The organism is Fibrobacter sp. UWP2 (assembly GCF_900141705.1).
Classification (GTDB): domain Bacteria; phylum Fibrobacterota; class Fibrobacteria; order Fibrobacterales; family Fibrobacteraceae; genus Fibrobacter.
Genome location: NZ_FQYM01000001.1, coordinates 1 through 57,671 on the forward strand (window position 1 = coordinate 1; position 57,671 = coordinate 57,671).

At 54.9% G+C, this 57,671-nt stretch carries 50 protein-coding genes (1 of these 50 running past the window's edge); 28 read left to right on the forward strand and 22 right to left on the reverse strand.

The genetic code is table 11. The features are described from left to right. Window positions 1-47: 47 nt before the first annotated feature. On the reverse strand, window positions 48-632 hold the full coding sequence (locus BUB55_RS00005) for a hypothetical protein (protein WP_073187086.1): 585 nt from the start codon (window positions 630-632) through the stop codon (window positions 48-50). A 172-nt stretch (window positions 633-804) separates the two neighbouring features. Between BUB55_RS00005 and slyD the strand changes: the two genes are divergently transcribed. Next, on the forward strand, window positions 805-1,410 hold the full coding sequence (gene slyD / locus BUB55_RS00010) for a peptidylprolyl isomerase (RefSeq protein ID WP_073187088.1): 606 nt from the start codon (window positions 805-807) through the stop codon (window positions 1,408-1,410). Between the two features lie 3 nt (window positions 1,411-1,413). Here the strand turns inward: slyD and BUB55_RS00015 are convergent, their stop codons facing one another. The 4 genes from BUB55_RS00015 to BUB55_RS00030 all read right to left on the reverse strand — a co-directional run bounded on the left by BUB55_RS00015 (window position 1,414) and on the right by BUB55_RS00030 (window position 4,293). Next, the gene (locus BUB55_RS00015; protein ID WP_073187089.1) at window positions 1,414-2,139 is read right to left on the reverse strand and encodes a glycosyltransferase family 2 protein; all 726 of its coding nucleotides are present in this window, start codon (window positions 2,137-2,139) and stop codon (window positions 1,414-1,416) included. After that, window positions 2,132-3,205, reverse strand: coding sequence for an NAD-dependent epimerase/dehydratase family protein (locus tag BUB55_RS00020; protein WP_073187091.1), 1,074 nt, complete (start codon window positions 3,203-3,205; stop codon window positions 2,132-2,134). Before BUB55_RS00020 ends, BUB55_RS00015 begins: the two co-directional genes overlap by 8 nt. Then, window positions 3,205-3,684 carry a hypothetical protein gene (locus tag BUB55_RS00025; protein ID WP_073187093.1) on the reverse strand — a complete coding sequence of 160 codons (480 nt, stop codon included), beginning with the start codon at window positions 3,682-3,684 and terminating at the stop codon, window positions 3,205-3,207. Before BUB55_RS00025 ends, BUB55_RS00020 begins: the two co-directional genes overlap by 1 nt. 63 nt (window positions 3,685-3,747) lie before the next feature. Beyond that, the gene (locus BUB55_RS00030) at window positions 3,748-4,293 is read right to left on the reverse strand and encodes a DJ-1 family glyoxalase III (protein ID WP_073187095.1); all 546 of its coding nucleotides are present in this window, start codon (window positions 4,291-4,293) and stop codon (window positions 3,748-3,750) included. A 47-nt stretch (window positions 4,294-4,340) separates the two neighbouring features. Between BUB55_RS00030 and BUB55_RS00035 the strand changes: the two genes are divergently transcribed. The 7 genes from BUB55_RS00035 (at window position 4,341) to BUB55_RS00070 (ending at window position 9,982) form a co-directional block, all read left to right on the forward strand. Continuing rightward, entirely contained in the window at window positions 4,341-5,219 is an 879-nt protein-coding gene (locus tag BUB55_RS00035) for an Hsp33 family molecular chaperone HslO (protein WP_073187096.1), read from the forward strand. A gap of 27 nt (window positions 5,220-5,246) precedes the next feature. Further along, window positions 5,247-5,864, forward strand: a complete 618-nt coding sequence (gene thrH / locus BUB55_RS00040; protein ID WP_073187098.1) for a bifunctional phosphoserine phosphatase/homoserine phosphotransferase ThrH — start codon at window positions 5,247-5,249, stop codon at window positions 5,862-5,864. Window positions 5,865-5,975: 111 nt separating this feature from the next. Beyond that, on the forward strand, window positions 5,976-6,665 hold the full coding sequence (locus tag BUB55_RS00045; protein WP_073187100.1) for a hypothetical protein: 690 nt from the start codon (window positions 5,976-5,978) through the stop codon (window positions 6,663-6,665). A gap of 2 nt (window positions 6,666-6,667) precedes the next feature. Next, on the forward strand, window positions 6,668-7,039 hold the full coding sequence (locus BUB55_RS00050) for a hypothetical protein (RefSeq protein WP_073187101.1): 372 nt from the start codon (window positions 6,668-6,670) through the stop codon (window positions 7,037-7,039). A gap of 34 nt (window positions 7,040-7,073) precedes the next feature. Next, window positions 7,074-8,150, forward strand: coding sequence for a TIGR04133 family radical SAM/SPASM protein (locus BUB55_RS00055; protein ID WP_073187103.1), 1,077 nt, complete (start codon window positions 7,074-7,076; stop codon window positions 8,148-8,150). Window positions 8,151-8,198: 48 nt separating this feature from the next. Beyond that, window positions 8,199-8,903 carry a hypothetical protein gene (locus BUB55_RS13890; RefSeq protein ID WP_143152816.1) on the forward strand — a complete coding sequence of 235 codons (705 nt, stop codon included), beginning with the start codon at window positions 8,199-8,201 and terminating at the stop codon, window positions 8,901-8,903. Window positions 8,904-8,905: 2 nt separating this feature from the next. After that, window positions 8,906-9,982, forward strand: coding sequence for a TIGR04133 family radical SAM/SPASM protein (locus tag BUB55_RS00070; protein WP_073187109.1), 1,077 nt, complete (start codon window positions 8,906-8,908; stop codon window positions 9,980-9,982). 54 nt (window positions 9,983-10,036) lie between these two features. On the opposite strand, the gene BUB55_RS00075 is transcribed toward BUB55_RS00070, so the two are convergent. Further along, entirely contained in the window at window positions 10,037-11,668 is a 1,632-nt protein-coding gene (locus BUB55_RS00075; RefSeq protein ID WP_073187110.1) for a glucuronyl esterase domain-containing protein, read from the reverse strand. Window positions 11,669-11,895: 227 nt separating this feature from the next. Between BUB55_RS00075 and BUB55_RS00080 the strand changes: the two genes are divergently transcribed. From BUB55_RS00080 to BUB55_RS00135, 12 genes are read left to right on the forward strand one after another with little or no spacing between them, the layout of a single operon-like run. Then, window positions 11,896-14,043: a RelA/SpoT family protein gene (locus BUB55_RS00080; RefSeq protein WP_073187112.1), complete on the forward strand. Its 2,148-nt coding sequence runs from the start codon at window positions 11,896-11,898 to the stop codon at window positions 14,041-14,043. Beyond that, window positions 14,040-14,627: a hypothetical protein gene (locus BUB55_RS00085; RefSeq protein WP_073187114.1), complete on the forward strand. Its 588-nt coding sequence runs from the start codon at window positions 14,040-14,042 to the stop codon at window positions 14,625-14,627. Before BUB55_RS00080 ends, BUB55_RS00085 begins: the two co-directional genes overlap by 4 nt. A gap of 15 nt (window positions 14,628-14,642) precedes the next feature. Continuing rightward, entirely contained in the window at window positions 14,643-15,023 is a 381-nt protein-coding gene (locus BUB55_RS00090) for an NADH-quinone oxidoreductase subunit A (RefSeq protein WP_073187115.1), read from the forward strand. After that, a complete protein-coding gene (gene nuoB, locus BUB55_RS00095; protein ID WP_073187117.1) occupies window positions 15,014-16,273 on the forward strand; it encodes an NADH-quinone oxidoreductase subunit NuoB in 1,260 nt (419 codons plus the stop codon). Before BUB55_RS00090 ends, nuoB begins: the two co-directional genes overlap by 10 nt. After that, window positions 16,270-17,406: an NADH-quinone oxidoreductase subunit D gene (locus tag BUB55_RS00100; RefSeq protein ID WP_073187119.1), complete on the forward strand. Its 1,137-nt coding sequence runs from the start codon at window positions 16,270-16,272 to the stop codon at window positions 17,404-17,406. The genes nuoB and BUB55_RS00100 overlap by 4 nt, the downstream gene beginning before the upstream one ends. 3 nt (window positions 17,407-17,409) lie before the next feature. Next, a complete protein-coding gene (locus BUB55_RS00105; protein ID WP_073187120.1) occupies window positions 17,410-18,531 on the forward strand; it encodes a complex I subunit 1/NuoH family protein in 1,122 nt (373 codons plus the stop codon). Between the two features lie 3 nt (window positions 18,532-18,534). Next, window positions 18,535-19,008, forward strand: coding sequence for a NuoI/complex I 23 kDa subunit family protein (locus BUB55_RS00110; protein ID WP_073187686.1), 474 nt, complete (start codon window positions 18,535-18,537; stop codon window positions 19,006-19,008). Between the two features lie 35 nt (window positions 19,009-19,043). Continuing rightward, window positions 19,044-19,604, forward strand: coding sequence for an NADH-quinone oxidoreductase subunit J family protein (locus tag BUB55_RS00115; protein ID WP_234971726.1), 561 nt, complete (start codon window positions 19,044-19,046; stop codon window positions 19,602-19,604). Beyond that, a complete protein-coding gene (nuoK, locus tag BUB55_RS00120; protein WP_073187122.1) occupies window positions 19,601-19,906 on the forward strand; it encodes an NADH-quinone oxidoreductase subunit NuoK in 306 nt (101 codons plus the stop codon). The genes BUB55_RS00115 and nuoK overlap by 4 nt, the downstream gene beginning before the upstream one ends. Continuing rightward, complete coding sequence (gene nuoL, locus BUB55_RS00125; protein ID WP_073187123.1) at window positions 19,899-21,860, forward strand: NADH-quinone oxidoreductase subunit L; 1,962 nt, start codon at window positions 19,899-19,901, stop codon at window positions 21,858-21,860. The genes nuoK and nuoL overlap by 8 nt, the downstream gene beginning before the upstream one ends. 6 nt (window positions 21,861-21,866) lie before the next feature. Then, on the forward strand, window positions 21,867-23,396 hold the full coding sequence (locus BUB55_RS00130; protein WP_073187125.1) for a complex I subunit 4 family protein: 1,530 nt from the start codon (window positions 21,867-21,869) through the stop codon (window positions 23,394-23,396). 1 nt (window position 23,397) lies between these two features. After that, window positions 23,398-24,834, forward strand: coding sequence for an NADH-quinone oxidoreductase subunit N (locus BUB55_RS00135; RefSeq protein WP_073187127.1), 1,437 nt, complete (start codon window positions 23,398-23,400; stop codon window positions 24,832-24,834). On the opposite strand, the gene BUB55_RS00140 is transcribed toward BUB55_RS00135, so the two are convergent. Then, window positions 24,831-25,691 (reverse strand): fibrobacter succinogenes major paralogous domain-containing protein, encoded by an 861-nt coding sequence (locus BUB55_RS00140; RefSeq protein ID WP_073187129.1) that lies wholly within the window; start codon window positions 25,689-25,691, stop codon window positions 24,831-24,833. The genes BUB55_RS00135 and BUB55_RS00140 overlap by 4 nt on opposite strands. A gap of 222 nt (window positions 25,692-25,913) precedes the next feature. On the opposite strand from BUB55_RS00140, the gene BUB55_RS00145 reads away from it, so the two are divergent. After that, window positions 25,914-26,735: a TIGR02147 family protein gene (locus tag BUB55_RS00145; RefSeq protein WP_073187131.1), complete on the forward strand. Its 822-nt coding sequence runs from the start codon at window positions 25,914-25,916 to the stop codon at window positions 26,733-26,735. Continuing rightward, the gene (locus tag BUB55_RS00150) at window positions 26,732-28,213 is read left to right on the forward strand and encodes a hypothetical protein (protein ID WP_073187133.1); all 1,482 of its coding nucleotides are present in this window, start codon (window positions 26,732-26,734) and stop codon (window positions 28,211-28,213) included. The genes BUB55_RS00145 and BUB55_RS00150 overlap by 4 nt, the downstream gene beginning before the upstream one ends. A 239-nt stretch (window positions 28,214-28,452) precedes the next feature. On the opposite strand, the gene BUB55_RS00160 is transcribed toward BUB55_RS00150, so the two are convergent. The 3 genes from BUB55_RS00160 to BUB55_RS00170 all read right to left on the reverse strand — a co-directional run bounded on the left by BUB55_RS00160 (window position 28,453) and on the right by BUB55_RS00170 (window position 34,429). Beyond that, the gene (locus BUB55_RS00160) at window positions 28,453-31,140 is read right to left on the reverse strand and encodes a beta-L-arabinofuranosidase domain-containing protein (protein WP_073187137.1); all 2,688 of its coding nucleotides are present in this window, start codon (window positions 31,138-31,140) and stop codon (window positions 28,453-28,455) included. Window positions 31,141-31,322: 182 nt separating this feature from the next. Further along, window positions 31,323-32,840 carry a carboxypeptidase regulatory-like domain-containing protein gene (locus BUB55_RS00165; protein ID WP_073187138.1) on the reverse strand — a complete coding sequence of 506 codons (1,518 nt, stop codon included), beginning with the start codon at window positions 32,838-32,840 and terminating at the stop codon, window positions 31,323-31,325. Between the two features lie 146 nt (window positions 32,841-32,986). After that, complete coding sequence (locus BUB55_RS00170) at window positions 32,987-34,429, reverse strand: endo-1,4-beta-xylanase (RefSeq protein ID WP_200778500.1); 1,443 nt, start codon at window positions 34,427-34,429, stop codon at window positions 32,987-32,989. Between the two features lie 173 nt (window positions 34,430-34,602). On the opposite strand from BUB55_RS00170, the gene BUB55_RS00175 reads away from it, so the two are divergent. Beyond that, window positions 34,603-35,499 carry a flavodoxin gene (locus tag BUB55_RS00175; protein ID WP_073187142.1) on the forward strand — a complete coding sequence of 299 codons (897 nt, stop codon included), beginning with the start codon at window positions 34,603-34,605 and terminating at the stop codon, window positions 35,497-35,499. 35 nt (window positions 35,500-35,534) lie between these two features. Here BUB55_RS00175 and BUB55_RS00180 read toward each other — a convergent pair whose 3' ends face one another. The 5 genes from BUB55_RS00180 to BUB55_RS00200 all read right to left on the reverse strand — a co-directional run bounded on the left by BUB55_RS00180 (window position 35,535) and on the right by BUB55_RS00200 (window position 42,399). Further along, window positions 35,535-36,335, reverse strand: a complete 801-nt coding sequence (locus BUB55_RS00180; protein ID WP_073187144.1) for an FISUMP domain-containing protein — start codon at window positions 36,333-36,335, stop codon at window positions 35,535-35,537. 24 nt (window positions 36,336-36,359) lie between these two features. Then, entirely contained in the window at window positions 36,360-37,985 is a 1,626-nt protein-coding gene (locus BUB55_RS00185) for a right-handed parallel beta-helix repeat-containing protein (RefSeq protein ID WP_073187146.1), read from the reverse strand. 66 nt (window positions 37,986-38,051) lie between these two features. After that, on the reverse strand, window positions 38,052-39,767 hold the full coding sequence (locus tag BUB55_RS00190; protein WP_073187148.1) for an MATE family efflux transporter: 1,716 nt from the start codon (window positions 39,765-39,767) through the stop codon (window positions 38,052-38,054). 6 nt (window positions 39,768-39,773) lie between these two features. After that, on the reverse strand, window positions 39,774-40,070 hold the full coding sequence (locus BUB55_RS00195) for an STAS domain-containing protein (protein WP_234971727.1): 297 nt from the start codon (window positions 40,068-40,070) through the stop codon (window positions 39,774-39,776). Window positions 40,071-40,089: 19 nt separating this feature from the next. Beyond that, entirely contained in the window at window positions 40,090-42,399 is a 2,310-nt protein-coding gene (locus tag BUB55_RS00200) for a SpoIIE family protein phosphatase (RefSeq protein WP_073187152.1), read from the reverse strand. 229 nt (window positions 42,400-42,628) lie between these two features. Here BUB55_RS00200 and BUB55_RS00205 point away from each other — a divergent pair, with 229 nt between their 5' ends. From BUB55_RS00205 to BUB55_RS00215, 3 genes are all read left to right on the forward strand, one after another. Beyond that, window positions 42,629-43,864, forward strand: coding sequence for a POTRA domain-containing protein (locus BUB55_RS00205; protein ID WP_159431903.1), 1,236 nt, complete (start codon window positions 42,629-42,631; stop codon window positions 43,862-43,864). Window positions 43,865-44,111: 247 nt separating this feature from the next. Beyond that, on the forward strand, window positions 44,112-45,962 hold the full coding sequence (locus BUB55_RS00210) for a DNA topoisomerase IV subunit B (RefSeq protein ID WP_073187156.1): 1,851 nt from the start codon (window positions 44,112-44,114) through the stop codon (window positions 45,960-45,962). A 127-nt stretch (window positions 45,963-46,089) separates the two neighbouring features. Next, window positions 46,090-48,621 (forward strand): DNA gyrase/topoisomerase IV subunit A, encoded by a 2,532-nt coding sequence (locus BUB55_RS00215; RefSeq protein ID WP_073187158.1) that lies wholly within the window; start codon window positions 46,090-46,092, stop codon window positions 48,619-48,621. A gap of 77 nt (window positions 48,622-48,698) precedes the next feature. Here BUB55_RS00215 and BUB55_RS00220 read toward each other — a convergent pair whose 3' ends face one another. Genes BUB55_RS00220 through BUB55_RS00240 form a run of 5 tightly spaced genes read right to left on the reverse strand, consistent with a single transcriptional unit; the run spans window position 48,699 to window position 54,107 of the window. Then, on the reverse strand, window positions 48,699-50,405 hold the full coding sequence (locus BUB55_RS00220) for a GGDEF domain-containing protein (RefSeq protein WP_073187160.1): 1,707 nt from the start codon (window positions 50,403-50,405) through the stop codon (window positions 48,699-48,701). 27 nt (window positions 50,406-50,432) lie between these two features. Beyond that, window positions 50,433-51,311, reverse strand: a complete 879-nt coding sequence (locus BUB55_RS00225; protein ID WP_073187162.1) for an NAD(+)/NADH kinase — start codon at window positions 51,309-51,311, stop codon at window positions 50,433-50,435. Beyond that, a complete protein-coding gene (locus BUB55_RS00230; protein ID WP_073187164.1) occupies window positions 51,308-52,672 on the reverse strand; it encodes a 3-phosphoshikimate 1-carboxyvinyltransferase in 1,365 nt (454 codons plus the stop codon). Before BUB55_RS00230 ends, BUB55_RS00225 begins: the two co-directional genes overlap by 4 nt. After that, on the reverse strand, window positions 52,672-53,844 hold the full coding sequence (locus BUB55_RS00235; RefSeq protein WP_234971728.1) for a prephenate dehydrogenase/arogenate dehydrogenase family protein: 1,173 nt from the start codon (window positions 53,842-53,844) through the stop codon (window positions 52,672-52,674). Before BUB55_RS00235 ends, BUB55_RS00230 begins: the two co-directional genes overlap by 1 nt. Then, the gene (locus BUB55_RS00240; protein WP_073187168.1) at window positions 53,844-54,107 is read right to left on the reverse strand and encodes a chorismate mutase; all 264 of its coding nucleotides are present in this window, start codon (window positions 54,105-54,107) and stop codon (window positions 53,844-53,846) included. Before BUB55_RS00240 ends, BUB55_RS00235 begins: the two co-directional genes overlap by 1 nt. A 193-nt stretch (window positions 54,108-54,300) precedes the next feature. Between BUB55_RS00240 and BUB55_RS00245 the strand changes: the two genes are divergently transcribed. Both BUB55_RS00245 and BUB55_RS00250 read left to right on the forward strand, forming a co-directional pair. Continuing rightward, window positions 54,301-55,293, forward strand: coding sequence for a glycoside hydrolase family 16 protein (locus tag BUB55_RS00245; RefSeq protein ID WP_073187170.1), 993 nt, complete (start codon window positions 54,301-54,303; stop codon window positions 55,291-55,293). Window positions 55,294-55,381: 88 nt separating this feature from the next. Beyond that, window positions 55,382-56,746 (forward strand): GntR family transcriptional regulator, encoded by a 1,365-nt coding sequence (locus BUB55_RS00250; RefSeq protein ID WP_073187172.1) that lies wholly within the window; start codon window positions 55,382-55,384, stop codon window positions 56,744-56,746. A gap of 26 nt (window positions 56,747-56,772) precedes the next feature. Here the strand turns inward: BUB55_RS00250 and BUB55_RS00255 are convergent, their stop codons facing one another. Together BUB55_RS00255 and BUB55_RS00260 are read right to left on the reverse strand one after the other, a co-directional pair. Then, a complete protein-coding gene (locus BUB55_RS00255) occupies window positions 56,773-57,477 on the reverse strand; it encodes a hypothetical protein (RefSeq protein WP_234971729.1) in 705 nt (234 codons plus the stop codon). 8 nt (window positions 57,478-57,485) lie between these two features. Continuing rightward, window positions 57,486-57,671, reverse strand: partial view of a glycosyltransferase gene (locus BUB55_RS00260; protein WP_073187174.1) — the 3' end only. Its footprint extends 903 nt past the window's final position; 186 of the gene's 1,089 nt are visible here — the last part of the coding sequence; the start codon falls outside the window, past its right edge; it ends in the stop codon at window positions 57,486-57,488.

The following is a 57,671-nucleotide window of genomic DNA, read 5'->3' on the forward strand; positions in this document are numbered from 1 at the left end:
GAAAAGAGCATGAAACTACTTGACAATGAAGCGCTAATAGCCTAGATTTACACCAGTTGGAGACCTGGATTTTCAACTAAAAAAGGGACAAATTCGTCTGTCGAACCGCCTTGATCGTTTTCGGTCGGGGTATCGGTAGAATCGCCGTCACCATCGGAGCCGCCTTCATCACCATCGTCATCCGTACCGGCTTCGTCATCATCATCCGAGGGCTTTGTATCCTTGCCACCCGCTGCAGGGTATTCGCAAGCCTTCGTCGCGGCGAAGGCAAAATCCTTAAATTCCTTCGCTGTCACATCATAGTGAGTTTTAACCGTAAGTACGTTATCTTTACAAGTCATTTCAGCATCTTCATCGTCAACTTCATTCGGTACAGGACCAGCACATACATCAGAAATTCCAGGACCGTATTCGTAACGTGAAGTCATGGTGCCATCTTCGTTATGGGTATATGTCATCGTAACCGAGTATTCCCCCGCGTTCTGCTTGACAACGACCTTGTTATCCTTAATATCGCAGGTATAGAGGTCGTTCACATTCCCAGCGCCTGAGCCGCTATCATCGTCGCCGCAGGCGGTCAGGCACACCATGGCGGTCAAAGCGAGGGCGCAAGTCCAAAGCAATTTCTTCATATTTACTCCTTGATTCTTGTGTTTAAGAAGAATATAACCAAAAAGAAAGCTTCAAGCACATTTTTATAATAACAATTGTCATTTTCGTGCAAAAACTCTTCCTCTACCACGTAGTATATCGCATTTTTCTATATTTAGCCCACTTTTAAATCCCTCCACACAAGGAAAAATCATGAAAATCGCCGAAAAGACCGTAGTCCAGATGCACTACACCCTCACCTCCGACGAAGGAGCCGTCATCGATTCCTCCGAAGGTCGCGAACCGCTCCAGTACATCCAGGGCGCCCACATGATCGTGGTCGGGCTCGAAAAGGCCATGGAAGGCCACGAGGTCGGCGACAAGTTCGACGTGAAGGTCATCCCGGCCGAAGGCTACGGCATTTACGACGAGCGCATGACTCAGGAAGTCCCGCTGAACGTGTTCCAGGGAGTGGAAAAGGTCGAAGTCGGCATGCAGTTCTACGCGCAGACGCCAGCAGGCCCCATGCCCATCCGCATCAAGAGCGTCTCTGGCGACAAGGCGGTGATCGACGCCAACCACGAGCTCGCCGGCAAAAACCTGAACTTCGCCATCGAGGTGGTGAGCGTACGCGAGGCTACCGAAGAGGAACTCAACCCGCAGGGCCACTGCTGCTGTGGCGGCAAGGGCGACGGCGAATGCAAGTGTGGCGAAGAAGGCCACGAATGCGAATGCGGCGGCGAAGGCCACAAGGAAAACTGCGACGGTCAGGGTGGCTGCGGCTGCCCCAACCACGACAAGCACCACGGCAACGCCTAATTGCTAACGAAAGAACCTGCGCACGACCTGCCGCAAGACGCGCAGGCCGTAGGTCACTACATTCAAGTTGGATTTTTCGCCGGCATAACGCGTAGGTATCGGGAGTTCGGCCAGTCGCCACCCGCGGGCGTCGGCGATGGAAATGATTTCCAGGTCGATGTCGAAACTCGGGCTCAGTTTTTCGAGGTCGAGCGTTTTTAGGAATTCCGCGTTATAGACGATGTAACCGCTGTGGCGGTCCGTCAGTTTTTGCTTGAAGGCGACATTCTCGAGCGCGGTGAGAAACGCCCCGCCCAGGCGCTTGTACAAAGGCATCCCGCCGCGGCGCGCACCGCCGGCTACCGCATGCCGAGAGCCCTGCAACAACGCAAGTCCACGGGCAGAACAATCCCTACGTTCCATCTCGGCAATGAATTCGTCCAGTTTTTCGGCAGGGTATTGCCCATCCCCGTGCAGGCACGCAATATACTTGGCACCCGCGGCAAGCCCTGCGGCAAGGCCGAACTTAACGACAGCCCCGTACCCTTGGTTGTTTTCGAACCGGTGGCATAAAATTTGCCAAGCCCCCTCACCATCAAACGGTTCCAGCGCTACCGGCTCCTTGGAGCCGTCGTCAATCACAAGCACCTGCGAACGCGCATACATCGCAGGCGACACCTTCGAAAGGACTTCATGGAGAGTTTTGCCGACGTTATACGCCGGCACAAAAATAAAGACGTCCCTAGGCATAGTGCTCCGCGAACCACGAGAGCGAATCGCGCAGGCACACGTCTATGGGCGTTTTGGCGCGGAATCCGAGCAAGCGTTCCGCCTTCGCCACGCTGGGCAAGCGGCGCAAGGAGTCGTCGTAACCTTCGCCGTAGTATTCCTCGCCCGATACGGCAACCGGTGCGGGCAGGCTTTCGACACCGACACCACGGATTTCGGCATAAATCTCACGCATCTTTTGCGCCAGTTCGGCGATGGTCAGCTCGTTGTCAGGGTTACCCACGTTAAAAGCCTGCGAATAGACCGCAGGAACCTCGCCAAGAGCGGGCGCCTCGTCACCAGCGGAACCCGCAACCTGGAAAAGCGCGAATATAAAGTCAATGGCATCGAACACGCTGGTAAAGCACCTGCGTGCCTTACCGCCGTTCACAAGCTTGAGAGCCTCGCCACGCACCAAAGCACTGGAGAAGTTCGCCAGCACGCGCGGGATTCCCTCGCCGTCCACACCCGGCATAAAGTCCATGTACGGTCCCACAAAATTGAACGGGCGGACAACCGTCCAGCGGAGCCCGGAAAGCCCAGCAATATAGCGCTCCGTCAAGAGTTTCGCCGTCGCATAACTCCAGCGACTCGCCGTCACAGGCCCAAACGTCACCGGGGTCGAATCCTCTTCGAGCAGTCCCGAATCAGCTGCCGTGCGGCCATACACCTCGGATGTTGAAAAATGGACAAGCCACGAACCCGACTTGGCACAGGCATCAGCAAGTGCCGCCGGATGGTCGTAATTGCTGCGGATGACCGTCGCTGACTCCGCCATGTAACGGCTCGGCGTGCAGATGGCGGCAAGGTTCACCACTACAGGGAACTGCGCTATGCGCTCCACAACCGCCACATCGGCAAGGTCGCCGCACAAAAATTCGCAACGTTCGTCGTTCAGCTTGTCCTGGATCCTGTAAAAGTCCAGGTCTACGCCAAAAACGCGCCACTGAGTGCGGCACAAAATGGCCTGAAGCAAATGACTACCAATAAAACCACCGCAGCCGACCACGGCCACGGTGATGCTACGGTCGTCAAACCTTAGGTTCATTATTCCGTAACCTTGATGGTTCCGGAATTGGAGCCCTTTGCCTGCTTGCTGTAGGGGTAAACGCGAATGTAGGCGTCATCGGCGGCAATACTTGGGCATTCTTCATCCTCTTCGCATTCCACACTCAAAACGACCTTGACTTCGTTGCAGGTCTTGCCATCAGTTTCGCCATCCACAGCTTCTTCCAAAAGGCCGATCTTCTTTTCGCCGCCGTCAAAGCGGTATTCAATGCCGAATCCGCCAAAGTCCAGACTGCTGCCGAACACCACCGCGATGGTATCGCCAACCTTGAATTCGTCACCCTTTGCCGGAGCGACGACCTTCACGCTGTCGGTCGTGCAGTCGAAGTTGGCATTATCGTTCGAGGAAGCTGGCTTGGAGGAATCCGAAGACTCCGGAACCGAGGACGAAGAGGAATCGTCGCCACAGGCGACAAAAGCAAGCATCGCGCTGAACATCAATGCATAGGCTATTTTCATATGTTCTCCTAGTTTAAAAACGCTATTTGGTGATTTCTTTTAAGCCCAATATACAAAAACGGACTACCGGGCGACGACCTGATGCCGGATTTTCTCGGCAAGATCCCGCCCGCCCAGCTGGGCAATGCACTCGAACGCGAATTCCTCGGCAGTCCCTGCACCACGGCTCGTGACCACATTGGCGTCAACCACGACGCGGTCCTCCGAGAACTCCTTGCAAACAAGTTCACCCACGCAACCGGGGAAGCACGTAGCCCTTCGGTCGCCCAATATCCCGGCCTTGCTCAGCACGAGCGGAGCCGCACATATCGCAAAGACCCACTTTTTTTCGCCGTAGAACTGGCGGACCACGGCCTCGACCGCATCGCTTGCCTTGAGGTTCTGCACGCCGGGGCCTCCGCCTGGGAGGCAAACCGCGTCAAAAGGCCTGATGTCGGCTCCCTTGAGGGCAAAATCGGCCTCAATCTTGAGCCCGTGAGCCCCGCACACCTGCGACGCCCCCGAGACCGAAGCCAGGGCCACTTGGATTCCCGCCCGCTGGAAGTAATCAAACGGGGTGACAAACTCCGTTTCTTCGAACCCGTCCGCCATAAGGAATAGTACTTGCATAAAGCCTCCTTGTGCCTTAAATATAAATAAATGCTATATTTGCGCGCATGAATTTCAAGGATAGAATTATTCGTGCCACGGGTAAAAAGGCGCCCTTCCGCCTGATCGTGGTCGACTTGACCGCCACCATGAACGAAATCGGCGCCATGCACAACGCCAAGGGCTACTCCCTCAAGCTGCTCGCCGAGAACACCATCGCAAGCCTCTTTTTGAGCGCCGGGCTCAAGTACGCCGGAACCGTCACGTTCACCACTAAGTTTAGCGGCGAAATCAGCTGCATCCAGTCGGACTCCACGCCGATGGGCCTCATGAGAGCAATGATCCCGCAAGAGGAACTGCAGACCGTCGGGGCGAATGAACCCGCCATTATCCCGCAGACCATCAACGTCATCAAGATTGACGAGAACGGCAAACGCGTCCACGAGAGCATCATCGAGGCACCGGGCATCTCCATGGGGCAGAACCTCGCCACCTACTTGCTACAGTCCGAGCAGGTGCGCTCCGCCGTGGGCATCGAGGCGCAGTTCAGCAAGGCAGACCCGAGCAAGCTCGACTATGCCGCCGGTTTTTACATCGAAGCGTTCCCCGACCTCGAAGAAAAGGACATCATGCTCCTCGAGCAAATCGTGCTGAACCTCCCCAAGTTCCACGAGCTGTACAAAGCCGAGGGTTTTGACCTCGACGAACTTTTGGACCAGCTTCGCGGCCCTTACGAAATAGACATCGTCCGCGAAATCACGCCCAAGGCCTACTGTCCCTGCAACCAAGAGCACATGGAAGCCTCCGTTGCCGCCCTCCCGCTCAACGATCTAAAAGAACTTGAAAAGGACGGAGAGGACCTCGACGTCACATGCGATTTTTGCCGTCGCAAATACAAGATTACAATCGACGACCTAAGAGAGATAATCAAAAGCCGCTCCAAGTAAAACACATTCAACACCGGGAATTGAATTATGTTCACTAAGCAATGCGTTGTCACACTGGACCTGGAAGGCGTTCTCGCCCCCGAAATCTGGATTGCCGTCGCCGAAAAAACGGGCATCGCGGACCTCCGCCTCACCACGCGCGACATCCCCGACTACGACGTGCTCATGAAGGGGCGCATCAAGATTCTTGACCGCGAAGGCATCAAGCTCAGCGACATCCAGAACGTCATCGCAAACCTCGGCTTGCTCGAGGGGGCTCGCGACTTTACAGACAAACTCCGCGACGAAGCGCAAGTGATCATTCTCTCGGACACGTTCCAGGAATTTGCCTACCCCATCATGAAGAACCTCGGATTCCCCACCATTTTCTGCCACAACCTGGAAGTCGAAAATGACCGCATCCGTGGTTACCACCTGCGTCTAAGCGACCAAAAGACCACCGTGGTCAAGCATTTGCAGCAGCTCAACTTCAAGGTGTTTGCCAGCGGCGATTCCTTCAACGACACGGGCATGCTCAAGCAGGCCGACAAGGGCGTCTTCTTTAGGGCCCCAGACTCCATTGTGGCGCAGTTCCCCCAGTTAGAGGCCACCCACACGTACAACGAACTTCTCGCCAAGTTCCACGAATTCCAGGAAACTCTGTAAAAACAAAATAACACAAGCGTTTTCCTGCAAACTACATCACTTTTTTTTACACAACTGTTACGAAGGCTCTTTTTTTACTTATACTTATATGAGATATAAAAAGGAGGCCTTATGCTTTACAAGCATTGGAAAAAATTTGCACTTGCGCTGACCGCCCTGTTCTGGGCTGGTTGCGACGATTCAGCATCTTCATCGGAAGTCGTTCTTTATGGCTGTCCCGACGATATTTGTGCGCCTGCACCCGAAAGCAGCAGCGACGCAAATGATGTACAGTCCAGTTCCAGCGAAACAACCGCTTCGTCGAGTTCCGAGGCGGCCAAACCCGAAAGTTCCAGCAGCGTGTTCGAAAAAATCATGCCCGCCTACGGCGTAGAAGTAGACTTCACGTGTGTACCCATGGATTCCAGTGTATCGTATTTCCCCAACGATTACAGTGCAGACAATGCCAAATTCTGGAAAGAGGAAGCGGCCAAGCACGATGCCGTAGACAAGATAGACTCCATCGCGCCGACTTTGGCGGAAACACCCGTGTGCCTCGAACATTTGCGCATGGAACTAGACAGGTTCGTGGCCCTTTACGGCGCCCCGACCATCATCAATAACGCGGTAGAATTCTGCAGCGACGGCACCATCAGGCCCAGCGAAGAATACGCCAAGTTCCTGAAGATGCAGGAGGAATGGGAGGCGAACAAGCCCGCTCTGGACGAAGAACTCAAGAAGGTCTACGAAGACAAGATGAAGGAAATCCAGGAACGGATTAACAAGTGTCTTTCTGGCGAGGCTGACGAGACTGACGAATAACTATGATTAAGAAGCATTGGAAAAAAATTCTATTGAGCCTCTGCTCCATGCTCTGGAGCGGCTGCAGTGACGATTCATCTAGCGACAGCAAGGAACTGATTGCGTGCGAATTGGAACAGATATGCCCCGAATATGGTATTTTCTACGATTGCGAAAACGAGGAAGATGCGATTGCCGGGAACTTCGAGAATTGCACCATGTCGTACCCCGCGTGCACGGACACGTACTATTGTGAAGACGACGTCACCTGTTTCCAATCGACCGACGACGAAACGAAAACTTTCGACTGTCGCGATGAAAAGGACAACAAGACGGTCTACACCGAAGACGAATTCAAGTCAAAATACTACGTCGAAAGTGAGCGCATCCACTAAACTTCACATTTCACATTACGCACCTCACATTTTTATGCAACTCTCTCTTAAAAAGAAACTCGCTCTCGAAGCTTACCGCCTTTACCGCCACAACGAAATCAAGGCGCATCCGCTCACGTACTTTTTCTGGGAATGCACACTCCGCTGCAACCTGCACTGCCTGCACTGCGGTAGCGACTGCGTGAAGGACGCCATCCCAGACATGCCCCGCGAAGACTTCATGGGCGTGCTGGATAAACTCGCCCCGCACATCGACCCGAAGCATTTTATCGTGGTGATTACCGGCGGCGAACCCTTGATGCGCCCGGACCTCGAGGAATGCGGCCAGGAAATCAAGAAGCGTGGTTACCCCTGGGGTATGGTCAGCAACGGCCTTGCGATGACCCCCGAACGCTACACCAAGCTGCTGAATGCCGGGCTGCGCTCGCTCACGATTAGCCTGGACGGCCTCAAGGAAAGCCACAACCATTTCCGCGGCGCCCCCACGAGTTTCGATAACGCACTCCGCGCCATCGACATGGCCGCCCACACGCAAGGCCTCACCTTCGACGTGATGACCTGCGTGAACCGCCAGAACCTCAAGGAGCTCCCGAAGATTCTTGACATCCTCCTGAAAATCGGCGTGAAGCGTTGGCGCATCGCGACGGTATTCCCGAAGGGCCGCGCGAAGGACAATCCGCTGTTCCAGCTCACGAACCAGGAATTCCGCCAGGTGTTCGACTTCATCCGCGAAGTCAAGAAACTGAACGTCATCAACGTGAACTACGGCTGCGAAGGCTTCCTCGGCAGCTACGAGAAGGACGCGCGCAACTACCCATTCTTCTGCCGTGCCGGCGTGAACGTCTCTTCCGTGCTTTGCGATGGCAGCATTTCTGCCTGCCCGAGCCTGCGCGGCGACTACATCCAGGGTAACATCTACAAGGACGACCTCTGGGATGTGTGGCAGAACCGCTACCAGGTGATGCGCGACCGCAGCTGGGCAAAAATCGGCGACTGCAAGACCTGCAAGTACTGGCGCTACTGCGAAGGCTCCAGCCTGCACCTCCGCGACGAAAAAACGAAAGAATTGGCTTATTGCCATGTAAAACGCTTGGAAGACGCTGGCGCATAAAATTTTTTTTGTGTATATTAAGTTTAAACGGATCCAAAGGAGTCTAAAATGCTCTACAAACACTGGAAAAAAATCCTACTTTCGCTAACCGCCTTCTTCTGGGCAAGTTGCGACGATACGGCCTCGGCAAGCAATGAGCCCGAGTCCAGTTCCTCCGTGGAAGCCCCGAAGTCCAGCGCCGTGACCGGAGGCACATCTTCCAGTTCCACCGAAACAGCCCCGGAATCTAGCGCAACCGACAATCCGGCTTCGTCCGTAGCGGCTGCAGAAAGTTCCGACACCGAGACTTCGGCGGCCAGCTCCTCCGACACCCCTAACATCGGGAGTTCCAATTCCACGGCCAGGAGTTCCAGCGCCGAAATGATTGCGCCCAAGTATGGCGTACCGATGAGCTCCAGCATGGTCGCGGCAAAGTACGGCGTCTTGATGCCGTCTGCTACCTGCGAAAAAGTCGGTTCTAAGCTGACTTGCGATGACGGCGTCACTTGCGACGAGATAGTTTCCGAAACCATGCAGTCCCCCGAATGCACCGGCGATGTCTGCGCCAAGTACGGCGTCGTGATTGTCAAGGACACTACCTACAAGTGTGATGACGGCAAAATCTACAAAGCTGCCGAGTTCCGCTCCAAATATGACATTCTGGATGGTGCCGTCGACCTGTACGGATGCCCGAGCGACATCTGCTGGCCCGACACCCTCGTGGAAGCCCAGCCCTTATACGGTATTTCGAATATGGTAACTCGCCCCCAATAAAAATGAAGCTTGGCATCAAGAAGAAACTTGCGCTCGAAGCACACAGGCTGTACCGTCATAACGAAATCAAGGCGCACCCGCTCACGTACTTCTTTTGGGAGTGCACGTTGCGCTGCAATTTGCATTGCCAGCACTGCGGTAGCGACTGCGTGGCCGATGCTATCCCCGATATGCCCCGCGAGGACTTTTTCCGAGTGCTCGACGGCATTGCCCCACATATCGACCCCAAGAATTTTGCCGTGGTGATTACCGGCGGCGAGCCCCTGATGCGCGCCGACCTCGAGGAATGCGGGCAAGAAATCAAAAGGCGCGGATACGCCTGGGGCATGGTGACAAACGCACTTGCTCTTACGCCCGAACGCTTTGCCAAGCTCATGAACGCAGGGCTTCGCTCGCTCACCATCAGCCTGGACGGCCTCGAAGAGAACCACACCCTTTTCCGCGGAAACCCCCACAGCTTTGAACGCGCCGTACGCGCAATCCACATGGCGGCAAGCGTCGAGGAACTCACCTTCGACGTGATGACGTGCGTGAACAAGAAGAACTTAAGCGAACTCCCCCGCATCCACAACCTGCTCGTGAATCTCGGAGTCAGGAACTGGAGAGTCTCGAACGTGTTCCCGAAGGGCCGCGCCAAGGACAACCCGCTGTTCATGCTCACGAACGACGAGTTCCGCCAAACTTTTGAATTTATCCGCGAAGCGAAAAAGAAGCAGATGATCAACGTGAACTACGACTGCGAAGGGTTCCTCGGAAGCTACGAAAAAATCGTCCGCAACAACCCGTTTTTCTGCTGGGCGGGAGTGAACATCGCATCGGTGCTTTGCGACGGGAGCATTTCGGCATGCCCGAGCCTCCGTGGCGATTACATACAAGGCAACATCTACAAGGACGACTTCTGGGATGTATGGCAGAACCGCTACCAGGTGATGCGCGACCGCAGCTGGGCAAAAATCGGCGAATGCAAGGATTGCAAATACTGGCGCTACTGCGAAGGCTCCAGCCTGCATTTACGTGACGAAAAGACAAAGGAACTTGCATACTGCCACGTAGCGAGACTCGAAGCCGCTGGCGTGTAAAAAAAAGGGACCGACAAAAAGTCGATCCCGCTCTTCTGTACCTTCAAATAAAGCTTACTTCAAAGTCGGCGTATCCCAGTCAATCCACTCGCTCTTGCTGAAGTTGATGGTCTGGGTGTTCTTGCTGTAATCAATCTTACCCGTATTGGCGTCCTTGCCGAGCAGGAATTTGTTCATGAAGTCCTTGACCTCGTCGAACTGTCCGTTGGGGAGCTGGCAGTGACCGTGACCGCCTTCCTGGCTGTAGGTGTAGTTTTCCGTCACGCCGAGAGCCTTGTAGGTTTCGAGAGAAGCCTGGCCGCAGTAGTTCGACGGTACTTCGCCAAGCCATTCCTGACCAGCGTTATCGATGATGAGGAGCGCACGCGGGGCGACCATGCTCACGAGCATGTGCTGGTCGAACGGGAGTGTATTTTCCTTGCCATCGTAGTTCTTGAAGCTAGAAATCATCCACTTGCCTTCGGTACCTGCACTAGCAAGGCCCTGCACGAACTGCTTGCCCTTCTGCTTATTGACCTGGGCACCCACGCGCCAGAGGGAAGCGCCACCGGAACCAGATTCCTGCGGAATAGTAAGGGCGATACGTTCATCGAATGCACCCACGGCAAGCGTACCCTTGCCCCAGCGAGAGCAACCTGTCATGGCGAGGTGATGCACGTCGATACCCGCTTCCGGAGTCTTTTCGAGAGCGTCGATAATGCGGCTTACGCCCCATGCCCATGCAATGATGGTGCCCTGGCCCTGGTTATAAAGCTGGAAGAACATGCCGCCACCGCTTTCGGGAGCGACGTCATCCGGGTTGAAGGTAATCTGGGCGATGTCGAGGCCGTTCGTCGCGTTGCCGAGGCTTCCGCAACCGCCCATCATGCCACCGCCAAAACCGATCATGGCCGGCTTCGGATTGTCCTTCGTACCCGCGTTGCTGATTTTCACGGAGAACGAACCGGATTTGCCCTTGTCGGTCACCTTGATGGTGAGCTTTCCACCGGAATAGCTGCCTTCCACCTTTTCCGGGTTGCGCGGCTTTGTACCGAACATGAGCTTTTCGTACATGGCGCCGATTTCTTCACGACGGCACTTCCATTCCGCCTTCGTAGAAATCCTCTTGCCGTCGAGGCCCATGAACGGGTCCGGGAGCTTGGCGTTGTTTACGCTAGAGGGAATATTGCCAATCTGGCATTCGCTACGGTGGTCTTCCACGAAGTCGTTTGACGGAATCGGCGTCACAATGGTGCTGCTGGAGCTCTCCGTGGGAACGGAGCTGCTCATCGGCGGCAGGACTGCGCTAGACGAGGAACGATTGGTATACGAATAGCCGTGCTCAGAAGACGAGGATACCGGAGGAAACGATATAGAGGAACCGGGAGCCGTCGCGGAAGAGCCAGGCCCCGCATCGGTCACGGAAAGTGGCGGAACTACTGCGACAGAACTCAGCGGATCTTGAGCCGCATCGGAGCTCAACGGCAAATCCATGCCCGCAGAGCTCACCTGTGCGAACGGGTCGTTCGGATCAGTGACCGCGGAGGACGCTGGTCCAAGCACATCGGAGGAACTGCCCGGATCGGGAGTTACCGCAGTGCATTCTGGTGTGGCACATTCATCTGCGGCGGCAGCATTATCGTCACCGCAGGCCCAAATTCCGATAGCAACCAAAACCACCGGAAATAAGAATTTCCTTTTATTCATAACCAACCCCTTTTTAACACCGTGAATTCGGTCTTAAAGGTGCTTATAAAATAGATTTGCGCATTTTAAACAAGAATACGCCCCTGCGACAAAGCGTTGTTCGACGTTACAACGTACTGGAGCCGTCGGTGTGAGCCACAAAGGGCGGATAAAGCCTAAAAAGACCTTATTTTTGGCTTATTTTTGCCAAAAAAGCTTTTTTGTCGGGAGATAATAATAAATTGTATATGATGGATACGCTCAATTTGACAACCAATGAAGAGCACATCGTGAGTGTGCTCTTAAAAAAGAACCCCGAGCTGGACGAGGGTGTTCTCAAGAGCGCCGTTGCCTTTATCGCCGATGCCCACGACGGCCAGTACCGCAAGAGCGGCATGCCGTACACAGAACACCCCTACGAAGTCGCCAAAATCCTTGCCGACCTGAAACAAGACCAGGCGACAGTCCTTGCCGGCCTGTTGCACGACGTGGTGGAAGACACCCCGCACACACTCAAAGAAATTTCTGAAAAATTCGGCGAAGACACCGCCTTCATGGTGGACGCCGTCACCAAGATCACCGCCGTCCAGGAGGCGAGCAAGACCGCGCAAAAAGCGGGCACCTACAAAAAGCTCATCTCGGCCATGGCCAAGGACCCGCGCGTCATCATGATCAAAATTGCAGACCGCATCCACAACATGCGCACCATGCAATACATGAAGCCCGAAAAGCGCAAGCAGATTGCCCAGGAGACTTTGGACATTTACGTGCCGCTCACCCACCGCTTTGGCTTGTACAAACTCAAAACGGAACTCGAGGACCTGAGTTTCAAGTACGTGAACCCGGTGGAATACCAAAAGCTGGTGGACGCCCTTATCGAGGGCAAGGACAAGCGTGAAAAGTACGTGCAATCGGTGATCGGCCCGCTCCAGATTAAGATGGCTCTCGAGGACTTCGACTGCACCATCCAGGGGCGCACCAAGAACATTTACAGCATCTACAACAAGATGATCGCCCGCGACTGCCAGTTCGAGGACATCTTCGACATATTCGCCATCCGCATCATCGTGGAGACCATCCCCGAGTGCTACCTGGCACTGGGCTACGTACACAACCTTTGGACCCCGCTCCAGAGTCGCTTCAAGGACTACATCGCGACGCCCAAGCCGAACCTCTACCAGAGCATCCACACGACGGTCATTGGCCCCGAGAACAAAATGGTCGAGGTGCAGATCCGCACCAAGGACATGGACCTGACCGCCGAAAAGGGATTCGCCGCCCACTGGGCCTACAAGATGGAAACCCAGCACGAGGGCGAGGAACTTGCCTGGCTCGACCATATGGTCAAGTTGCAATCCGAAATTAGCGACAGCAAGGAGTACCTGGACTTTTTGAAGGTGGACCTCAAACCCGAGGGCATGACCGTATTCACCCCGAAGGGAACCTCCATCGAACTCCCCGACGGAGCCATCGTGCTGGACTTCGCCTTCGCGGTGCATACCGAACTGGGGCTCCACTGCATTGGCGCAAAGATCAACGAAGAAGTGGTGAGCCTCGACAAGCCCGTACCCCACGGCGCCACCATCCAGATTTTGAAGAGTCCCGCCCAGGAGCCCAGCCCCGAATGGCTCGACATGGTCAAGACAGTCAAAGCCAAGCAGGAACTGCGCAAGTGGATGAAGACGAGTATTACCCAGCAAGCTCTGGACCTAGGCAAGGAAATTTGGACTCGCGAACTCCGCATGGCCAAAATAGAGAAGGACAAACGCCCCCAGGAAGAGGCAATCAACAAGTACTTTGGGACGTTTAGCATGGATGACTTCTTTGAACGTATTGGGCAGGGAGAGCTCCCCCTGCAAGACGTCCACCGCTTTTTGACGGGCGAAGACATCAACAACAAGGACGCGACCGCGCTCCGGTTCTTCCCCACGTTCAACAAGGACAAAAAAAACGTTGTCCGGGACGACATGCCCCTAATGATCGGCCACGAGACGAGTCTGCTCATCCACTTTGCCACATGCTGCGGGCCCGTACCCGGCGAGCAGATTGTGGGCGTGATGCGTCCCAAAATAGGCATCGAGGTCCACAACGTGAACTGTCCAAACCTCAAGGACTTCCCCGTGGAGCAGCTTTTGCCTGTGGACTGGAGCGCCGACGTTTCACAGCCGTTCATGACGCACCTCACCATCGACACCGACAACCGCAAAAACATTACGCTCGACGTATTGCAGGCCCTCAAAAACGCAGGCTTGTTCCTGGAACGCATGAGCGTCGCGAGCACCGAACTCTCGGGCAGAATCCGCATGGAGTTCAAGGCGTTCCGCAAGGACCAGGTCGACAGCTACGTGAATCACGTACGCAAGATCCATGGCGTTAGGGAGGTGACCAAGGCATGATTACCCCCCTGCACCACAGCGACTACACGCTCAAGAACCGTGCGTTCAACTGCCGCATGCGCAACCGCTACTACGAGGAGGTGTACTACGCCTTCCGTGCGCTGTTGCCCGCCGACTCCACGGCGGAATCCACCGGCGAAATAGACCAGGCGTGGTTGCAGAACCTCGCCAAGGAAGTACGCCGCTACGAGCGCCTGATTACCACCTGCCTTGAATACGCGCAGGCGGCCATTTTCTATGGCAAGGCGGACTACGCGACATTGTATTCCAAGGACAAGCGCTGGGGTATTTTGCAAGAGGAAATCTTCCTCGTCCACTTTTTGCAGGAACTGCTCTCCACCATCCGCTACATCATTGCCCGCCTCGATACCGACAAGATGGTACACGACTGGGGAACCTCCATGCAAGACATGAAATCAAAGCCAGTTCGTACAGGCTTTGTCAACTCCATCCAAGAAAAGCTTACAGCTATGTCGGCAGCGACCATTGACGAGTTCCGCGACCTGCTCAAGCACCTACTGGACCGATTCCAAATTGGCAACACCCTGTTCGGCACCGTACAGGATCTACAGAACTTCTATTAGGCGAAAGGCAAGAGAATGTCAGAATACATAATATTATCCATTTTCCTTTTCCTAGGTGCATTCATCGCCGCAGCGGCGACAGTCACCGGCCTTGTGCTCGGCTACCGCACAAAGAACACCAAGAACAAGATGGCCCCCTACGAATGCGGCATGGAGACCATCGGCAACGCGCGTATACAATTCAAGGTGGGCTACTACCTGTTCGCCTTGCTCTTCCTCGTGTTCGACATTGAAGCACTCTTTTTGTTCCCGGTCATGATGAACTTCAAAGCCATTATGGCGGGGCAAACCCCGCTCGCGCCCGCGATTGTCGTCATTGACCTCGTGATATTTATGGCTATCCTTGTATCTGGCCTCGCCTACGCCTGGAAAAAAGGAATTCTCAAATGGGAATAATCAATTACGCACCCAAGATCCTGGACCCGATTCCCGGCGGCAAGTACGTCGTGAACGCAATCGACTACGTGGTGAACTGGGCCCGTGCCAACTCCATTTGGCCGCTCACCTACGGCACAAGCTGCTGCGCCATCGAAATGATGTCGAGCTCCATGGCGCGCTACGACATTGCCCGCTTTGGCAGTGAAGTGTTCCGCTCGTCCCCCAGACAAGCGGACTTGTTTATTTTAGCAGGCACCATCACCCGCCGCATGGCACCCGCCATCCAGATGCTGTGGGAACAGATTCCCGGCCCCAAATACGTAATCGCCATGGGCGCCTGCACCATTAGCGGCGGGCCGTTCATTTACGACAACTACTCTGTAGTGCGCGGCGCACAGAACCTGATCCCGGTCGACGTTTTTGTCCCTGGATGCCCGCCAAGACCCGAGGCACTTTTCCACGGGCTACTCACCCTCCGCGACAAAATATTAAAAGAGACGTGCCGCAACCCGTGGCACGAAGGCGAGCCCCGCGACGTGAGCACCATGGACCGCTACCGCGAAGCCGCCAAGACCTGGGCCGCCCTCGAAGAGATGAAGGACGAGCAAATGGCGGAGGTTCGCGCGAAGTTCAAGGAGGAGCATCCCGACTACAAATCGAGCTTCAAACCCGTGCGTGTGAAAAAAGAGGACTTCCCCGAAGTGGAACGCGTACCGTTCAAGCGCCTGGGGCTCACACAGGCGGAACTTTTTGCAAAGCTCCGTGCGAAGTTCCCGAACGTGACCGTACACACGCACAGCGAAGACCCCATCGAAGACATCGTGGCGGCGATGCCTGCCGACCACCCCCTCGAAGTGATGGTCGCACCCGAAGACTACCTCCCCATGGTAGAGTTCATCAAGAACGATCCCGAATTCAAGATGGACTACCTCATTGACGTGACCGCCATTGACTACGACGACCACTTTGACATGGTGACGCAGCTCCGCAGCATGGACATTGGGCACAAACTGTTCCTATGCCTGCAACTCAAAAAGGACTTTAGCATCGAAGAAGAAAAGCGTCCCATATCCATCTTGGCGACAGCGCCCAGCATCAGCGGCATTTACCCTGCCGCCGAATTCAAGGAACGCGAGGTTTACGACATGTTCGGCATCGGATTCGAGGGACACCCCGACCTGCGCCGCATATTCCTCGACAAGGACTTTGTAGGCTTCCCATTGAGAAAAGACTTTACGCACCCCGAAATGATCAGGAGGCCCCTATGAGTACACTCCCTCCTGGATTCCGCATTCAACGCGAAACCAATACCGAAGAATTCTTCATCAACATGGGGCCGCAGCACCCGAGTACGCATGGTGCGCTCCGCCTTGCACTGCGCATGGAAGGCGAAACCATCATCGAGTTGGTGCCGCACTTTGGTTACATCCACCGCGGTATGGAAAAACAGGCCGAGTCCATGACCTACCTGCAGTACATCGCGCTCTCCGACAGGCAAGACTACCTCACCGCCATCCAGAACAACCTGGGAGTGGTCATCGCGCTCGAAAAAGGCATGAACGTGGGCGTCCCCGAAAAGCAGGAGTACATTCGCGTGATGCTCCAAGAACTGGGCCGCATTGCAAGCCACATGGTCTTTTTCGCCTGCTTTGGCGGCGATCTGGGCGGCCAAACTTGCCTGCTGTACGGTTTCAAGGAACGCGAGATGGTCCACGACATCCTCGAAGAAGTCACGGGCTCCCGCCTTACCACGAACTTCTTCCGCCCCGGCGGAAGCCGCTTTGACGTGCCAGATACGTTCATCCCGCGCGTGAAGGCGTTCCTGGACCACATGGACGACACCATGAAGGACTACGAACGCTTCCTCTCCAAGAACATCATTGTGCTGGAGCGAAGCAAGGGCATAGGCTACCTCTCCAAAGAGGACGCCATCGCCTACGGATGTTCGGGTCCGGTGCTCCGTGCTAGCGGAGTGAACTTTGACGTGCGTCGCGCGAACCCCTATAGCATTTACGACCAGTTCGACTTTGAAGTCCCTGTGACCTACAACGGAGACTGCTACGACCGCTACACGGTACGCATCGCCGAAATCCACGAATCCATGAAGATTTTGCGCCAATGCGTGGACAAGTTCCCCAAAGACGGGCCTTGGCGCAGCAAAGAAAAACCGGTACGCCTCCCCGTGGGCCGCTACTACAGCGAAATCGAGACCGCCAAGGGGCTTTACGCCACCTACGTGGTCGCGGCCACGACCGGCGACAAGCCGTACCGTATCCACACACGCGGGCCAAGTTTCCCGCACATCGCGGCGCTCAACAAGATGGTGCAAGGCCACAAGATTTCGGACCTCGTGACCATCCTGGCGACGCTCGACCCCGTGATTCCAGAGATTGACAGGTAGCCCATGTTTGTTCCCAGCATTACAAACCCCGTCGGAGACTTTGTTCGCGACATTGTACCCAAGCTTGCGGCCTATTTGCCCGCAAGCCTACAATCGGACACGCTCAACAGCATCACGGCATTCCTCGTAAACGCCCTCATTTGCATTGTCGCGGTGTGCATTGTGAACATTGGTTCGGCCCCCATCCTCATTTACATGGAACGCAAAGTGTGCGCCCACGTGCAATGTCGCCTTGGTCCCATGCGTCTCGGCTGGCACGGCACCATCCAGACCATCGCCGACGTTTTGAAGATGCTCTTTAAAGAAGTCTACGCCCCAAGCGGCGCCGACAAGATCATGTTCTACCTGGCGCCCCTCATTGTGCTCATCGCTCCCTTCCTCGTTTGCGCGCTCATCCCGTTTGGCCGCAACCTGGTCGTCGCTGACGTTCCCATGGGAATCCCGCTGATCATTGCCGTGAACGGCTTTGGCGTGCTAGCCATTTTGCTGGGCGGCTGGAGCAGCAACAACAAGTACTCGCTCCTGGGAGCCCTCCGCAGCGGCGCCCAAATGATCAGTTACGAAATCTCGTTTGCCATGATCCTCCTCTTTGTGGTGATGATTTCGGGATCCACGAACCTCATGACCATCACACTTGGGCAGGAAGGCACCCTGTTTGACTGGTGGATTTTCAAGATTCCCGTGCTCGGGGTCATCGCCTTCATTCTGTTTTTTATTTCAAGCACCGCCGAAATGAACCGCGCCCCCTTCGACATCGCCGAAGCCGAGCAGGAACTTACTGGCGGTTACCACACCGAATACAACGGCACACCGTTCGCCATGTTCTATTTGGCAGAATACATAGCCCTCATTACGAACTCGGCACTCGCGGTGACCTGCTTTTTGGGAGGCTTTTTGCCGCCGTGCATCGGAATCGCCTTTGTGGACCAATACCTGAACATGGTTCCGGGAGTCGTGTGGTTCTTTGCAAAAGTCTACTTTATGATTTGGTGCTACATGATGGTCCGCTGGACGTTTGTGCGTCCTCGCGTGGACCAGCTCATGGACTTCGAATGGAAATTCCTGTTGCCTGTCAACCTTGTTTTGCTGGTGGCCGGAGCCGCCTACATCGCTTTGGTAGGGTAATTTATGGCAGAACCGATTACTACATCTCAATACCTTAAGCGTTACCTCAAACGTTGCATCACTGGTCCCTGGAGCCTTTTGTGCGGGCTCTCGGTCACTCTCAAATACTTCTTTAACCCCAAGCGCATTGTTACAGAACAATACCCCGAAAACAAAAAGACGCTCAAAATGCACGAGCGCTTCCGCGGTCGACTCGAAATGATCGAGGACGAGGACGGGCAAAACCGCTGCACTGCCTGCGGCATGTGCGAACGCGCCTGTCCCAACGCGAGCATCAATGTGCTCCCCACAAAGAATATCGCCGGCAAAAAAGTTTTGGGACGTTACCTGTACCACTTTGCCAGTTGTATGCAATGCGGTCTTTGCGTTGAGGCATGTCCCTTTGGCGCCATCCGCATGAACCAGGATTTCGAGGTCGCGACAACGGACCCGACAACCCTCGAGATGATTTTGAACCACAAGGAGGGACAGGGATAATGCCAGACTTTCCGCTAAACTTCCCCCTCGGGGGCATGGACATCGCATTTTATGCTGTCTCCATTGCCATGATTATCATGGCTGTCATGACAGTCGCCGTCAAGAACATTTTGCAAAGCGCCATCTTCCTCATTTTCTCGTTTGTGGGAACCGCGATCCTCTACCTGCTTTTGCACGCTGAATTTGTCGCCCTGGCACAAATCATGGTGTACATCGGCGGCGTCGTGATTTTCGTGGTATTCACCATCCTCCTCACGAGCCACCTAGGCGAAGACGCCTTCTCTACCAAGATTCCTCGATTCTTTGCGGCATTTACCATTTCGATTTCATTTGTATTCGTGATGATCAAGTGCATTTTACCAATCCCCGACCTCGCCAGTGGCACGTCAAACGCCCCCGAGGGCTTTGCAGGGCTGGAACCGTTTGCCATGCGGTTGCTGGGCTACGGTCCAGACGGTTTTATCATCCCCTTTGAAATTGTGAGCATCTTGCTCTTGATGACGCTCATTTGCGCCATCACCATCGCCCGCAAGACCAAAGAGGAATCGGAAGCCGAAATCAAACCCGCTTCCCAAAACAAGGAGGCCGGCAAATGACCTTGATGAATTGCCTAATTCTCGCCTTTTTGTTGTTCGGCATTGGCGTGTGGGGTTTGATGCGCAGGCGCCACCTCATTGGCATGCTCATTTCGATTGAGCTCATGCTCAACGCCGCGAACATCAACTTTATCAGTTTTGCCTACTTTACCGCGCACGACGCCACCGCGGGTGCGCTCTTCAGCATTTTTGTCATCGCCGTAACGGCGTGCGAAATGGCAATCGCCCTTGCGATTATCGTGAGCATGTACCGCCGTCACAAGAGCCTTGACGCAGACCAGTTGAGGGACCTCCATGATTAACGACGTCACTCTAGGCTACCTGATCTTTTTACTGCCGCTGTTCTCGTTCGTGGTGAACGGGCTCTTCCTTTGCCACAACCGCAAGTTCGACAAGGCGGCAGCCGCCATCGCGGTCGCCTGCAATGGCCTTGCCGCCGCAAGCGCCATCACCATCGCGGTCCACTACTTTAGTTCGAACTTCGCTCCGCAAAAGGCGACGCTCTTCGAGTACGTCTTTATCCCGTTCGTAGGCGACCTGGTCGCCAAAATCGGCATGCTCGTGGATCCCCTCTCGGTCATGATGCTCGTGGTCGTCACCTTCATCAGTTTCATGGTGAACATCTACAGCATTGGCTACATGCGCGAAGACCGTTCCGCGGGGAGGTTCTTTAGCCTGCTCTCGCTGTTCAGCTTCAGCATGCTCGGTCTCGTCGTCGCCACCAACCTGTTCCAGATGTTCATCTTTTGGGAGCTCGTGGGCGTCTCGAGCTACCTGCTCATCGGTTTCTGGTACCACAAGCCCTCCGCCGTGAGCGCCTCCAAGCAGGCATTTATCCTCACCCGCTTTGCCGACAGTTTCTTTTTGCTCGGCATCGTGATGGTGAGCTACGTGGTCGGCAGTTTTGACTTTGGCGTTTTGAACTCGCTCGGCCTTTCGGCATTCAAGACCGCAACCATCAACCTGGGAATCTGCGAAGTCAAGCAGTCCACCGCCCTCGTGATAGGTTCCGTGCTCATCTTTACCGGCGGCTGGGGCAAGTCCGCCATGTTCCCCATGCATATTTGGCTTCCCAACGCCATGGAAGGCCCGACGCCCGTGAGTTCCATAATCCACAGCGCCACGATGGTCGTCGCCGGCGTCTACTTGGTCGCGCGCCTGTTCCCGTTCTTCGCCATTTGCGAAAACACACTCACGCTCATCTTGTGGGTAGGTGCCTTCACCATGGTCTTTGCCGCGGTTATCGCCTGCACACAAAAAGACATCAAGCGGATTCTCGCCTACTCCACGCTCTCGCAACTGGGCTACATGATGTTCGCCCTGGGCGCCTGTAAAATCAACCAGGTTGTCGCCGTAACCGGGTGGACGGCAAGCACCTTCCACATCTTTACGCACGCCTTCTTCAAGTGCAGCCTGTTCCTCATTGCGGGAAGCCTCATCCACCAGGTCCATACAAACGACCTCGACGCCATGGGCGGCCTCCGCAAAAAGATGCCCGTCACCTATATTTGCACGCTCATTTCAATCCTTGCCATCTCGGGCATCCCGCCGTTCTCCGGATTCTTCTCGAAGGACGAAATCATTTTGGCGGCGTTCCAGGGTCATCACCAAGTCGTGCTCGGTCTCGCCCTCCTCACAAGCGGCCTTACCACGTTCTACATGTTCCGTCTGTTCTTCCTCGCCTTCCACGGCGAGCCACGCCACGAGGGCGTCAAGGCGGGCCACGTACACGAGGATTTTGCGATGACCCTCCCGATTGTGATCCTCGCGATACCTTCTTTGCTCAGCGGCATTCTGTGCAAGGGGCTCTTCGAAAAGTTCTTTACCCCGGGCAGGCTTCATGTGCCGCAACTGTTGCGCCTTGCCGAGGGCGGCTGGATTCCCTTTGCGGCTGTCGGCATCGCCATCGTGGCTCTGCTTGTCGCCTGGTTCCTTTACGCAAGCCCCAAGGCAAAAGTGGAACGTGCGCTCGACGAATCCAATCGCAGCTCTATCTACAAAGTCGTCTACCACAAGTTCTACTTTGACGAGATGTACTACGCGGTCGTGCGCCAGTTCATTTTTGGCGGAGTCGCCCGTGCGGCTCGCGCGTTTAACGATTACGTAATCGAAGGGCTCCTCGCTTTTAGCGTTTGGTTCATCCACAAGCTGGGCGACCTAGTGCGCCTTGCGCAAGCGGGCTACCTTCCATTCTACCTGGGCACCCTCATCGTGGGCGTCCTCATTTGGCGATTCTTTGGTCAACTTCCCCTGTAGGCGATTATGGAAACGATACTCTTCAATTCGATCTGGGTAATTCCACTGCTGACCGTCCTTGTGTGCGCCCCCATCCCGGCGGTACATGACAAAATGCTCAAGGCGCTCCACGCCACCTCGGCGACGCTCGTCCTTGCCATTGTCTGTTTCCTCACCTACCGCGTTTACACGCTCATGGGCACTCCCGCCAACGAGGCCGCCGCCCCGCTTTTGCTCCGCTTTTTTACCGACATCCCGTGGCTCAACGCGTTCAACGCCCACTACATTGTGGGCGCCGACGGCCTCAACATGTTGCTACTCGCGCTCACGGCCTTCATCGTTTGGGCGGGAGTCCTGGTCAGCTGGAACATCAAGGGTAACCAAAAGGTGTTCTTTGCGCTCATCCAAATTTTGGCCACGAGCGTCTACGGCGTTTACATGAGCTTTGACCTGGTACTCTTCTTTGTGTTCTACGAGATGGAAGCGCTGTGCATGTACCTGATGATCGCCTGCTACGGCTCGGGTCGCCGCGATTACGGCGGTAAAAAGCTCACCTTGACGCTCGCCTTTGGCTCCTCGATGATCTTAGCGACGCTCTTTGGCCTCTACTTTGAAGGTGGGGCGCACAGCTGGAGCCTCATGGAACTCTCGAAAGTCCCGCTCCCCATGGATTTTCAAATGTGGGCGTTTCCGCTCATGTTCATGGGCTTCGCCGTTTCGAGCAGTCTTTTCCCCTTCCACTTTTGGAGCCCCGATGGTCACTCTGCCGCCCCCACCGCAGTCTCGATGCTTGCGGCAGGCGTCATGATGAAGATGGGCGCCTACGGCTGCCTGCGCGTGGCAATGTTCCTCATGCCCGAGGCCGCCAAAATATGGCTGCCCTATGTTGTAGCACTACTGATTTTCAACGTGGTGCTCGGTCCGTTCATCGCGATTCGCCACAAGGACCTCAAGTACATCACCGCCTACAGCTCCATCAGCCACCTCGGTCTCATATTCCTCGGGCTCGCGGCCCTCACTCCGGTGGGTCTCCGCGGTGCATCGCTGCAAATGATTTCGCATGGTTTCCTCACGGGGCTCTTCTTCGCGACCATCGGCATGATATACGAACGCACGCACACCCGTGACATCACCGAGATGGGCGGCATCATGCGCAAAATGCCCTTCTTGGGAGTCGGCTTTGTGCTCGCCGGTTTTGCGGGCCTCGGCCTCCCCGGCTTCTCGGGATTCATTGCCGAGAGCACCATCTTTATTGGCGCCTTCCAGCAGGATTCCACGCTCACCCGCGTGGTGACCGTGCTCGCCATCCTCTCCATTACGACCACCGCGGTCTACATTTTGCAGACTGCGAACCGCATGCTCCATGGCAACATGCCAGCCAAGTACGAGAGCCTCACCGACGGCTGCCTCCGCGAAAAACTCGTGATTGTGGTCCTTGTCGCATGCCTCTTGTTTATTGGTATTTGCCCGGGCTGGATTTCAGAAATCCTCGACCAGAGCATCGCCCCGATTTTCGCCAAGATTTCTGCGGCAGCCATGCCCGCCGTAGGAGGTTAAGATGATTTCGATGCCAAGCTTTATTATTCCCGACCTGCTGCTTTTAGCGTTCCCCTTTATTGTCATTGGGAGCAGACTCTTTTGCGACTTCAGGTCCAAGGTGCCCTGGCGCATCGCAAACATCGGACTCATCCTCATTTTTGCACTCCTCAACCTCATCCCCTTGGCAACGGGCGACGGCCAGTTCTTCATTAGCAACTGGCGCGTAGACGACTTTGGCGTGCTCATGCGCGAAGTGCTTGTGCTCTCGGCCATCTTGGGCGTGTGGCTTTCCAAGGACTACTTTGAGCACGGCGCCGACGGCAAGCCGCAAATGCACCAGATTGCCGAATTCATTGGGGCCATCGCGTTTGCGACGTTTGGCGGCATCACTGTCGTTAGCGCCTGCGATACACTCACGTTCTTCCTCGGCCTTGAAATCGCGACCATCCCCATGTACGCCCTCACCGCCTGGAACAAAAAGGACCAGATGGGTTCCGAAGCGGCGACCAAGTACATTTTGATGGGCTCCGTAGCGACCGCTTTCGAGCTGTTCGGTTTCAGCTACCTGTTCGGTTTTGCCGGCGGGCTCCGCTTTAGCGAAATCCAGGCCGCCGTGGCCGCAGGCCCGACACCGCTCTTGTGGGTCGCCGTGCTGTTCCTGTTCTGCGGCATCGGCTTCAAGCTCACGCTGTTCCCGTTCTATACCTGGGCACCCGACGTTTACGAAGGCGCCCCGACGCCCGTGACCGCGGTCCTCTCTGTCACCTCCAAGGCGACCGCCGTCGCGTTCCTCGCCGTTCTCGTCTATGGTCCTCTCGCTCCCATCCAAGAGCAAATCGCCCCGCTCATCGCCCTCCTCGCGGGCGTCACGCTGTTCGTAGGCAACCTGGGAGCCCTCAAGCAGAGCAGGCTCCGCCGCTTTATGGCTTACAGTTCCATTGCGCAGGCAGGCTATATCATGGTGGCGCTCCTCGGCCCTGCCGAAATTGGCAAGACCGCCATCGTGTATTACCTCTTTGTGTACGCGGTATCGAACTACCTCGCCTTCTTTGTGTTCGGCATCATCGGCCACCACCGCGAAGAAACGTTCGCCTCGCTCCGCGGGCTCTCCAAGCAGAACCCGTACCTTGCGATTGCCTTGGCGATTTCGATGTTCAGCCTCGCAGGCATCCCGCCGCTCGCCGGATTCTTTGGCAAGTTCCACCTGTTCTTTAGCGGTGCGACCACAGGGCACTACACGCTCGTCACCTTCGCCGTCTTGAACAACGTACTCGCCCTGTTCTACTACATCCAGCTTATCAAAAGCGCCTGGGTCGACGAACCCGATGGCCGCCTCTCCCCGCTACGCCTCACCAAGCGCCAGCGCGCGGTCGTGTTCCTTCTCTCCGTCAGCGTCGTGTGCATCGGCTTTTTGCCGTTCTTGAGCGACAATGTCTTTGCCGGATTTAGCCTCTAGTCCTTGACGCAACGGACGGAATAAGCGTAGTTCTTCGGTTTTTCGTCCTGGTAAACGTAAGTATAGTCGCGGTAGAACACCCAAATAAAGCTATCCTTGGACGACTTCTCGGTGGAACTCCAAAAAATCGCCGATTCGCCTGCATAGGTAAACAAGCCGTCATCATTGCGGAAACCTGCCGGGAGGACCGAAAATCCGTAGGAATCCAAACCATCATCAACGGTGGTTTTCCATCCACCCGTGGTTCTAAGGGCAGTCCCAGCCTCGATCCACTCGAAATCCACATATTTCTCCACGCCACTTCCAGCCACTCCCATAAACATGGCCGACCACTCCTCGTTGGAGGGCAAATGCCAACCCTTGGGACACACGCTATCCATGGCGGCACTCCACAGGTACAGGCGTCCGTACTTGTCGCATGTGCCCGCACCGCCTTTTTCACACCAGTCGTCTGTCGTATCACGGTAAACCCAGCTTGAAGAATCCTGCCCCTCAGCCGCTTTTAAGTAGGCGTAGTTCAAATTTTGCGCCATCCAAACGAGATCCCCAATCTTCACCGTCTTGTAAGTCTGTCCGTCGCGGGAATCGGTCAGCGTGCCGTATTCGCAAGAATCCTTGCCGTCCACATTGCACGGCGGGATGGCCTCTGCCAAAGAGCTACTGCTTGTTGCCGAAGAACTTTCAATGGAAGTGTCCGCGGCACTGGACAAGTTCTCCCTGACCGTAGAATCCTCAGCGCTAGAAGAAGACTCATCAACGGGCTTCTCGTTGTCGCGGCTCGATACTGGCGAGCTTTCGTTGTCACACGCCGCCAAAACAAAAAACGCCATCACAAGCAAAACAACCCATTTTTTCATACACATCTCCGTTCGTTCCGTTTTTAAATATAAAATCAATCAAGACTATTTTCGTTTGCCGACCAGTGCAAACGGCCACATATATCCATATGCTACGCACACGTATTATAAAAATTGCAAAAATTTAAAAAGTTGAAAAAATATCGTGTTTTTTATCAAAATTCATAATTTTTGTAGCACGAAACTATTGATTTTACAAAATTTCGGTTTTATATTATAGGTATGAAACCGATAATTGAATACAAAAGCTACCGCAAGTACATGCAGGACTTTTACGAGGATCGCAAGCACCATTCCGCGTTTTCGTGGCGTGAATTCTCGAGGCTCGCAGGATTCTCCTCGCCCAACTACATGAAGGTCGTATGCGAGGGCAAGAGTCGCCTGAGCAAGGGCGGCGCCAAGAGCTCCGCAACCGCCATGGGGCTCGAGGGCTACGAGGCCACCTATTTTGCACACCTCGTCGACTTCGAGGACGCAAAGACCGAGACGGTCCGCAAAGAAGCCTACGACGCCATGCTGACCCTCGCCCGCGAGAACAAGGTCCGCATTGTGGAAGCCGATGCCTACCAATACTTCAATTCGTGGGTGAACCCCGTGATACGTGAACTCGCCCCGCTCATGCCCGGAGCAAAACCGCTTGAGCTCGCACGCCGCTGCTACCCCGTGGTGAGCGCCGCCGACGTGCGTTACGCCCTCGACTTCCTCACGACAAAAGGTTTTTTGAAAAAAGAGGGCGACTCCTATACCCAGACCCAAAAATCCATCACGGGCGATGCCGAGGTGATGCCCATGGCTTTGCGCACCATGCACCGCCAAATGTCACGGCTCGCGACATCCGCCATCGACAACTGCCCTGTGGAAGAACGGCACATCACCGGGATTACTCTCGGGATTTCGCCCAGGAATTTTGAACGCATCACCAAGGAACTCGACGCATTCAGGCAAAGGCTGGTGGCCATCGCCGCCGAAGACAACGATTACACACAAGTTTACAGACTGAACATGCAGCTGTTCCCGCTCACCAAAAAGGAGGACGAGGTATGAATAATTTGAACAAACTCACCTTAGGCTGCGCCGCGGTCCTGATGTTTGCAGCCTGCGGGGACGAAGCTTCCCATGCAAACGACCCGTCTATGGCGGGCTCCACTAACGAGCCCAACGCCACCCAAACCGCCAATTTGACGGACGAGCAAATAGCCATGCTGAACAAGGCGTTCAATACGCTCGTAGACACCGTTGTCATAATACAGAACTCCGCCAACTGCTACACAATATGCACGAACTCGATTCCGTCCACTTGCGAAGAACGTTGCGACCCCGTCGACAGCGCTACGCAAATAAACCCCGCTCGTCTGAACATACCATTCGATTCTAAACCTCAAACCAAATTCGACTACAAGAGTTTGGACGAGCGCATGACATGCCGTGTCATGTACTATGACGTAGAACCCGGCCTCACCCTCAACCGCGAGTACAACTCCGCCAAGAACTATCTCAGAAGAGAAATTTCAGAAAGCACAGAGGCCATCCAGTTCGCCGAAATCAACGGCGAAGCCATTGTCATCACCACCATCGGGGGTGCTTCGTATAACGGCGGATTCTGGGGGCCCGGAGTCACTTGCTCCGAGAAACTGGAACAGTTCAAGGACGAGTGCAACAACTCTTCCGGCTTGTTCAGGGACTTTGGGGACGGATGTCGGTCGAGACATCTCTCAGTGGGCTGCGCACGGCTTATGCGCGAAGGGGAAACCGCCGAGAGCGTTCTCGAAAATCGGGAGCAGGATTACATAGACATTTGCAAGGCCGACTCTGCCATGTACAGCGCCACAGACTCCCCCGACAACGCGCCAGAGTCTTGCTATGGCTCGTACACCGTCATCGATGGGGAAACCGTCAAGGAAGAGAACTGCACCACTGAAGAAGACAATTCCGATTCCACAGCCAAGCTGCACCAGGAATGGCGAACTGGCGTCATAAACGACAAGAAAACCCAGAGCGACTACATCCATCAATTCACGCCCGACATGGACTCCATTGACGGAATGCTCTACGTCCTCGACAACGTCGAATTCTATAGCGATGCCGAAGCCTACAGCGGGTTCGACCCAAGCGGCCTTGCAAGCGAATTCAGCGAAGAAGGCATTTACAAGCTCCCCGATTCACTTGTCGCGACGATATTCCCGACAAAGGGTAAAGACCCGCTGCTGTACAGATATTCATGGGATTCCAATGCAGCAAGTGCGTACTTTGCCGTCGTCATCAAGGACAGGGGCGCAAAGGGGCACGCCCTAAGAAAAATTGACGCAGGAACCGTCCAAGTGAACGACTTTGTGAAGGTCGGCAACTGCGCTGAAGACACATCCACCCATTACTCTGCATTCCTGATTACAGGGTCCAAGGAATGGGACCCCTCGGGTAAGACTTTCAAGCACAAAAACGTTGAAAGCCCCCTTTGGAACTGCGACAACCCCGAAAGCCTTGAAGCAGTGGACCCGTACAAGGAATGGAGCGACAGAAATTAATTAAGCTGTAAGCGAGACGACCAAGATCGCGATGACGGAGCCTACAAACGCCGTCATCGCGAACTTCACCGTGGGCGATGCAAAACAGCGTTTCATGGATAAGCTCGCCCTGTGGGCTTGCATACAAACTTTTTTCATAACAACCTCTTTTTTTCCAGCGCGCAAATATACAAAAAAAGAAAGAATGTTCCCGAAAACTGGGAACATTCTGCTTATTTAGGAGTGTTTGTTAAGAAATTCTACAGTCCGTTCTTCGAGAAGATCGTGTAACCGCGCACGAGCCCGCCTTCAAAGATCCGCACAATGTAATTGCCGTTCTTGAGTCCCGAAATATCCAGGTCAAAGTGGTTCATGCCCGCGACAAGCACCTGCGAGACCTTGAGACGACCGTCCATCGAGTAAATTTTTGCCGTCATGGCATGGCCGAGTGTGGCACCCGACTCGATTTGGAGCGTTTCACGACCGACACGCACACGAAGGTTCTGTTTTACCGCGGAGGCAATCTTGATTCCCGCCGGGGGGTCCTCCGGCTTGGGCTTGTTGCGAAGCAGGCGCACGCTGTAGATGCCGCCTACCATCCCGGAACTTGCCTCAAACGAGATGCGCACAATCTTCTTGCCCTTCACCATCTTGTCGGGAATCGGGTAAGTCACATTCACAAACTCGTCCTTTTTCCAGCGGTTGGAGATGGTCTCGGTCGTAAGCTTTTCGCCATCGATGTTGATGTCGAACACGCGAGTGCAGCCCTCGTTGCCCCAGTAGCGCACCATGAGGCTCAGGGAATCTTCGCTGTTGGTCTCGAACTCATAGCTGATGAGGCCGCCGTTACCGCCGGAGCACTGGCCCGCGTCGCGGTAGAACTCACCCTGGTGTGTGCCCGAGGTGGAGTTTTCGGTCTTCATCTTGTGGTCCACTTCGGGTTGCTGTTCGCCGGGGGCCACCTTGTCGACGGTTTTCTCGTCGAGGGCGAGCGCCTCCTTTTGCTCCTTTTCGAGGCGGTCCAAAATGCTCGGGTCGGTAAGCACCATCCAGTACATCATGTAGCGGGCGTCATGCACCTCGTAGAACGGTTGCAGCAGCAGGTTAGCGTCCTTTTGCTGAGCAAAGAGGTAAGGCGCCTTAAAATGCAGGGGTTCGCCCTTCACAGGTTCGATTTTCGATGGAATGTCCTTCTTTGCGCTGGCGAGCATGGGCGCCTGGTCCAGCGATTCAAGCGCTCCAGAGGCAATGTGGCTCCAGCGTCCGTCGTCGGCGACAAGGCCGTTCAGGTTCGCTGTGCCCGTCTTTGCCGAGAGCACAATCGGGCCGTACAAAAGCGCCACGTAATCCGACACACCGGGGAGATCCTCAGTGTGGATGTACATCGGGTAGAGAACCTCCACCACATCGCCCGTTTTCCAGGACTTGCCTGCAGAAACGTAGCTCGAAGGCGTCGAAGTCTTCACGATGGTATCGCCGTTCACAACAACCTTGAATTCTCCTTCCTTAACCCAGTACGGGTGGCGGATCTGCATGTCGAAACTGCCGCTCCCAGTAATGGTGAACTTGGAACTCTCGCCCTTGGGGAACGCCGTTTCCTGCTTGATCTTGACGCCCTTGTCTTTCCAGTTCAGCACAGAGGCTGCAAAGAGGTTCACGTAAAGAGCATCCTTGTCCTTGGTATAAATGAACTGGTTGTACTTTGCCGGGTTCTCCATGCCCGAGCCAACGCAGCACCACATGCCCGCATTGACCTTGGAATACACGCGGTAGTGGCGCGGACGCGCCGGTGTAAAGTACACGTAACCGCCATGCGTCGGGTGGATGGTAGAGAGGATGTGGTTGAAAAGGGCTCGTTCATAAAAATCGGAATAATGCGCATCGTGCTTGATGTTGAACAGGCGCTCGGTGAGCTTGAGCATGTTGTAAGTATTGCACGATTCCGGTCCCTCGCGCTCTTCCACATACTTTTTGTGGTTGTTGAGAGCCGGGAAGTGCTCCGAGATGCTGTTGCCGCCAATGGCGATGCTGCGCTTGTTCACGACTGTCTGCCAAAAGAAGTCAGAGCCCTTCAAGAATGTTTGATCGCCCGAGAGTTCCGCAATGCGGGCGAACCCCACCACCTTGGGCACCTGCGTGTTCGCATGGACGTTCGTCAAGTTGTCGTTGCCCTGTGCCATCGGGTTCAGCAGCCACTGGTGCGACCACTTTTTGGCGGCGGCCAGGTACTTCTCGTTGTTCGTGAGCTTGTAGGCGTCGGCATAGACTTCGGGCATGCCGCCGTGCTCGGTACCGAGCATCTGCTGCATCTTGGAATCGTTCAAGCCGTTCGTGATGGTAATGCCCCAGTCGCAAAGCTTAAGGAACATCGTCTTGGCACTTTCGTAGCCCGCGTAAACATAGGCGTCGCGCAAGCCCGCATAGAGCTTGTGAATGTTGTACCAGGGCACCCAATAACCGTTTTGAGCGCCCGCATCGCCGTTCTTCATCTTGAGCCACATCTGCTTGCCGTTGGGCACGCCGCTGATATAGCCCACAAAGTTCGCATCCTTGGAGTTCTGGTCCTGGATGGTCTTGAGTTCGTTCAAGATATATTCCAGACGTTCCTTGACCTGAATATCGTCGTTGTCGGCGTAGTGCATGGCAAGCGCACTCAGGTAGTGCCCCAGCACATGACCGTCAAGCCCAGCCCAGTTCGGGAACTTGGACGCCTTCGGGCGCATCCCCGCCTCTTCGTAAAAAGGCGCCAGCAGGCGGTCAACGTCGTAGCTGAGGAGTGTTTCGACATTCAAGTCCTGCCGCTCCTTTAGCACACCGTCCAGCAGTTGCACATCCGACAAGGCGAACATGTCGGGGTAAAGCAAATCTTGTGAAAAACCGAGGCTACATGAAAGCCCCATTAAGGCGATCGCTGCGCGAACGCTTTTGCCAAACCATCCCAACTTCATATTTTTTTCCTTTTTGGTTGAAGTTTCTTTAAAACTACATTTTTTATCATGTATAGTACAATTCATAGTAAACTTTTACACAAACCAGTTCCCAACAATAACAAAATAAATACGAAAACGGGCCCTTTTAAGGACCCGTTCCATTTAGCTTTGTTAAAACCGCAAAGGCGTTTTTGGGAATTTTAGAACTGTTCAAAGAACTTGTGGACTTCTTCGGGGACCCAGGTTTGTTCCCAGTTCCAGCCGACGCCCATGTTGCCAGTGTCGTGCGCGGTCCATTGGTGGTCACCCGGCCAGGTGCACCACTTGACGGGGAAGCGTTCGTCTACGTTCTTGAAGTCGTAGCACACGTGCCCTGTATTGCCGCTGATTTCTTGCGGCTTTTCGCTGCTCGCGTCTGTGAAGTCGCCGTTCGCGTCGGCCTTGCCGTTACGCTTGAGGATGCGCGGAAGGGCGCTGTTCTTTGCACGGTCGTAATTGCAACGGCCATCGTTTACGCCATGTACGTTCATCCAGGCGATGGGCAGGTCCTTCATGTTGCTGCCTTCGGGCAGCCAGATGTTGTAGTCGGCCACGGCGTAGGTGGCTGCTGCGCGGACTCGGCTCTGCATGTCCTGCATCAGCGAGTAGCTGAACATGGCGCCGAAGCTGAAGCCTGTAATGAACACGCGGCTCGTGTCGATGCAGTAGTTCTCCTCGAGGGTGGTGAGCGTCTGCGCGAAGAAGTCGTGGTCGGGCTGGCCCTTGTTCCATAGGCCGCCAACCGCATCGAGAGAGACAAAGATGTAGTCGCCGTTCTTGTCGAGCACCTGTTGGCCGTAGTAAGGCGTGGGATGGTCATAGTCGGGATTGTGGTGCACAAAGTCTTCGCCGTTACTGCCGTAGCAGTGCAGCGCAAAGAGCACCTTGTGCGGCTTCTTGTTGTCGTAGTTCTTGGGCAGGGTAACAAAGTAGGTGCGGTTGTCGCTGCCTACCCGGATCTGGAACTGGTCGCCGTTCTCGACGCTCTTGACCTTTTGCAGCTTGGAATTGGAGCCGCAGCCCTTACTCGGGGTCGGATCATTTTTGAGCGCGTAGCCGAACTTGAATTCCGGAGCCTTCGCCTTGAGCTTCACATTGAGAGTCGTGTCAAGCGTGCCGAGCGACACAGTGAGGGTATCGAATCCATCTGCAACAAACTGGATTGCCTCGTCCTGGGCGGCTTCCTTCATGAGCGAGCCGTTTGCAGAACCGGTGGCGGAACTGAAGTTGCCTTCGCTCGTGAACTTGAAACTCTGCCTTGCACTGCCGACGCCCACGTTTGCAAAGTAGGTGCCACATGCCTTGACGGCACGGCCCAAGTCGTACGTGCCGGAGCCCAGCAAGGTTTTGCTAAAGACCTGGTGACCAAGCGTGTTGAAAATTTTCACCTGGACCGGTTGCGTACCGCTCTGCGAGTACGAAAGCACTCCGTTACTCACACCGATGTAGCCAACAGCATTCCCGGCCGCACGAATCGACATTTCTTCTTCGGAAATAGTGAATTTGCCCTGGTCGTCGGTCGTCGTTGTTTTGCCCTCTTTGAGAAGGCTCACCGAGGCGCCCTTGATAGCCACGCCCTGTTCGTCGGAAACGGTTCCCGACACGCTGTATGCAAACGAAAAACCGCAAAATGCCAAAAGGCACAATACGGTCAAAAGATGGGGTGCTTTGCTGAACATTGGTCCTCCTAATTAAGCCGCTTTACCGCGTACCTCACATAAGTTAATTTAAGCCGGAAACCGCCTAAAATAACAAGACAAACCACCATATTCATGGATGATTTGTCTATGTTTGAGTTAAGAGAACTTTACGATTTTTTGAAGGTCTACTTCAGAATAACATTCTTGACGTCCACCATGCCATTCTGCTCCACCCTCACCACATAGCGACCGCTGGCAAGGCCCTTGAGCTCCACGGTCCCGTTCTCGCATTTGGCGCTGAACACAGGGCGGCCCTGCATGTCGAACAGGTCTACCCTGGCGGAAGCCATCCCCGTCAGGTGCAATACACTGCCCGCGACATGGAGAGAAGCGGGTAGCCTTGCAACCGAGGGCATAATGGCATCGGTCGTATCCTTGGTCGTGGTATCTTTGACCGTGGTGTCCTTGGCGGTGGAATCATTCGCCGTCGTGTCCTGCTTGGTTGTATCGGGGATAAAGCTCTGCTTGTACGGAGAAACCACGCTTTCGACCGGGTGCTCCTTGAGGCTCGCCATAAGGCTGTCGAACGCAGGCTTGGGCCGTAAATTGTCGTCGTAGATAAGCCCCTTTTGCCTGTTAAGGCCGCCAAGCCAGCTCCACTTGTCACTCACGCCCCAAATGAGGAACGTGCCCATGTTGGGTTCTTCGAGGAACACATCCATGTATTCGCGGTAATTGCGGCCCTGGCGCGCCAGGTCGGCGCTAGAGACGTTGATGCCGCTCTTGAAGCCAATGTCGAGCTCGGTAATGTTCAGCTTGACCCCGAGTTTGGCGAGCTCCCTCGCAAAGGCGCGGAGGCTATCCGGGGAACCGATGAAGTGCTTGTCGGTGGTGGTGTCCTCGACGTGCGTCTGGGAACCCACGCAGGTGATAGGAATTCCATTGGCGACCCAGCGCTTGACCTGCTCCAGCACGAACCCGGCCTTGGCTTTGGGGCTGATTCCCTGTTCAAGGTTGTAATCGTTGTAGCAGAGCTCCGCATCCGGGTCCACGGCGTGCGCCCACACGAAGGCGGAGTCGATGAACTCAGGGCCAATTCCCTGGTACCACACAGAATAGCTGCGCCACATGGGCTCGTTGTTGCTTACCGCTTCGTTTACCACGTCCCATTCGTCAACTTGGCCTTTCCAGTGCCCAACGACTTTTTCGATGTGGTTCTTGAGCACGGCGAGAAGCTTTTTCTTATCGTTCTTGTAGTTGTTTACCCAGTTTGGGACCTGGCTATGCCAAGCAAGAGCGTGACCGCGGACGCGCATGCCGTTGGCTTTGGCATACTTGACCATCTTGTCGCCGTTGCCATAGTTGAAGCGGCCTTCCTGGGGTTCAGTGGCGTCGAACTTCATCTCGTTTTCGGCGACGACCACATTGAACTGGGTCTTGTGAATTTTTTCGTAATCACCGGGAAGTCCTCCGCCGAACCACTGGGAATTCAGGATGGCGCCGACGTAGCGGCCACGTTCCTCGGCAAGGGATCTGAGGGTGGGTTCCTGGGCGTAGGCGCTCACCGCACCAGCTCCAAATAGGGTCGCGGCAAGTATAGCCGCCATAGCAGAATGTGATTTATGCATTCTTTGTACTCCTTTGTATGCCCTAACCCTAATTTAACCCTGCGTATAAAATAAACAAAAAAAAGAATGCAGGACGTAAACAAAAATATGCAATCTGGTTTTGCTAAAATTTTTAGTTTTTTAATGAAAAAAGCAAAATCACGAGCCGAACCCATGGTTCAAGGAGCAAAAAAATGACCCGTCACTTGAAACTCGTTTTCGCCATGTCGGCAATGATTGCCACTGCAGCCACGTTCACCGCCTGCGAAAAGCAGAGTGCCGAACAAACTAAAACACAGTCCGCGCCCCAGACAAAGGCGGCCCCACAGCAGTCCAAGTCGGTGGTGGTCTACTACTCACAAACAGGCTCCACCAAAAAGCTCGCGCAAATTTTCAAGAACGCCCGCAATGCCGACGAATTTGAACTGACGCTAGAAAAGCCCTACCCCTCCACCTACGACAGCACCATCGCCGAGGTCCGCGCGGAGCGCGAAACCAAGCAGTGGCCCGCGCTGGCGAACGCCAAGCTCGAAGTCGCCAAGTACGACACCGTATTCTTGGGCTACCCCATCATGTTCGGTTCCTTTGCACCGCCAATTTACTCATTCCTAAGCGCAAACGACCTGGGCGGCAAGGTGGTTGTGCCGTTCTGCACCTATGGCAGCGGCGGACGCAAAGCAAGCTCCGAAGAACTCAAGACGCTTGAACCAGGCGCAAACGTAACGCTCGCCTATGGGATTTCGAACAAGAGAATCAACGCCGAGAACGGCACCGAAGTCGCCGTGAAGGAAGTGGAAGGATTCTTCGCCGACTTGGAAACCGGCAAAACCGAGGCAATGCTTATGGGCGGGTATTCGGAGCAAAAGCCCCTTACCGTCGAGGATTCCGCCGCCTTCGCCGAAGGCACCAGGGACTACGCCTACCTGAACTTGAAGCCGCTCAGCGTCTCAAAACAGGTTGTTGCCGGCATGAACTACCTATTCGTGTGCGAAATGAAGGCGTTTGGTGGCCCCGCGGTGCAAGCGAACGTGAAAATCTTCAAGCCGCTCCCCGGTCAGGGCGAGGCCGAACTCATTGGCGTGGAACAATAGCTTCCGCAAGATTTGAGCGGGAACCCCACAAACGCTTACTCGTCTTCGCCCTCATCTGCGTTCATGACGCAACGAAGGTTGTACAGGTTATCCTTTCTTGAATTCGGGAAATCATCCACCCAAATTGACCCTCCCCAGAAAGTCACCGCACTTGCGATAGTGCAAGTAAAGGGATCGTTGTCTTCTTCAACGAGCCAGAAACCACTTCGATCCCCAATCAAATGCATGTTGAAGCCATTGGAAAGGCCGCCAGCACCGTAAGCTTCGCAATAGTTACTACGGCTTCCGTCTTCATTTAACATATCCTCCTGAACCACCGAAGAACAGAAATACTCGCTTTCGTATCCATGTTCCAGAAGCCTGCGCAAACTTTTTTCCAATGTCAAAGCTTCTTTTGCGGAAGGCACATGCCACCCGGGCGGACAAAGCCCCTGGAATCCTGTCGTATCTCTGATGGCCAGCCACTTGCGATCGTAGTCGTGTCCTTTACCCATCGCTTCGGACCAGGTATAAAGGCATTCATCCCCAACACCTTTTTCACAGAGGGTGTCTTCGGGCGAATACTTCATGTTCTCCGCCATCCAAATCTGATCTCCGAATTTAATGACTTTATATGTACTAGAATCGCGCGGATCGATAATGGTCGAATCCTCGTTGATTATAGTAGAGAGCACTATAGACGAACTGCTTTCTGGCACAGTCTCGCTAGACGTGATTTCTTCTGAAGAAGAACTTGGCAAAGGTTCTTCTTTTGCGCCCGATGACGAATCGTCCCCGCACGCAATCAGGGTAACGGCCAAAATGGAGCAAGCAGCAAATAAAGGATAAAATTTCATCTGTAACTCCCGATGTTAAAGTGTTTAGTATTTTAAATATACATTCTTGTTGGGGACAAAGTCTGCGCCATACTCAACCAGCACCTTTCCAAAGAAGCGCCCCTGCAAATCGAAAGCCTTCACCAAGCGCGACGTTTTGAGGTCACGAGAATTGCGGACAGCTTTCCTGAAAATCGGCGTCGTGCTACCCGAGCTCATCCCGTATTCGAACGCACCCAAGTCAGGTGCTTCGCCCACAAACGGGAACCCGAGATCTTCGCCCTTGTCGATGGCACGGCTCCCCTTCTTGAGTTTCAAGAAGCCCACATCGGGCAAGCTACCGTCAGCGTTACGCGGGCCCAAGATTCCCGAAATCGTCGAGAGGTCCTTGCCGGTGACGGTCATGCTCGGGTCATCGAGACTCTCAAAATCGTCTTCGGTCAGGTCGAGTTTCAGGTTCCAAGTGTTGTTTTCGCCGGCGGGGCATTCCACGTAGTGGTCGATGCCCTGGCTCGGTATATACTCCCAGCATTCCCCGACTTGAGAATTCTTGTTCGGGAAGGCGATGTTGTTCTTGAGCACGTGCGCGTTGTCGCCGGTGAGGGGCGCCACCTCGGCAATGCGGTTCCCCTGAGAATCGAAGAGCGTCGATGCCATGGCAAATTCGCGGTCCTTGTTCATGTACGACGTGTTGTTGAGCCACTTGCTGCCCACGCCGGTATAGTTTGCATAAAAGCCCGTCGCCTTGTTTTTCCAGGCGGCGCAGAACTTGATGGTATGCCGCCCGCCGCCGAGGGTGCTCTCACCCATCTTGATGCCGTGACCGTTGCCGTTCTTCGGGTTTCCAAGTCCGTAATCGCTGTAGCCGTTCCCCATGGCGTAGCAGTTCTCCAGCACCACGGGGAATTCCTGGTTGATGAAGTCGAAGCCATCGTCGCTGTTCCACCAGGAGCGGCACCCGATGAACTTCGTGGTATCACCCTCGCCGGGTTTCTGGTAATGCGCGCCGAAGCCGTCGGCATTTTCGCCGTCGCCCTGCCAGCCCAAGGGGTCGTAGTTGTCGTGGGCATCGCAGTTCAAGAAGATGTGTCCGCCGCCATCTGGCGCGCCGTCGTTCGCGAAGAACCCGGGGCCTGCGTTGTGGTGGCTGTCCATATTTTCCAAGAAGATGTGCTTGCTCGCGTAAAGAAACACGCCGGAATTCGAGTTGTGCTTCATGGGCGTGTTCCGCACCTCGAAACCCTTCAAATGCAAATACTTTGCCGAAATCACGATGGGAGACGTGTACATCGCGCCTTCGGGAGTGCCGTCGCTATGGTCCGTGCCTGCGGCCACGGGGAGGTTCGCGCCGTCAAAAATCGGGCGCTCGCCCGGGTAGGCCAGGTAATGGATGCGGTTGTCGTCGCTCTCGCCGCTTGCCGTCAAGACTATTGCCGCAGTCATTTTGTACCGTGCAAAAAAGACGGTATCGCGCAGGTCGTAGATGCCGCCGCGAACCCACACGGTGTCGCCCGCGTGCACCACGGTATTCGCCTTGTTGAGCGAGGCGAAGGGCTTGTCCTTTGTGCCCGCGCTGGCATCGTTGCCATCGGGTGCCACGTAATACACGGCACCGAAGGATTGCAGCGCCGCGAGGGCGAGCCCTAGCGCAAAAAAGAACCTCTTTGCCATACAACCTCCACAGATGTTTATAATATAAACAAAATGTGTCGTATGCGAAACAAAAAAAAATTAGACCTAGCAAGAGCCGAAGTTGAATACGTGGCGGTTGTAGCTCGATGTGAGCAGGTAAACCTTGTCCACATGCGTCGACATGAACATGTTCACAAGGTAAGCGCGAAGGTCCGTCACCGCGCGCTCCAAGTCCGTCACGTCCATGATGACACCGTTGTCCTTCACAATAAGCGTAATTCCGCTTTTCTTTACAATGACGCTGAACTCCATGTAGATTTTGCGGCCGCGGTTGCGTTCGTAAATCGTCATGCCAAGTTCCTCAACAAGGAGCATCACCTTCGTGCGCATTGCTGTATCAAAGCCCCTCGATTCCAAAAGCGTCCCCACGTCATCGCGGAAAGCCAACAGACTCTCTGGGAAAAGCAGCACGTTTCGCATATGCCAATCACCCGAGGCCTTGAACTCGTCCAGCAAAAGCGGGAACCCCTTGCGTCCGTAAAGCAGCAGGTGCAAAACAATTGACAAAGCTAACGCCAAAAACGGCGCCACGGCAAAGCCCATCCAAAATCCGTCCGGAATAAGCGTTTGCAGCCCGAACGCACAGACGACAGGACTCAAAAAGACGATCATAACAATCATCGATATCGAAAGCACCGGTTGCTCATGCTCATAGTAGGCGGCATATACCTTTACGATCGCCATCGGCAGCATGCCCACGGCGGCGGCACGCACAGCAAGCACCGCTGCGCCCACCAGTTCACCCGAATGGATGTGAAACAGGTGCACCACCCACGGGGCAAACAAAAAGAGGGCGACCGATACGAGAACGCCTTCCTTAAAAAGTGTGTAATTCACAAACCGCATCGCCTGCGCAACGCCGTTCCCGTTCTTCTCGCCGCGGTAAATATTGATGAGCGGTTCCGCCGCAAGCCATACCCCGTTAAACAGCACGCCCATTTCGATGAGTTCGTACATCATCGAGAGTACGGGCAACGGCCCCGTACCGTGCACTGTGATAAAGTAATGGTTCGTTACAGCAGTAAACAACGTAAAAAAGAGGAACTCGAGCGATTCCGCCATGCTGAACCGCACTACCGAAGCGCTATCGCGGGCGGTCACGTGCCATATAAACTTGAGGGTATTCGTCTTCTTGAAAAAATGCACGGCAAGCACAAGCGTGCTCAGGACATTCGCAAGGAGCGTACCGAGCGCAATGCCCTCCATGCCCATTTGACGGCCCAGCAAAAACGAGAGCGCAGCGTTTGAGCCGAGCAGCACCGTATAAGACGCATTACAGATTTTCACGTCGCCGTCGGCATACACCATCTGCTGCAAAAAGCAATTCACCGGGATGGCAAAGGCCACCCACACAAAATAACGGTAGAACTCGTTGACATAGTTGCCTAAATCTGGGTCCACCCCCACAAAGTTCAATATGGCAACGCGGGCCATGAAGAACAAGGCAAGGAGGGCAAGGCCAATCACCGTCGAAAGGATGAGCCCCTGGCCAAAGAACCCATTGGCGCGAACCCGGCACAAGCGCCCAATTTCAATCGAATAGCACACGCGGCTTCCAACCATCACGATCGCGCTCACAAAGAACACGAACGAAAACATGGGTGTAAACATGGAAACGGCGGCAAGCGCCTTCTCGCCCAACACCTGTGCCGAGACCACTTTGTCTACGAGCACGTTCGCGATTTCTACACACGCAGAAACCGACGCCGTAAAGAGCATCGACTTGAAGCGCCTGCCGCAAAACGTGTCGTTTATTTTCATTTGGGACTATGCGAGCGTCAAGATATCGCTGAAGCCTGTGACGTCAAAGATCTCCTTCACTTCGGGTCCGGCGTTCTTGATGACCATGGAACCCTGCTTGTTCATCACCTTCTGTGCCGAAAGCAAAATGCGGAGGCCCGCCGACGAAATGTAGGCGAGTTTCGCGAAATCGAACACAAGGTTCTTGACGCCATCGAGCTTTCCCTGGATCTCGTTGCCGAGTTCGGGCGCGGTAAGCGTATCAAGGCGACCTTCGAGGCTCACTGTCAGTGTATCGTTTTCTTGTATCTTTTCAATTTTCATATTGACCTCTTTTTTATTATCAAACTTTTTTTGTAATGATCTTTGTGAGCGTGAGCTGGTTCTTTTCGCCATTGCGCTCATACTCAAGCGAATCCATCATCTTTTTCACAATAAAGATGCCGAGCCCGCCCACGCCGCGCTCTTCCGCAGAAAGCGTCACATCCGGATCGTCCTTTTCGAGCGGGTTATAGGGCTTGCCGTCGTCCACAAACGTCAATTTTATTGCCGACGGGTTGTCCATAATGTAAATCGTCAGCGTCACCTCCGTGGCACCGGAGTAACTTACAATGTTGCTGAACACCTCGTCAATTGCCACGTCCATCTGCGTTATGGTCTTCATGGGCGTATCCGTATTCCCAAGAACGCCCTCCACGAACGCGGTGAGCCTTTCCAGGTTTTCGACCTTCGGGAACACCTTCACCGAGATTGACGTACCGCCGCAAATAAACTTCACCGCGAGCATCGTGATGTCGTCGAACTGCGGGGCCGAGCCAACAAAGGCATCCACGTCCTTCTTTACGCGAGCGCAGACTTCTTCGGGATCGCACTCGTTGCAAGCAGCGAGTGACGAAAGCAAGCGGTCGTCACCAAAGAGTTCGTTCTGGGCGTTCGTCGCTTCCGTCACGCCGTCGGTATAAAGCAAAAGCGTATCGCCCGGATCCAGTTGCGCCGTATGTTCCGTGTAATGGACATCTCCCATCGCCGCCATGACGATTCCCGGCTTTACCTTTAAGAATTCGGTCGTCCCGTCCTTTCGCAAGATGGCGGGCGGATTATGCCCGGCCGAGGCGAAATGCAGCTGCCCCGTGCGCAAATCCAGTATGCCCGCCCATACGGTGACGAACATTTCCAGCTTGTTCTTCAAGAACATCTTCTGGTTTGCGGAGTCGAACGCGTCCGATATAGAATCCAGAGTCGCGATCATCGTCTTCACGACAATAAGCGCCGCCATCATGAACAGCGCCGCCGGCACGCCCTTGCCCGAAACGTCTGCGATAAGCACGCAAAGGCGGTTGTCGTCCAGCTTAAAGAAGTCGTAGAAGTCGCCGCCGATTTCCTTCGCCGGCAACAGGAAGGGAGCCAGTTTGTGGCGGCAATCGTCCATCTTCTCGTCCATTTCGCTCTTGGGGAGCATGCCCATCTGGATGCCCCGGGCAAACCCAAGCTCGCTCTCGATGCGTTCAAGACCCTTTTGCGTCTGGATGTATTCCTGCAACGAGGAGCGCATCTTCCCGAACGCCGCCGCAAAATGCGAAATTTCGTCATTGCCTTCGAGGTTCGGGATTTCTGCGTCAAAATCCCCCTGGCCTAACTTATCGGCAACATTGGAGAGCGTCACGAGCGGTCGCGTCACACGGAGCGAAACGAGAAGGAGAATAACGATGATTAAAATGTATCCGCAAGCACTGAGTATAATGAATGTGCGCCCAAGGGAACGCTGTTCCTCGAAGAATTTTTGCGAAGGCCACACGACCATGTAGGTCCAGCCATTAACGGTCATGCGGCGGAAATAGACGACGGCATCCGTTTCGTCTAATACGGATGCGACAAAGAGGCCCTGGTCACGACTGCGGAAGTTCTTTTCCAGTTCAAAGAACTGAGGTCTGTAATTTTTACCGGCCTCCCTGTGTCCTTCGGCCCCAATGGCAAAATTGCCAGAGGAAAGGATAAAGGCGAACCCGGAATTCGCGATGGGAATGCTTTCCAACGCCTCGTTCAAGAACTTGAGCGAAATGTCGACGCAGAGGACGCCCGCGAATTTTTTCTCGCCAGCCTTGTCGGTCTTGAAAATAGGAATTGTGTAGACCGCGATGGGTCCCGGCACAAACTGCCCAATGAACGGCTCCTGCCACAACGCCTTTTGCTTATTTTTGGTGCTTGTGTACCAAAGTTTTTCTTGGTAGCTGTGGCCGTCCTTGACCACTATGGAATCCCCTTCGCGCATCGCGAGCCGCATATATTCATTGGCACGCGCATTGGGAGCCATTCCCTGTTCATAGGCGACAACAATCGCTTCCACCTGCGGGAGCCTGAACATGGCCTCCTCAAGGGCCTTGCGGAGGAACATTCCCTGTTCCTCGGGCGTCATCGTCTCGGTTTCAATGGTACTGACGGCGGCCTCGCCTATGGCTATCGCATCGTTAAAAATGCGTTCAAAGAGCACGATGTTCGCTTGGCTCACCTCTTCGCTGCGCTTGGTAAGCATTTCACCAAGTTTCTCATTTGACAGATAACGCATCACGCCAAGGACACCCCCGAACACGATGGTAATGCCAACGAGTATCATCAGGGACTGTTTAAACGCCAGACCATGGATATTGAATTTCATGTTCACCCCTAGTTGTGCGTACACCTAACGGCATCAAGTCCATTCGATGTACGTTAATAATTTAAAATATTCGACCGAAAAATGGGATTTCTTCGCCAAAACAAGGCGAATTTCTAGGGTTCTAAAAAGGCCAATGACGACAACACGCGCTTGTTTTGACATCACCCTTGTAAATTTCTAAGTTTATGCCATGGACAAGTCGTTCTTTCGCCCTTTTGCCCTTCTCTTGTTGGCTTCAGCCCTTGCTGCGCCGGCAGTGTTCGGCTATGCCGGCGAGGGCTGTAAGGACGGGACGCCCATCGGGACGGTATCCCTGGAGGGAATGACCCGAACAAAACCCCATGTGGTCCTTCGCGAACTTTCCATGAAGTCGGGAGTCGCCTATTCGGACTCCTTGTTTACCGCCGACGCCCGGCGGCTTGAAAGCCTGGACCTGTTTTCTGATATCAAGCTGAGCTGCGTCCAAGAGGGCGACCAACAGAACATCGTCCTGCAACTGACCGAAATTTTTCCGTTCATTCCCGCCCCTGCGGGCAAAAAGACCGATCAGGACGGCTGGATGCTGGGAGGCGCCCTCGCCTACCTGAACCTCTTTGGCGAAGACATCCGCAGCGAAATCCAATACAGGACTTCCCTGGACCCCCTGTTCGACAACAACGAATATGCTATTTACACATCGTCTCCCTGGCTCTTTGGACTACCCGTAGGGTGGAACATCGAGCTCCTCCGCACCGACAGCTATGACGAACTGCGAAATTTTCACAACGCCTCCTGGCTTGCCGACTTAGATTTGGAATGGAACTTCACACAGCGATTCGCCCTTCTTGTTTCTGGGGCATACCGCTACATGGAGAAATTCGGCCATGTTCCCGAGGGAGGGCTCGGGATTTCCTTTGACACCAGGGATTCCCCGCTGGATTCCCGACGCGGCACCTATGACGAGATAATGCTGACCCGAGTCGGGGCGCACGACTTGCCGGAAAACTTCTTTGAAATCCTGACGGACTTCCGGGGGTACTACACAGCGGGCAGGTTTATTTCTGGATTGTCGGCTCTTTTCCGTTACCGGTTCGGCCATGCGGAATTCTTTGACCGTTTTCACCATGGAGGCGCCAACACCTTCCGCGGGGCAGACGCGGATACTTCCAGACACGGCAAGCACGAAAGCCTCTTGAACTTCGAAGAGCGTTTTGTCCTGCTGGAACGCAGGCCTGCAAGTGTCGTCGGAATCAACTTTTTCTATGGAGTCCAGCTGGTGGCGGGTTTGGACGGATCTTTTTTGTGGGATGATTCGGACCTGGACTGGAGCGAGTATTCTGGAGCCGTCTATGGAGGCATCCACTTGCTGATACCGGCACTGGACCGCATCCGCATAGAAGTCGGCTACGCACCGGATACTGGCGAGCCCAAAATTTTTGTCGGGCTCTTCGAAAAGAACGTCTCCCAGAGATGGCGCTCCAGGTAAACCGAACTAAACACAACGGGTATACGGACAGCATCATTTACTGCACAAAATGTCACTCGTTGTCAAAAAGTTTTGCTATATTGTTCTTAAAGGCAAATCCAGGCGGGGGTTTCCCGAAAGGACTCGCGAAAATATCTAAAATTGCACCACGAGTGCCGGTTTAATGCCGATTTTTGCATAATTTGGGCAATTTTGGACAAATCAGAAGCTTTTTTAGACTAGGAACAAGTTAAGGATCTAGCGTTTTATGGCAAGTAATTACGACGAACGGAACATCAAGACTTTGGAATGGTACGAGCATATCCGCATGCGTCCGGGTATGTACATCGGCAAGCTAGGCGACGGCCAGAGCCCCGACGACGGTATCTACGTCTTGGCGAAGGAAGTCATCGACAACTCCATTGACGAATTCGCGATGGGCGCCGGAAAAAAGATCATCATCGAGATGGCGGACAGGAGCTGCCGCGTGCGCGACTTCGGCCGCGGCATCCCGCTGGGCAAGGTCATCGACTGCGTTTCCAAAATGAACACCGGCGGCAAGTACGACTCCGAGGCGTTCCAAAAGTCTGTGGGCATGAACGGCGTGGGTACCAAGGCGGTCAACGCGCTTTCCACCACCTTTATCGTGCAGAGTTTCCGTGACGGTCGCTGCAAAAGGGCGGAATTCAGCAAGGGCATTTTGGTGAAGGAATATCGCGAATGCGCCACCAACGAGAAAAACGGCACCGAAATCTACTTTGAACCCGACGCGGACCTGTTCAAGAACTACCGGTTCCTCCCCGCCTACATGGAAGAGAAAATCTGGAACTACGCGTACCTGAACACGGGCCTCACGATGGTGATGAACGACAAGCAGTACGTGAGCCCGAACGGTCTTTTGGATTTGCTCAAGAGCCGCGTGGACGAAACCATCCGCTACGACATCATCCACTGCAAACTCAAGGATTTGGAGTTCGCCCTCACGCACTCGAACCAGGAAGGCGAACATTACTTCAGTTTTGTGAACGGCCAGCACACCACGCAGGGCGGCACCCACCTGGCGGCATTCCGCGAGGCGGTGGTCAAGGGCGTTCGCGACCACTTCAAAAAGGAATTCGACGCCAGCGACGTGCGCAATTGCATCATCGGCGCGATCTCGGTGCGCATCCAAGAGCCTGTTTTTGAATCGCAGACCAAGACGAAGCTCGGCAGCACGACCACTGCCCCCAACGGTCCCGCGCTCCGCTCGTGGATCGTGGACAGCGTCTCGAAGGAACTCGACAACTACCTGCACAAGAACGAGGCGGTGGCGAAGGCGATCCTCGACCGCATCAACCAGAACGAAAAACTGAGGAAGGAACTTGCGGGCGTCAAAAAACTCGCGAACGAACGCGCCAAGAAGGCGAACCTCAACAACAAGAAACTCCGCGACTGTAGCGTCCACCTGAGCGACGCCAAGAACCCGCTCAAGAACGAGACCATGATATTTATCACCGAGGGTAATTCCGCCTCCGGTACCATTACTACGGCGCGTAACCCCAAGACGCAGGCAGTGTTCAGCCTCCGCGGCAAACCCAAGAACAGCTACGGTCTCTCCAAAAAAATCGTGTACGAGAACGAGGAATGGAACCTGTTGCAGGCGGCACTCAACATAGAGAACGGGCTCGACGACCTGCGCTACGACAAGGTGATTATCGCGACCGATGCCGACGTGGACGGCATGCACATCCGCCTTTTGGTGATGACGTTCTTCCTCCAGTACTTCCCGGAACTGGTGGAGCAAAAGCACCTGTACATTTTGCAGGCGCCGCTGTTCCGCGTGCGTAACCGCAAAGACAAAAAGAAGACGTTCTACTGCTACGACGAGGAGGAACGCGACAAGGCGGCAAAGGAAATCGGCAAGACTGACCTGGAAATCACCCGATTCAAAGGCCTTGGCGAAATGGACTCCGAGGACTTCAAGCTGCTTATTGGCGAGAACATGCACCTGGAAACTGTCACCATGCCTACGGACGCCTCTCTGGGCAAGATGCTCGAGTACTACATGGGCAAAAACACGCAGGCGCGCCAGGACTACATCGTGGAGAACCTGAGAACCGAGGCTGTAGAGGAGCTATAGAGCTTAAACCGGGACCTAGGCCCCTCTTAGAACTTAGTTCGCTTCGCTGCAGACCTAAAATTGCAACCTCTAAGCACTAAGTTCTAAGTTCTGCCTACTAGATTTTTAAAACGAGCGATAAGAAACTATGGACGAAGAACAGAAAACTTTAGGACTTTCGAACGTAAACCACCTGGAAAAGCTGTACAACGGCTGGTTCCTGGACTATGCGAGCTACACCATTTTGGACCGTGCCGTTCCCTATTTTGAAGACGGCCTCAAGCCCGTGCAGCGCCGCATTCTGCACACGATGTTCGAAATGAATGATGGTAGTTTTCACAAGGTGGCGGGCATTGTTGGCGACACCATGCACTATCACCCACACGGCGACGCTTCCATCTACACCGCCCTCGTGAACATGGGCCAAAAGAACCTGCTCATCGAGCCGCAGGGCAACTGGGGCAACCCTCTCACGGGCGACGAAGCCGCTGCCCCGCGTTACATTGAAGGCAAGCTCAGCGACTTTGCACTCGATGTGATGTTCAACCCCGAGACCACGGAATGGATCCCGAACTACGACGGACGCTCCAAGGAACCGGTGACGCTCCCTGCGAAATTCCCGATTTTGCTCGCGCAAGGCGTGGACGGCATTGCGGTCGGTCTTTCGACGACGATTCTCCCCCACAACTTCAAGGAACTTTGCCAAGCTAGCATCGACTACCTGCGCGGCCGCAAGTTCACTCTGTACCCGGACTTCTACACGGGCGGCATCATCGACGTTAGCGAATACAACGACGGCGAGCGCGGCGGACGCCTCAAAGTGCGAGCCCGCATCGAGAAGCTCGACAACAAGACGCTCGTCATCCGCGAAATTCCCTTTGGCACCACGACCGACAGCCTTATTGACTCCATCGTGGCGGCAAACGAAAAAGGCAAAATCAAGGTCAAGCAGATTGTGGACCACACGACCGAAAACGTGGAAATCCAAGTGCTGTTGCAGCCGGGTACCGACCCGCAGGTGGCAATCGACGCCCTCTACGCCTTTACCGACTGCCAAACGACCTTGGCCGCGAACAGCTGCGTGATTATCGACAAAAAGCCGAAGTTCAGCAACACCACGGAACTATTGAAGCTCAGCACCGACCATACGGTAAAGCTTTTGGATTGGGAACTCGACAACGAACTCGGCCACCTGCAAGACCGCTGGCACATGACAAGCCTCGAGAAGATATTCATTGAGAAGGAAGTCTACGAGGTCATTAAGCAAGCGAAATCGCATGACGAAATGGTGGAACTCATTGCCGAGGGACTCAAGCCCCACATCAAAAAACTCCGCCGCGAAGTAACCCGCGAAGAGATTTTGAAGCTCGCCGAAATCCCGGTACGCCGCATCAGTCGTTTTGACCGCAAAAAGGCGGACGAACTTTTGAAGGAACTGGACGCAAAGATTGACGAGGTAAAGTACAACAAGGAACACCTCACCGACTACGCCGTAAACTACTTCAAGAACATCCTCAAAAAATACGGCGAAGGCCGCGACCGCAAAACGGAAATCGGCGAATTCGGCACGGTGAGCGCCGTACACGTGGCACTTGCAAACCAAAAACTCTATGTGAACCGCAAGGAAGGATTCGTAGGTACCGGCATGAAGAAGGAGGAATACCTCTTTGACGTGTCGGAATACGACGACCTCATTGTGTTCAAGGCCGACGGCAGTTTCAAGGTGGTGCGCGTAAGCGACAAGGATTTTGTAGGTAAAGACATCGTGCTCGTTGAAAAGTTCAACAAGGACGACGAGCGTCACATCTACAACGTGATCCACCAGGACGGCAAGGAAGGCTACGCCTACATCAAGCGCTTCAACGTGGGTGGTGTCACTCGCGACAAGGATTACTACATGGGCAAAAACAAGCCCGGCAGCAAGCTCCTGTACATGTCGAGCAACCTGAACGGCGAAGCCGAAGTTGTCGAGGTCGTGCTGAAGCCGCGCCCACGCATCAAGCTCAATTTCGAAGTGGATTTCAGTACCATTGAGGTCAAGGGCCGTGGTGCCATCGGAAACATCGTGACAAAGTACCCGGTCAAGACCGTAAAGCGCATCCGTAAGGGCGTGAGCACACTCGGCGCACGCGTCCTGTACTTTGACGCCCCCAGCGGCATCATCAGCACGCAAAGGAAGGGTGACCGCATCGGCGAATTCGGCGAGAAGGACAAGATTCTCATCATCAAGGAGAACGGCACCGCCCGCGTGCACGACATGGCGGACCCGATCCTCGTGGGTACCGGCATCAAGTACATCCACAAATTTGACCCCGCTCAGGTGTTCACCATCCTCTACTTTGAGGGCGGGAACTTCAACTACATGGTCAAGCGCTTCAACCTGGAAGGCTGCCCCATGACGACGGAGTTCAACCTGATTACCGACCACAAGGATTCCCAGATGATCGAGCTCTTCGCTACCGATGACGCCCGCCAGCTGATGGAATACCAGGTGGGTCGAGAAGTTCAGAAAGAGGAACTGGATTTGACCGAGGTGGCCGACGTCAAGAGCTACAAGGCAATGGGCAGCAAGTTCACCGCCAAGAAGGTCAAACGTACGAGCCGCGTCACCCCGCCCGACCCGTTTGACGACGGCGCCGGTGAGGAATCGACCGACGACAGCGACCCGAGCCTGTTTTAGCGAGTCCTTCATCCTGAAGGGTAAAGCCAGTTGTCATCCCGAGGGGAAACGCCCCAAGGGATCGAACGACATGCTTTCTACATGCGCTTGATTTCGGAGTGCATGGACTGCTTCATGGCGTACATACACTCATCGGCAAAGCGGTAGACCTCTTCGGCGGTAACGGTCGTCTTGGAGAGCCTTGCCATGGTCTCTTCACGTGTAGCCACGCCATAGGCGGCCTCCAGCGGTACGGGAAGTTCACCCGTGTATTCCTTTTCGAGCGTTTCCAAACGCTTTAAGCAAGAATCCAATTCGGGCATATGCTCGCTCCTCACAATCGCCACGTACTCGTCGCCACCCATGCGGATGGCAGTGCCCAATCCTTCAAACGCTTTTTTGAATACCTCGGCAAAGGCCTTGAGCAGGATGTCTCCCTCGGCATGGCCGTAGCGGTCGTTCACATATTTCAAGCCGTTCATGTCGATGCTCACGATGGCGTAATTAGACGTACCCCTGTCCAGCACCCCAAAGATTTGCTCGCACTTGGTGCGGTTGAAAAGCCCTGTCAAATTGTCCATGTAGACCATGGTCGACAAGACCTCACGTTCCGCCTTGGCAGTAATGCCATCCAGAATATAAACAAAGTCGCAAGCGAAAAGGGCCAACACAAAGAACAGCGCCCCAAAGGGGATAAGCGAAAAATCTTGCACAAATCCACGAATGTCAAAGATTTCGCAGATGCCGTACCTAAAGAGTTCTCCAAAAACGAACAAGCCAAAAAGGCCCACTCCCCAAGTGAGGTATCGCGACGAATGGTCAAACCCATGCTGCCTGTACGGCAAAACAAGAACCGCAATAAACAGGAAAGAAATGAATATGTACAAGTGGAACACCAGGAGGAAATCGGAATAGTAGGCACAGCCAAAGGCCTGCGCCAAAGACGACACCACAAAGAGCAACGCCCCGAACACGGCAAAGCCCTTGACCGCGTTAATTTTCCACGGGGAAACCCTGCCATTTCGCATGTACACGAGCAACGAGAAAAATGCGACAGGCGCCAAATAAAGCGCCGCATACTCCAAATGCGAATTGAATGTCAGGTTCAAAGAGAACATTTGGAGTGTTTTGGTGTAGCACATGCTCCAGAAGCCCATCAAGAGCGAAACAATGCCCATCATGAGGATGCTGAAGTAGCTCGGCGTGTAAAAAGCCATGACCACACCCGCGACAATCGCAATAAGCCCGACGAACACGAGGAACATGCCAATGATAATCGTCACCAGGTTACGGGCGTTGTAATCGCTGACCGCTCCACCCGCCGGCAGCAACTCGAACTGAGGGAGCTTTGAAAAAGAAGTTGGCTCCGTCAGCACAAACTGGATGCGAACCGGGTCTTTAGTCCTCGAGATTTCAAAAAACGCATAGTGGAAGCCGCTTCCCACATACAAGTTCTTGTCGATACGTTCATGACCATATGAATAGATGAGTTCCGGTGCAAACACGTCCACCACGGCACGATAGCACTTGAACCGCAAAAACGCACGGTCAAAAGGCGCCTTGTTTATGAAACGGCTAAGCGTGAGCGTGTCGCCTGCCGCCAGTTCAAAGGGGACATTGTAATTCTTGATGGATTCAATGGTACGCGTTTCGCCCTTGTATTCAAGACTCCAGCCGTCATCGAGAATCTCGCGCGAGTGCGAAATGCCTGCATTGCGCAGTTGGACCATAACGGCGATAAAAAGAACAATGAAGGAGAGTGCAAGCAGGGGCACCACCGGTTTAATTTTTCTTTTTTCGATCATACCACAAATCTCGAAACAATCCGTTTTCTATGCGAGTCTTGGTTTTCCCGTCCAGCCAAGTTTTTCTTTAAGGGCGCCGACAAATCCCGTGTGGCGCATACGGATAAAGGTCGTCACGGCCTTGCTCTCGGCAAGGACCACGCTTTCGCCAGGTTTCATCACCCTCGCAATGCGGCCGTCAAACACCAGGTCCACGGGACTCTTGATGGCCGAGGCGATTTTGAGAGTCTTGGGCGAGAGCGAGAGCACCAGCGGGCGCATCGAGAGGCTGCTCGGGGCAACGGGCGTCAGCACTACCGCCGGAGTCGACGGGTGGATAATGGGCCCGCCCGCGGCCAAATTGTAGGCGGTGGATCCCGTAGGAGTCGAGACCAAAAGGGAATCGGCCCAGTATTCGGTCAGCGCGGAGCCGTTGTACTCCACGTTCACGTTCACCATGCGCTCGGGGGCGTGGGCACGCACGTGGACTTCGTTCAAAACAGTCTGCTTGCAAACGCACTTTTTGCCATGGAAAACGTTCGCGTCAATCATCATACGGTCGCGAGTCGAAAAATCGCCGACGGCAAGCGCGTTCAGGGTGTTCTTCAAATCTTCTACGCGGGTCTCGGCCAAAAAGCCAACCCGTCCCGCGTTCACTCCAAGAATCGGTATTTTGTAGCCGAGGGCGATATGCGCCGCGGTCAACACCGTGCCGTCGCCACCAATGGCCAAAAGCAAGTCGCACTTGTGGAGCCCCGCCTCCTTGACCACGCGAATGGGCTTGTTCACCAGCTCGCGCAAACTTTCGAGGGCAAAGAACGTCACCTCGCGGTGAGTCATCGCCCATACCGTAATCTGGTTCAGGGCACAAGCGAGGTCGGCACTCTTGTCTTTAAAGCCGACAATGCCAATCTTTTTGAACGTCATTCTTGAGCCTCCTTCTCGGTCTCCAGCACTTGCTTGAGCTTGTCCAAGATTCCCGGGTAACTCGCTTCCACCAGTTCGCTGTGGCCCACAGGTTCGTCGTTCTGCAAAGCGAGCGAAAGCACCGAGAGGGCAAGCCCAATGGCAGGCCATTCACCGCCGTCAAAGTCGCTGCCGTTCACAATGGTTTCCATGCCGCGGATCACCAGGCCGTCGTCGTACACGCCCACTTCCACACCGGTCTTGCGCAGGTTCTCTGCCAAGAACTCGTTAACGGGGCGCATACGCTCGCGCACTTCCTTGGGCAAACGTAAAATGGTCTCGCCCTCGGCAAAGCAGGCCGCCACCGCCAAAAGCGCATATTCCTCGAATCCGGTCGCGATGGTGTCTTCGCCAAAGCGGCGACCCTGCAGGCGTTTGCCCGCTTCCATCGGGAACACTTCCACGTCACCGAACACGTCGCCGAACTTTTCGCGGCGGGTCACGGTCTCCACGTTGGCGCCCATGCGCTTGAGGCAAGTGAGCGCCCCGGCGCGGGTCGAATTCAGGTCGACATTTAAAAGGCGGACCACGTTCTCCTTGGGCATGTTCCCCACCGTGGTCAAAACCGCAAGGGCCGTGGCCTCGGTCGTATCGCCCGGCACATAGTAGTCGCGGGCGGTAATCACGCGGGTTTCGCTCATCTCGGTGAACTGCGTGCGTTCAATCTTTTTGCCCTGCGCCATCATGAGGCGACGTTCGAACTCGCTCAGCTGTTCCATGCCGCGGCCTTCGTACTTGAGGTCCACGCCAAAGTACATGAGCATCTTGGTCAGTTGGTCATGAACCGAGACCTTCTCCTCGAAACTCAGGTACTCGTTGCGGACGAGCGAACGCAACAGCAATCGGTTGCGCATGGCATAAGGGATGCCCCCCAGCGAATCCTTTTTGATGGCGACGTCCGCCTCGTCAAAACGGAACACGAACTTCGCCGGCCCATCGGTCTCGACCTTCACCTTGAAGTACTTGAGCAGCGACGCCTTGGCTGCGACCACCTTGGCGACGCCTTCCCTGTCGGGCTCGGCAGCAAGGGTGTAAAGCTGTTCGGTGTCCTTGCTCGCGAGCGTCCACAGCAAAACGTTCTCGGGTTCGTCAAAATCAAACGGGAGCATGGATGGGAGGCTGTACTGGTAGCCCATGCCGTCAAGCACCAGCTGGTGCCCGCTCTGCGCGTAGTTTAGCCCAAATTCCTTGAGGGCGCAGGCAAATCGCTCCGACCCGCTGGCCCAGGCAAAATCCTCAAGCACGGTACGCCCGTTCACCAGGAGTCCCATCACCAGCGTCAAGTTCATGCGTTCACGGTCGGGGTTCAGCAAAAAATCCATTAACGTTCCTTTACTTCGTAGCCCAGGTAGTTAAGCAGCTTAACCGCCCTCACGGCCTCATCCTGCGTTTTGAACGCGAGCAGCAACGTGCCCGCCACGTTCTCGCGGACCTTCATCAATTCAATATCGCGAATGTTGATGCCCTCTTGCGCCAAGGGCTCCATCACGCTGAGGAGCGCCCCCGGTTTATCCTTGAGCATCACGGTAATCTCGAAGAAAGCGACCGAGGCGTTGCGGCCAGGCACAAAGAGGCTGGCGCGGCCATCGTTCCCGGCCTTGAAAATCCCCGCCAGGGCGGCGCTGTTATCGGCGGCACAGTCCTTCCCCGTAAAATCGCCGCCAGCGGGCTTGCCGTCTTCAACGACCTTGAGCGAATTCATCGCATCGATGGTCCTGTTCAAGCCGTCGCGCACACCGGTCAGGGCGCGCACCATCTCGGAGCGATTCGTCACGGCAATGTCGTGCCACATTCCCCACCCGCTCGCGGCAATGCGCGTCATGTCGCGGAAGGCGCGTCCGGCGTAGTGCTGGTAGTTGTGGCTCAGCAAAAATTCGGGCAGGCTCCCCGCCAAGGTGGAGCTCAGCATTTGCGGCATATGACTCACCCAGCCCATGGTCATGTCGTGGTGCTCCGGCGGGAATACCACGGCGCTCGCGCCCAAAAACTTGACGAGTTCAAGGAGCGGGGCGTACACACTCTCGGGAGTTCCCTCGGGAGGGCACACGAACCAGTAGGCGTTCTCGAAAATCGCGGGGTCATTGAACTCACAAGTGCGCTTTTCGGAACCCGCCATGGGGTGGCTACCCACAAACTGGAACGGAGGAGGCAGTTTGGCACCTGCCTTGCATATTTCGACCTTCGTGCTGCCAATATCGCTCACCAGGCAAGTACGTTCAGCGCCTGCGGTGGCCCACGAAACCTTCGAGAGGGAGTCGATGGTCTTTAAAATGTGGAGGATCGGGGCGCACAGCAAAATGAGGTCGCTGTCCTTGGCCCACTGCTCAGTCTCACCGTATTCAAAGAACTCGTCGGCAAGGCCCAGCTCCCCCGCGCGCTTGAGGGTCGCAGGGGAACTCACCGCACGGATGACCGTCGGCAGTTTCGCCTGCTTTATGGCGGCGGCGATGGAACTCGCCAAAAGACCAAAACCCACCAGAGTAACGCGTTTCATTATTCCTCCACCTTGCGGGTCTCTTGCATTATCGCCTTAAAAATATTCTTGATGGACTCTTCGCCGAGCGGTCCCCCGACCTCGACGGCCTTGGCGGCGACCTCGGCGAGCACGGACTCTTCGCGGGCGGAATCGAGCACCGGCAAACCGGCGGCCTTTTTGATTTTACCGATTTCGGCAGCGAAACCCGCCCTCTTGTTCAAAAGACGGATCAGTTCTTCGTTCAGCTCGTCAATACGTTTGCGCCAGTCAGAAATTTCCATAGCGAGAAAGATAGAAAAGACAACCGAAGTCTATGGGACAACCCGGCGTAACTGACGGGGGGACGCCTGTATTTGGACATCCCCCAAAACAATAAAACACATGGTACACTTAATTCATTTTGTCTTTACATAACCTTGTTGGAGAGCCTCCAGCAACCTATTTTAATTGTTGTTATTGTTAGGAGTTTTAAAAATGAACATCAAATCAATCATAACCTGTGGGATGGTTATAGGGATGGCAGCACTGGCAAGCGCAAAGGATTACAGTGGAGCGGAACTCTTCACTCTCGACGAGTTCCAGTACGGCAAATTTGAAGCCCGCATGAAAATGGCAGCCATTTCCGGAACGGTCAGCTCCATGTTCCTCTACCAGAACGGCTCCGAAATCGCTGACGGTAGGCCCTGGGTCGAAGTCGACATCGAGGTTTTGGGCAAGAACCCGAGCAGCTTCCAGTCCAACATCATTACAGGCAAGGCCGGCGCACAAAAAACAAGTGAAGAGCACCACAACGTGAACCCGGCATGCGACCAGGCGTTCCACACCTACGGCCTCGAATGGACCCCGAATTACGTCCGCTGGACCGTGGACGGCGTGGAAGTGCGCAAGACCGAAGGCGGCCAGGTTTCCGACCTCAAGGGCACGCAGGGACTCCGTTTTAACCTCTGGTCCTCCGAAGACCCGAATTGGGTCGGCCAGTTCAACCCCAACCAACTGCCCATTTTCCAGTTCATCAACTGGGTCAAGGCCTACAAGTACACCCCGGGCCAGGGCGAAAACGGCAGCGACTTCACGCTGGACTGGACCGACAACTTTGACACCTTCAACGCCTCCCGCTGGGGCAAGGGCGACTGGACATTTGACGGCAACCGCGTGGACCTCACCGACAAGAACATTTACTCCAAAGATGGCATGCTGATTCTCGCCCTCACCCGCAAGGGCCAGGAGAGCTTCAACGGGCAGGTTCCCAAGGACAACGAGCCGCAGCCCACCGTGAGCAGCTCCAGCCAGGCTCCGGCAAGCTCCAGCAGCCAGCAGGTGTTCCCGCCCGTATCGTCGAGTTCGACCACCGCGATTCCGCAGGCATACGCACAGCCGGCCCCCGCCAAGGTGTACCACCATACGGTGAATGCCAAGGGCGCCCGCGTCAAGGGCAACGAACGCTACCGCGTCAATTTCAAATTCTAATTATCACTCCCCAAACAACAAAGCTCACGCGACTTTATGCCGCGTGAGTTTTTTTTTGCGCTTCGCCCCTTTTATATATATTTAAAACATGCGCAAGGAACTCGCAAACAAACTTTTGGAATTCCCACACAAGGACGGCGACCGCCTCCCCAGCGTCCGCGCACTCATGAAGGCCTACGGGGTCTCGTCAAGCACGGTGCAGGCGGCCCTGCGGATTCTCGAAGGGCAGTCCAAAATTTGCAGCATCCAGGGCAAAGGAACCTTCTGGGCGTCGTCGGGAATCCTGCCCGTAGAGGATTTACCGCTCCCCCGCGAATCGGCAAGCGAAAAGATTTCACGGCTGTTTCGCGAGGACTGGGAACGCGGCTTCCTAAAGACCGATGAGCCGCTCCCCCTCATGAAGGAACTCGCCCAGCGCTACAACGTTTCCCAAGCCGTGTTGCGGCGCTTCCTCGGCAAATCGGTGCGGCAAGGGTTGCTCACCCGCTCTGGGCGGCAGTTCATGTTCACGCAAAGGAAGCATACCCCCGTCCAAAACCCGCTCAGTGAACTCCTGTTCGTGACCCGCTGCAACAGCTGGGGCGGCTTTACCGCCGAGAGCGAACGCGAAATGGACTTTTTGCGCATGGTCTACAAAAAGGCGGGTGCCGACCATTACAAGCTCACCCTGCTGGGCATCACCGAGAACGGCGGCAAACTCATTGACCGGAGCGGCAAGGCCTGCAAACTTTCCGACTTCAAGAACGCCGTGGGAGCCATACTCTCTACGCTTTTGGTGAGCACGCCCCAGCAACTGCTCCAAATTTTTGCAGGAGTCAAGTACCCCGTGGCCGTGTGGTGGGAGCTCCCCGAAGCAAGCCTTCCCCAGCGCTTTTTACACAAGCCCAACTGGACATTCTTCAATTCCACATTCGGGCCCATTCCCGGAATCGAGATGGGCAGGCAGTTGCAGCTGGGAGGCATCACGCAGGTTGCCTACTTTTCGCCATACCACGACAGTTCATGGTCGGTGGACCGCATGGCGGGCCTCAAGGAATCGGGCCTCAGCGTTCTGGACTACACCGACAACGAGTTCGCCAGCCCCTGGGACTACAAGCAAATTGCCCGCAAGACCGTCGAAAAATTCTCGGTGGAAGCTTACGCGCGTGAACTTTTGAAAAAGAAGATTATCGTCCTCACCAGCAGGAACAAGGACTACGAGCAGTTACCCGTGGTGTGCGTGAACGACGAGGTCGCAGGCGTGCTTTTGGAAATGGCAGACGAAGGGAGCCTCAATCTACACGGCAAGATATTCGCCTTCGACAACTCCGCCGAGAGCTACCTGCTGCGTATTCCCTCCTACGACTTCAACACGCAGGCGCTGGTGGACCACATGTTCTACAGCATCGAGAACCCCGACATCCTCGGCAAAAAAAAGGTCCAGCACATTCTGGGCCAGATTGTGGAAAAATAAGCTACCCCTAGAGAATCGAGTCGCCACTACCCTTTTTTCACCAGACGCATAATGCCCTGGCGGTTGAACTCGGGAGCATCCTTGGCAAAGGGGTTTTTGGCTTCGGCACGGAGCGTGAAGACGCCCGCGTCGCCGCAGTCCACCTCGGTACCCGATTTGGGCGAAAGGCCGTCCACAAACAGGCTGTCGGCGGCAACGCCCAGAATGTCGCGCAATTCTTCATCCGACGACGCCGACTTGCCCGAAATGCAGAGGTCCGGCAGGTGGAAGGTCTCGAGGCCCAGCGTGTAGAGCACGTCTTCACCCTCCACGAAATTGATCCACGGGTCCATGGGGAACTCGGCGTCGCCCAGTTCCTCCCGGAAAGCGTCGGCAGTCCACGCCGTGCCCGAGTGCTGCATGTACACGCCCGTGGCGCCGGCGGCAAAGCACTTGAGTATGGCGAGGTTCACCATGCGCAGGTCATCGGCGGTCTTGACCTCGCCCAGCAAGAACAACAGGGACTTGTGGGCGTCAATGGCCGCGGCCGCCTCGACCGAAATCTCCTGGTGCTCCTTGAAAATCTCCGAGAGGCCTGCAGAGGCCGGGTGGCGCACCACGCCAAACTGCACGCTGCACCCGGGTACCATCAGAGTCTTCGCCTCTGGCGTGACCGAAACCGTCTCGGTAAGCATAAAGTTCTCCGTCTCCAAGACAGGGATGGGAAAAGCTAAAACAAACTTGTTCATCATCAAACCTCTTATTTGCGGGCGCTCAGCACCCGGGTGACGGCGTCGCGAAGCAGGTTCTGCTGTGACGGGAGATGCAACTTCACATCCGCATTGAACGCATCTGCAAGGGAGTCGGCATTCAGCGCGTCGGCGGGAATCTGCACGGCGTAGCCCGCCTTGGAAAGCTCGCGTGCCAAAACGATTTGCTCGTACTG

Coding starts and splice junctions, on each gene's coding strand:
- BUB55_RS00035 (WP_073187096.1), top strand. CDS start 4,341: ATGAATTTCAAGGATAGAATTATTCGTGCCACGGGTAAAAAGGCGCCC.
- BUB55_RS00235 (WP_234971728.1), bottom strand. CDS start 53,844: ATGAAACGCGTTACTCTGGTGGGTTTTGGTCTTTTGGCGAGTTCCATC.
- slyD (WP_073187088.1), top strand. CDS start 805: ATGAAAATCGCCGAAAAGACCGTAGTCCAGATGCACTACACCCTCACC.
- thrH (WP_073187098.1), top strand. CDS start 5,247: ATGTTCACTAAGCAATGCGTTGTCACACTGGACCTGGAAGGCGTTCTC.
- nuoB (WP_073187117.1), top strand. CDS start 15,014: ATGGGAATAATCAATTACGCACCCAAGATCCTGGACCCGATTCCCGGC.
- BUB55_RS00150 (WP_073187133.1), top strand. CDS start 26,732: ATGAATAATTTGAACAAACTCACCTTAGGCTGCGCCGCGGTCCTGATG.
- BUB55_RS00005 (WP_073187086.1), bottom strand. CDS start 632: ATGAAGAAATTGCTTTGGACTTGCGCCCTCGCTTTGACCGCCATGGTG.
- nuoK (WP_073187122.1), top strand. CDS start 19,601: ATGACCTTGATGAATTGCCTAATTCTCGCCTTTTTGTTGTTCGGCATT.
- BUB55_RS00200 (WP_073187152.1), bottom strand. CDS start 42,399: ATGAAATTCAATATCCATGGTCTGGCGTTTAAACAGTCCCTGATGATA.
- BUB55_RS00130 (WP_073187125.1), top strand. CDS start 21,867: ATGGAAACGATACTCTTCAATTCGATCTGGGTAATTCCACTGCTGACC.
- BUB55_RS00085 (WP_073187114.1), top strand. CDS start 14,040: ATGATTACCCCCCTGCACCACAGCGACTACACGCTCAAGAACCGTGCG.
- BUB55_RS00220 (WP_073187160.1), bottom strand. CDS start 50,405: ATGATCGAAAAAAGAAAAATTAAACCGGTGGTGCCCCTGCTTGCACTC.
- BUB55_RS00170 (WP_200778500.1), bottom strand. CDS start 34,429: ATGCATAAATCACATTCTGCTATGGCGGCTATACTTGCCGCGACCCTA.
- BUB55_RS00190 (WP_073187148.1), bottom strand. CDS start 39,767: ATGAAAATAAACGACACGTTTTGCGGCAGGCGCTTCAAGTCGATGCTC.
- BUB55_RS00105 (WP_073187120.1), top strand. CDS start 17,410: ATGTTTGTTCCCAGCATTACAAACCCCGTCGGAGACTTTGTTCGCGAC.
- BUB55_RS00195 (WP_234971727.1), bottom strand. CDS start 40,070: ATGAAAATTGAAAAGATACAAGAAAACGATACACTGACAGTGAGCCTC.
- BUB55_RS00020 (WP_073187091.1), bottom strand. CDS start 3,205: ATGAACCTAAGGTTTGACGACCGTAGCATCACCGTGGCCGTGGTCGGC.
- BUB55_RS00045 (WP_073187100.1), top strand. CDS start 5,976: ATGCTTTACAAGCATTGGAAAAAATTTGCACTTGCGCTGACCGCCCTG.
- BUB55_RS00135 (WP_073187127.1), top strand. CDS start 23,398: ATGATTTCGATGCCAAGCTTTATTATTCCCGACCTGCTGCTTTTAGCG.
- BUB55_RS00100 (WP_073187119.1), top strand. CDS start 16,270: ATGAGTACACTCCCTCCTGGATTCCGCATTCAACGCGAAACCAATACC.
- BUB55_RS00225 (WP_073187162.1), bottom strand. CDS start 51,311: ATGACGTTCAAAAAGATTGGCATTGTCGGCTTTAAAGACAAGAGTGCC.
- BUB55_RS00185 (WP_073187146.1), bottom strand. CDS start 37,985: ATGGCAAAGAGGTTCTTTTTTGCGCTAGGGCTCGCCCTCGCGGCGCTG.
- BUB55_RS00145 (WP_073187131.1), top strand. CDS start 25,914: ATGAAACCGATAATTGAATACAAAAGCTACCGCAAGTACATGCAGGAC.
- BUB55_RS00175 (WP_073187142.1), top strand. CDS start 34,603: ATGACCCGTCACTTGAAACTCGTTTTCGCCATGTCGGCAATGATTGCC.
- BUB55_RS00240 (WP_073187168.1), bottom strand. CDS start 54,107: ATGGAAATTTCTGACTGGCGCAAACGTATTGACGAGCTGAACGAAGAA.
- BUB55_RS00015 (WP_073187089.1), bottom strand. CDS start 2,139: ATGCCTAGGGACGTCTTTATTTTTGTGCCGGCGTATAACGTCGGCAAA.
- BUB55_RS00030 (WP_073187095.1), bottom strand. CDS start 4,293: ATGCAAGTACTATTCCTTATGGCGGACGGGTTCGAAGAAACGGAGTTT.
- BUB55_RS00070 (WP_073187109.1), top strand. CDS start 8,906: ATGAAGCTTGGCATCAAGAAGAAACTTGCGCTCGAAGCACACAGGCTG.
- BUB55_RS00245 (WP_073187170.1), top strand. CDS start 54,301: ATGAACATCAAATCAATCATAACCTGTGGGATGGTTATAGGGATGGCA.
- BUB55_RS00110 (WP_073187686.1), top strand. CDS start 18,535: ATGGCAGAACCGATTACTACATCTCAATACCTTAAGCGTTACCTCAAA.
- BUB55_RS00210 (WP_073187156.1), top strand. CDS start 44,112: ATGGCAAGTAATTACGACGAACGGAACATCAAGACTTTGGAATGGTAC.
- BUB55_RS00080 (WP_073187112.1), top strand. CDS start 11,896: ATGATGGATACGCTCAATTTGACAACCAATGAAGAGCACATCGTGAGT.
- BUB55_RS00215 (WP_073187158.1), top strand. CDS start 46,090: ATGGACGAAGAACAGAAAACTTTAGGACTTTCGAACGTAAACCACCTG.
- BUB55_RS00025 (WP_073187093.1), bottom strand. CDS start 3,684: ATGAAAATAGCCTATGCATTGATGTTCAGCGCGATGCTTGCTTTTGTC.
- BUB55_RS00115 (WP_234971726.1), top strand. CDS start 19,044: ATGGACATCGCATTTTATGCTGTCTCCATTGCCATGATTATCATGGCT.
- BUB55_RS00180 (WP_073187144.1), bottom strand. CDS start 36,335: ATGAAATTTTATCCTTTATTTGCTGCTTGCTCCATTTTGGCCGTTACC.
- BUB55_RS00055 (WP_073187103.1), top strand. CDS start 7,074: ATGCAACTCTCTCTTAAAAAGAAACTCGCTCTCGAAGCTTACCGCCTT.
- BUB55_RS00050 (WP_073187101.1), top strand. CDS start 6,668: ATGATTAAGAAGCATTGGAAAAAAATTCTATTGAGCCTCTGCTCCATG.
- BUB55_RS13890 (WP_143152816.1), top strand. CDS start 8,199: ATGCTCTACAAACACTGGAAAAAAATCCTACTTTCGCTAACCGCCTTC.
- BUB55_RS00255 (WP_234971729.1), bottom strand. CDS start 57,477: ATGATGAACAAGTTTGTTTTAGCTTTTCCCATCCCTGTCTTGGAGACG.
- BUB55_RS00160 (WP_073187137.1), bottom strand. CDS start 31,140: ATGAAGTTGGGATGGTTTGGCAAAAGCGTTCGCGCAGCGATCGCCTTA.
- BUB55_RS00250 (WP_073187172.1), top strand. CDS start 55,382: ATGCGCAAGGAACTCGCAAACAAACTTTTGGAATTCCCACACAAGGAC.
- BUB55_RS00230 (WP_073187164.1), bottom strand. CDS start 52,672: ATGGATTTTTTGCTGAACCCCGACCGTGAACGCATGAACTTGACGCTG.
- nuoL (WP_073187123.1), top strand. CDS start 19,899: ATGATTAACGACGTCACTCTAGGCTACCTGATCTTTTTACTGCCGCTG.
- BUB55_RS00165 (WP_073187138.1), bottom strand. CDS start 32,840: ATGTTCAGCAAAGCACCCCATCTTTTGACCGTATTGTGCCTTTTGGCA.
- BUB55_RS00140 (WP_073187129.1), bottom strand. CDS start 25,691: ATGAAAAAATGGGTTGTTTTGCTTGTGATGGCGTTTTTTGTTTTGGCG.
- BUB55_RS00075 (WP_073187110.1), bottom strand. CDS start 11,668: ATGAATAAAAGGAAATTCTTATTTCCGGTGGTTTTGGTTGCTATCGGA.
- BUB55_RS00090 (WP_073187115.1), top strand. CDS start 14,643: ATGTCAGAATACATAATATTATCCATTTTCCTTTTCCTAGGTGCATTC.